Annotated in this window: 34 protein-coding genes, 1 tRNA gene and 1 pseudogene; 14 read left to right on the forward strand and 22 right to left on the reverse strand. The window is 42.2% G+C overall.

The window, feature by feature from the left end:
- The first annotated feature begins 237 nt into the window (after positions 1-237).
- From B2248_RS09180 to B2248_RS09200, 5 genes are all read left to right on the forward strand, one after another.
- Positions 238-313: transfer RNA gene (locus B2248_RS09180), tRNA-Thr, on the forward strand.
- Between the two features lie 229 nt (positions 314-542).
- Positions 543-1,352, forward strand: a complete 810-nt coding sequence (locus B2248_RS09185; RefSeq protein WP_273181120.1) for an MHYT domain-containing protein — start codon at positions 543-545, stop codon at positions 1,350-1,352.
- Positions 1,303-1,530: a PAS domain S-box protein gene (locus B2248_RS09190; RefSeq protein ID WP_273181122.1), complete on the forward strand. Its 228-nt coding sequence runs from the start codon at positions 1,303-1,305 to the stop codon at positions 1,528-1,530. Before B2248_RS09185 ends, B2248_RS09190 begins: the two co-directional genes overlap by 50 nt.
- Positions 1,531-1,767: 237 nt before the next feature.
- Positions 1,768-3,906, forward strand: a complete 2,139-nt coding sequence (locus B2248_RS09195; protein WP_273181282.1) for a PAS domain-containing hybrid sensor histidine kinase/response regulator — start codon at positions 1,768-1,770, stop codon at positions 3,904-3,906.
- Entirely contained in the window at positions 3,903-4,898 is a 996-nt protein-coding gene (locus tag B2248_RS09200) for a response regulator (protein ID WP_273181123.1), read from the forward strand. Before B2248_RS09195 ends, B2248_RS09200 begins: the two co-directional genes overlap by 4 nt.
- Here the strand turns inward: B2248_RS09200 and B2248_RS09205 are convergent.
- The 12 genes and pseudogenes from B2248_RS09205 to B2248_RS09265 all read right to left on the reverse strand — a co-directional run bounded on the left by B2248_RS09205 (position 4,895) and on the right by B2248_RS09265 (position 20,680).
- Entirely contained in the window at positions 4,895-5,806 is a 912-nt protein-coding gene (locus tag B2248_RS09205) for a GGDEF domain-containing protein (RefSeq protein WP_040576582.1), read from the reverse strand. The genes B2248_RS09200 and B2248_RS09205 overlap by 4 nt on opposite strands.
- 131 nt (positions 5,807-5,937) lie before the next feature.
- Positions 5,938-7,665, reverse strand: a complete 1,728-nt coding sequence (locus B2248_RS09210) for a bifunctional protein-serine/threonine kinase/phosphatase (protein ID WP_273181125.1) — start codon at positions 7,663-7,665, stop codon at positions 5,938-5,940.
- A gap of 13 nt (positions 7,666-7,678) precedes the next feature.
- Positions 7,679-9,152 (reverse strand): annotated as a pseudogene (locus B2248_RS14740) (NarK family nitrate/nitrite MFS transporter).
- A 166-nt stretch (positions 9,153-9,318) separates the two neighbouring features.
- Entirely contained in the window at positions 9,319-10,557 is a 1,239-nt protein-coding gene (locus B2248_RS09225; protein WP_273181131.1) for an EAL domain-containing protein, read from the reverse strand.
- Between the two features lie 267 nt (positions 10,558-10,824).
- Positions 10,825-11,433, reverse strand: coding sequence for an ANTAR domain-containing response regulator (locus tag B2248_RS09230; protein WP_007146293.1), 609 nt, complete (start codon positions 11,431-11,433; stop codon positions 10,825-10,827).
- 11 nt (positions 11,434-11,444) lie between these two features.
- Positions 11,445-12,308, reverse strand: coding sequence for a nitrate- and nitrite sensing domain-containing protein (locus tag B2248_RS09235; protein ID WP_273181134.1), 864 nt, complete (start codon positions 12,306-12,308; stop codon positions 11,445-11,447).
- 356 nt (positions 12,309-12,664) lie between these two features.
- Positions 12,665-13,918: a hypothetical protein gene (locus B2248_RS09240; protein WP_273181136.1), complete on the reverse strand. Its 1,254-nt coding sequence runs from the start codon at positions 13,916-13,918 to the stop codon at positions 12,665-12,667.
- Positions 13,919-14,038: 120 nt separating this feature from the next.
- The gene (locus tag B2248_RS09245) at positions 14,039-16,693 is read right to left on the reverse strand and encodes a nitrate reductase (RefSeq protein ID WP_273181138.1); all 2,655 of its coding nucleotides are present in this window, start codon (positions 16,691-16,693) and stop codon (positions 14,039-14,041) included.
- Positions 16,694-16,714: 21 nt separating this feature from the next.
- Positions 16,715-17,020, reverse strand: a complete 306-nt coding sequence (gene nirD / locus B2248_RS09250; protein WP_273181140.1) for a nitrite reductase small subunit NirD — start codon at positions 17,018-17,020, stop codon at positions 16,715-16,717.
- An 8-nt stretch (positions 17,021-17,028) separates the two neighbouring features.
- Entirely contained in the window at positions 17,029-19,461 is a 2,433-nt protein-coding gene (gene nirB / locus B2248_RS09255; RefSeq protein ID WP_273181141.1) for a nitrite reductase large subunit NirB, read from the reverse strand.
- Positions 19,462-19,677: 216 nt separating this feature from the next.
- A complete protein-coding gene (locus B2248_RS09260) occupies positions 19,678-20,124 on the reverse strand; it encodes a YybH family protein (protein ID WP_273181143.1) in 447 nt (148 codons plus the stop codon).
- A 100-nt stretch (positions 20,125-20,224) separates the two neighbouring features.
- A complete protein-coding gene (locus B2248_RS09265; RefSeq protein WP_273181145.1) occupies positions 20,225-20,680 on the reverse strand; it encodes a MarR family winged helix-turn-helix transcriptional regulator in 456 nt (151 codons plus the stop codon).
- Positions 20,681-20,796: 116 nt separating this feature from the next.
- Here B2248_RS09265 and B2248_RS09270 point away from each other — a divergent pair, with 116 nt between their 5' ends.
- The gene (locus tag B2248_RS09270; protein WP_007146303.1) at positions 20,797-21,123 is read left to right on the forward strand and encodes a PepSY domain-containing protein; all 327 of its coding nucleotides are present in this window, start codon (positions 20,797-20,799) and stop codon (positions 21,121-21,123) included.
- Here B2248_RS09270 and B2248_RS09275 read toward each other — a convergent pair.
- From B2248_RS09275 to B2248_RS09310, 8 genes are all read right to left on the reverse strand, one after another.
- Positions 21,120-22,454 carry an ATP-binding protein gene (locus tag B2248_RS09275; protein ID WP_273181147.1) on the reverse strand — a complete coding sequence of 445 codons (1,335 nt, stop codon included), beginning with the start codon at positions 22,452-22,454 and terminating at the stop codon, positions 21,120-21,122. The genes B2248_RS09270 and B2248_RS09275 overlap by 4 nt on opposite strands.
- Positions 22,454-23,119: a response regulator transcription factor gene (locus tag B2248_RS09280; RefSeq protein ID WP_007146305.1), complete on the reverse strand. Its 666-nt coding sequence runs from the start codon at positions 23,117-23,119 to the stop codon at positions 22,454-22,456. Before B2248_RS09280 ends, B2248_RS09275 begins: the two co-directional genes overlap by 1 nt.
- Positions 23,119-23,430, reverse strand: a complete 312-nt coding sequence (locus B2248_RS09285; protein ID WP_273181149.1) for a PepSY domain-containing protein — start codon at positions 23,428-23,430, stop codon at positions 23,119-23,121. Before B2248_RS09285 ends, B2248_RS09280 begins: the two co-directional genes overlap by 1 nt.
- A gap of 75 nt (positions 23,431-23,505) precedes the next feature.
- Complete coding sequence (locus B2248_RS09290) at positions 23,506-23,835, reverse strand: DUF2845 domain-containing protein (RefSeq protein ID WP_273181151.1); 330 nt, start codon at positions 23,833-23,835, stop codon at positions 23,506-23,508.
- Between the two features lie 75 nt (positions 23,836-23,910).
- Positions 23,911-25,899: a BCCT family transporter gene (locus tag B2248_RS09295; protein ID WP_273181152.1), complete on the reverse strand. Its 1,989-nt coding sequence runs from the start codon at positions 25,897-25,899 to the stop codon at positions 23,911-23,913.
- A gap of 47 nt (positions 25,900-25,946) precedes the next feature.
- Positions 25,947-27,314 (reverse strand): hypothetical protein, encoded by a 1,368-nt coding sequence (locus B2248_RS09300; RefSeq protein WP_273181154.1) that lies wholly within the window; start codon positions 27,312-27,314, stop codon positions 25,947-25,949.
- A gap of 126 nt (positions 27,315-27,440) precedes the next feature.
- Complete coding sequence (locus B2248_RS09305; protein ID WP_273181156.1) at positions 27,441-28,127, reverse strand: endonuclease/exonuclease/phosphatase family protein; 687 nt, start codon at positions 28,125-28,127, stop codon at positions 27,441-27,443.
- A gap of 8 nt (positions 28,128-28,135) precedes the next feature.
- Positions 28,136-30,253 (reverse strand): VTT domain-containing protein, encoded by a 2,118-nt coding sequence (locus tag B2248_RS09310; RefSeq protein WP_273181158.1) that lies wholly within the window; start codon positions 30,251-30,253, stop codon positions 28,136-28,138.
- Positions 30,254-30,549: 296 nt separating this feature from the next.
- Between B2248_RS09310 and B2248_RS09315 the strand changes: the two genes are divergently transcribed.
- The 7 genes from B2248_RS09315 to cyoE all read left to right on the forward strand — a co-directional run bounded on the left by B2248_RS09315 (position 30,550) and on the right by cyoE (position 38,563).
- Positions 30,550-31,773 carry an HD-GYP domain-containing protein gene (locus tag B2248_RS09315; RefSeq protein ID WP_273181160.1) on the forward strand — a complete coding sequence of 408 codons (1,224 nt, stop codon included), beginning with the start codon at positions 30,550-30,552 and terminating at the stop codon, positions 31,771-31,773.
- A gap of 96 nt (positions 31,774-31,869) precedes the next feature.
- Positions 31,870-33,126, forward strand: coding sequence for a diguanylate cyclase (locus B2248_RS09320; protein WP_273181162.1), 1,257 nt, complete (start codon positions 31,870-31,872; stop codon positions 33,124-33,126).
- Between the two features lie 672 nt (positions 33,127-33,798).
- Entirely contained in the window at positions 33,799-34,707 is a 909-nt protein-coding gene (cyoA, locus tag B2248_RS09325) for a ubiquinol oxidase subunit II (RefSeq protein WP_273181164.1), read from the forward strand.
- Positions 34,697-36,721 carry a cytochrome o ubiquinol oxidase subunit I gene (gene cyoB, locus B2248_RS09330; protein WP_273181166.1) on the forward strand — a complete coding sequence of 675 codons (2,025 nt, stop codon included), beginning with the start codon at positions 34,697-34,699 and terminating at the stop codon, positions 36,719-36,721. Before cyoA ends, cyoB begins: the two co-directional genes overlap by 11 nt.
- Positions 36,722-36,762: 41 nt before the next feature.
- A complete protein-coding gene (gene cyoC / locus B2248_RS09335; protein ID WP_273181168.1) occupies positions 36,763-37,377 on the forward strand; it encodes a cytochrome o ubiquinol oxidase subunit III in 615 nt (204 codons plus the stop codon).
- Positions 37,370-37,696 carry a cytochrome o ubiquinol oxidase subunit IV gene (locus tag B2248_RS09340; protein ID WP_273181170.1) on the forward strand — a complete coding sequence of 109 codons (327 nt, stop codon included), beginning with the start codon at positions 37,370-37,372 and terminating at the stop codon, positions 37,694-37,696. Before cyoC ends, B2248_RS09340 begins: the two co-directional genes overlap by 8 nt.
- A 12-nt stretch (positions 37,697-37,708) precedes the next feature.
- The gene (cyoE, locus tag B2248_RS09345) at positions 37,709-38,563 is read left to right on the forward strand and encodes a heme o synthase (RefSeq protein ID WP_273181171.1); all 855 of its coding nucleotides are present in this window, start codon (positions 37,709-37,711) and stop codon (positions 38,561-38,563) included.
- Between the two features lie 164 nt (positions 38,564-38,727).
- Here the strand turns inward: cyoE and B2248_RS09350 are convergent, their stop codons facing one another.
- Together B2248_RS09350 and B2248_RS09355 are read right to left on the reverse strand one after the other, a co-directional pair.
- Positions 38,728-39,411, reverse strand: coding sequence for a hypothetical protein (locus B2248_RS09350; protein WP_273181173.1), 684 nt, complete (start codon positions 39,409-39,411; stop codon positions 38,728-38,730).
- A gap of 943 nt (positions 39,412-40,354) precedes the next feature.
- Complete coding sequence (locus B2248_RS09355; protein ID WP_273181175.1) at positions 40,355-41,095, reverse strand: hypothetical protein; 741 nt, start codon at positions 41,093-41,095, stop codon at positions 40,355-40,357.
- Positions 41,096-41,906: 811 nt separating this feature from the next.
- On the opposite strand from B2248_RS09355, the gene B2248_RS09360 reads away from it, so the two are divergent.
- On the forward strand, positions 41,907-42,570 hold a 664-nt coding region (locus B2248_RS09360), incomplete at its 3' end, for a hypothetical protein (protein ID WP_286722880.1).

Below are 42,570 nucleotides of genomic sequence, written 5' to 3' on the forward strand. Positions count from 1 at the left end.
TGTGATTCCGGTTGTCGTGGGTTCGAGCCCCATCACTCACCCCACCTTCCCCCCAAACTTCAAATAAATAGCCGATAAATAACGTAACGTTTATCTATGTCGCGTTTGTCACAGCATCCAACTTTTTATTAAAAAATTTTCATCATTTTGAAACAATGACTTGCATGAAAACTCAAAATTAATCTCGATTTTGGCTTGCAAGCTCGAAAATGCCTCCGTATAATGCGCTTCTTCATTGCCGGTGTAGCTCAGTTGGTAGAGCAGCTGATTTGTAATCAGCGGGTCGTAGGTTCAAGTCCTATCTCCGGCTCCAGAATAAAAAAAAGCCTCGCTATCTTAGCGAGGCTTTTTTTTGCCTAGAATAACTATAAAGCGCTCCCGTCGTATTCTAAGCCCCCCGATATCCCCCACTATTTTTCATATGGTGAACTCGATCTCAAAGTTTTTCTAAATTAACCATTTCAAGTACCGCTAAATAAATGTGTTATCTGGAAGCAGCTAACTTAAATATTTATAAAAAAACTGACTTGAATAGGTTCTTAATGTACAGCCTTGATAATTTCTTTGTTACATCAGCGCCACAGCAATCACTCATTGTTGGTTCATATGACTTATTTCTCGTCATACTTTCAATCATTTTGGCAACAACAGCGTCTTTCGTAGCCTTACATTTTGCTTCAATGACAAAAGTGATACAAAACAATCACCACCGTCATATTGCCATTATCGCTGGTGCCAGCATTTTTGCTGGGGGCGTCTGGAGTATGCACTTTGTTGGTATGTTAGCTTATGAGATGTCTGAACAAACGACATACAATATTCCTCTAACACTTATCTCAATTCTACCAAGTTTGATTGCCTCATATATCACTCTGAGAATGCTAGTCAATCCTGCAATGACCTTGTGGCAACTGATTATCAGTAGTTTGTCAGTAGGTGCAGGTATCGGAATGATGCATTACGTCGGAATGGAAGCCATGGAAATGGATGCTGATCTACGTTATGTGCCAAGTTGGTTCTTTGCATCAATTATTGTTGCTGTTGTCTTAGCTTTTATCGCGCTATCTGCTCATCATTATCTTACAAAATTTTGGAAACAGCACTCTGTTCATCTTATCAACATAATAAGTGCCCTGGTTATGGGCCTTGCCATTTCAGGAGTGCACTACACAGGCATGGCAGCAGCACGATTTATTATGAGCGATGATACTCTGATGCCGCATCGTATCACCGAAGATCATGTTCAACTGTCTTATGTGATTACCTCTATCACATTATTGCTTATCGCTTTAGCAATCACTATTGCCTCTCAGCTCAGATACCGTCAGTTACTTACAGAAAAAAATCAGTGAGCTACGCCTGAAAACAACACTTGAAACAGCAGTTGACGGTATCATCACTATAGATGAAAAAGGTACCATCCAAGACTTTAATCCCTCAGCGTCAGCTATCTTTGGCTGGAAAAATACAGAAATTATCGGCAGACCTTTCTTTGTTCTAGTACCTGATGATGCTAAACATGAATACTAGGAGTATTTATCCAATTTTCATAACACGGGGAAAACTCAACTTACTGGCCAAGCGAGAGAAGTCTTTGCTAAACATAAGGATGGTCATACATTTCCAATCCGACTAGGCGTTGGTCGTGTTGAAGTTCAAGATGTTGGCTCTCTGTTTGTTGGTTTTGCTACCGATATTTCTCAACGATGGGAAATTGAAGAAAAGCTGCGTAAGAGCGAAGAGCAATATAGCTCATTAATTAGAAATATTCCTGGCGCCAGTTTTCGTTGTTTGCTGGATGAATACTGGTCAGTCATTTTTGTTAGCGATGCTATTTTTGATATCAGTGGATGGACAGCTAAAGACTTTTATGAAAAGCGAATTCACCTCTCAGAACTCATTCACCATGATGATGTCGCTTTGACCAATGATGTTGTTCAGTCTGCACTTGAAAGTAAAACCAGCTACTCAGTTGAGTTTCGCTGGAAACACAAAGATGGTCACTATATCTGGGTATTTGAAAAAGGCTCTATCATTTATGAGAACAACAATCCGGTATGGATAGATGGGCTAATACTTGACATTACCCAGCGCGTAGCGATGGAAGATGACCTTCGTCAGGCTAAAGAGAGAGCTGAACTTTCAGCAGAGAGTAAAGCCAGATTCATGGCTAATATGAGTCATGAAATAAGAACGCCAATGAACGCCATCATCGGTTTTTCAGATCTGCTTCTTGATGCCAAAGATATCAATGACAACAATAAAAAGCATCTGCAGACAATCAGCCAGTCAGCGCGCTCATTGCTTCACTTATTAAATGATATTCTAGACAGTGCCAAACTAGAAAAGAATAAACTCGAACTCGAAGAATCCACATTCGATTTAACCAGGCTGATTGATTCGGTCATTTCAACATTATGGCTTCAAGCAAAAAATAAGAACCTATACCTTAACTGCAGCATACCTGACGATATTCATACCACGTATTTGGGAGATGAAAACAGAATTAGGCAAGTGCTATACAACATTATCGGTAATGCCGTTAAGTTTACTGAAAATGGTGGTGTCACTGTCTCGGTATTCCCTATTGCTGAGTCCACTCTTCGTTTTACCGTTGAAGACACTGGTATTGGGATGGATGAAGCCATACTGAATACGATTTTCGAACCCTTCGCTCAGGCCGATGCTTCAATGAGCCGTCGCTTTGGTGGAACCGGACTCGGTACGACAATTTCCAAACAGTTAGTAGATTTAATGGGAGGAGAATTAAATGCCAGCAGCGAGGCGGGTATTGGTAGTACATTTTTCTTTGATCTACCGCTGCAAAAGACTGATGACATCATTGATACGACATTAGAGAATCAATCGCTCTCGATTCCACCCAAAACAGTCTTAATTGCTGATGATATCTCTCAAAATTTGACTTTACTATCACTTTTACTTGAGCGACAAAATCATACTGTTATTACTGCTGTAAATGGTGAAGATGCATTTCATCAATACATCACAAATAAACCTGACATTATTCTGATGGATTTACAAATGCCAGTGATGGATGGATTTACAGCTACCAGAAAAATTCGCGAATATGAGTCAGCTCAGCGACTTCAACCGATACCTGTAGTGGCTTTAACCGCAAGTGTATTATCTGAAGATCGTCTTCAAGCGGCTAATGCCGGCATGAATGGCTTTTCCCATAAACCTATTGATATTCAGCTGCTCACTGCTGAAATGGCACGAGTTCTCGGTATTGAGCCAGACTTCATCTCAATAGCTCCTGAAAAACATCATATCGATGAAAATAAGTTCACACAGATTAGTACTGATAAAGCATTAACCTTATGGGGCAGCTACTCTGTTTATTTAGCTGAATTAGCACGTTTTATAAAAGAATATAGCGATGTCAGCAAACAGTTAGCAGAGTTGAATGAAACATCGAATTACAGTGAACTGAAAAAGCTGGCACATAAGCTCAAAGGTGTGTCAGGAAACCTGGGCCTTATGAAAATCCATCAATCAACTTCTTTGATAGAAAATAAGTCAAATAATGAAAATAAAGTCGAAATAGCGGCGGAGATTGCTAAGCTCGACAAGGCGTTTTCCACGTTATCAAAAGAGGAAAAACGGATAAAAGCCTCACTGGCTGACTCAGACAGTGATACAACATTAACATCACCAGTCCTCCTTGGTCATGACAGTGTATTGGCTCTCGTCGACGAACTTATCGAGCTTAGCGAGCATGGAGAGCTTAACGAAGATAAAGTAGATGAGCTGGTAAATGGGGTTGAAGCCGACTTACATCGACTTGCTCTAGACATTAAAAAGTCTGTGCTCGACTTTGACTTTTTGGTCGCCCAAAAACACTTATCCGCTATCAAGCAACATATAACGAAGATGAATGCATGACTACCATAAAGAAATATCAGCCTCGAATTCTTATTGTCGATGATGAGCCAACGAACTTGAGAGTACTACGTCAGGTTCTGCAACACGACTATGCTCTATCGTTCGCCCGCTCAGGGAAAGATGCACTGGCATTGATTGCTAAGGAAATGCCAGATTTGATCTTGCTCGATATCATGATGCCAGAAATAACAGGCTTAGAAGTTTGCCAGCAATTAAAAGCTAGACCAGACACCTCACACATACCGATTATCTTTGTAACAGCTTTACAAGATCCGGACGATGAAGCGCGAGGCTTTGACATTGGTGCTGTAGATTACATCATCAAACCCATCGTGCCCTCCACGGTCTTAGCCAGAGTGAAAACACATATTTCTCTCGTCAAAGCAGATGAGCTTCGTGCCACCCATATCGATCTGATTGAACGTCTGGGTAGAGCTGCAGAATACAAAGATAACGAGACTGGCCTGCATGTTCAGCGAATGAGTCGCTATGCAAAAATTATTGCGCTGGGTTACGGGTTTGATGAAAGCACGGCAAACGAACTCATGATGGCTGCTCCCATGCATGACATTGGAAAAATTGGTATTGCTGACAAAATCTTATTAAAACCAGGTAAGTTAACGTCAGAAGAATTTTCAGAAATGAAAACACATACATTAATCGGGGCCGAGATCTTAGCAAACTCAAAATCGCGATTGATTCAATTAGCTCATACTGTTGCCCTTACCCATCACGAGAAATGGGATGGTACGGGTTATCCAAATGGATTAAAAGGTGACGAAATTCCCCTCGCAGGTCGAATCGTTGCCATAGCAGATATTTTTGATGCTCTAACCAGCGCCAGACCATATAAGGAAGCCTGGCCAGTTGAGGAGGCCATAGAATTCATTAATGAACAGAGTGGCAAACACATTGATCCGGCTTTGCCCCCCATCTTAATTGAACACCTCCCTGAAATTCTGAGAGTGAAACTAGCATTTTCTGAAAGTTAGGACATAGATTCATAGCTCATAAACTGATCTCTTCCAGCATTTTTAGCGGCATAGAGCATCAGGTCGGCATGTTTTAAAGCAGAATCGAAATTCGTGTGTGATAGCTCCTCAGATGAGACGGCACGAATACCCGCACTGGCCGAAACAGAAAGTGTCTCGTCACGTAACTCAATACGAATATGACGAATCGCGTCTAATAATGTTTTTGTGAACTTGGCAGCGTGCTCTGATTGGGCTCCTGACAAAATCATAAGAAATTCTTCACCACCCCAGCGCACAAGAATATCCGAAGCACGAATACTTTCGGCCATGACTTCAGCAGTACGTCTTAAAACGATATCTCCGACGTGGTGACCATGTTGGTCATTAATCTTCTTGAAATAGTCTAAATCCAGCATGATGACGCTATAGGGAGTTCCCAAACGCTGCATCAAGGCGACTAAACGACGTGCCCCCTGCTCACCTTCCGCCCGATTTGTCAGCCCGGTCACCCCATCGAGTGAGGTTACATCATCTAGCGGAATATGCATTTCCATTGCTCCGCCATTATCCATTGGCATAGCCATCACTTTAAATTTCTGTGGTCCGCTGTTCGTTTGATGAATGTGTAAATGACTGATCGTTGTTTTCAGGGTCTGAGCATCAAGTTTTGGACAAGTTTCACCATTTTCATTGCAAGGACTGTCATAACCATGGCTCATTTTGTAGCAAGGCTGATCAATATGACTGTACTCATGAACAGCTTCTTGATTCGCACGCACCACCATGTAGTTAATATCAATAACGGTAACAGGGAAAGGTAAAACATCCAGCAGGGGCCACGCAGAATCAATTTGCTCCAGACTGAGTAAATCCGTTGGATTCTTTTCTTTTAACTGCGAGTTCAGTTCCATTTTTGTCTCAATCATGATTTAAAGTCACTATCATCATAAACAACCATACTCTTTGTGCGGCTATACTGTAAATATATGAACGATCATGATTTGGATGAGCGAATTATTATATTGATTGGCTCATAGTGAAAAGCAGCTGTGCCAGATTATTTCAGCAAGAAATATAAACACAGGCAGTTGAGCAGAAGTAAAATCAAAGAACATATTTGCCAGAATTTAACCGGATAACGGTACATCAGCGGTAATTTTTCATCACGCAAATACGCCGGATTCGGCTTGATCAAATCAGTCGCAAATTCAGATAATGCCTGGTATCGTCGCTCAGGATAAAGCTGTAATGCTTTCTGAAGAGTTTTATCTACCCAGCTAGGAATATCGTGAATTAATGTGTTGATGGATTGATATTCAATACGATGAAGATCTTGTCTGGCACGCACCTTCGCCAGTTTTTCCGCATAGGGAAGTTGGCCCGTTAACATTTCATAAACAATACAAGCGAGAGAAAACTGATCAGACGCCGCCTGTCCAGCACGACCTAATAAATACTCTGGTGCAGTGTAATGTTTTGTACCCAATAACTCGCTACGCTCCACCGGTGTTGAGATATCAGCGATACCGGCAATCTTAGTCGAACCGAAATCGATAAGTTTAACTACGCCATCTCTGGAAATCATAATATTGCCGGGCTTTAAGTCCTGATGCAGCATATCCAGCCGATGAAAGGCTCTGATCGCAGACACAAGTTGAGGCACAATTTCCCGTACTGTTTTTAAATCCAGGCGACCGACATCATTCAGCCACTGTTCAAGCGTTTTGCCATCCACATACTCCATGATGTAATAGAGAAACCGCCGTGGCCGCTTTTGTTCAATGGTTCTTACCACATGAGCGTTGTTGATTCTTCGCCCCACCCACTCTTCTAATAAGAATCTTTCCAGATAGGCGGGATCATCTTCAAAATTTACCGATGGTGTCTTGATCACCACCTTATCACCGCTTTCAGTATCAACGGCTAAATACAGTTGGCTGGTCGAACTTGCATGTAATTCACGACTAATTCGGTAACCATCAATAATCACGCCTTCATACAAGTCCGGCGGAAATGGCAAAGCGGTTAATTGAGCAAAGACTTCATCAGGATCTTGTGTTGGTAATTGCTCAATAGTGAGAATCTGACAGCTTATATTGTCCTTACTACCCGCCGATAATGCTTCATCACAAATTTGTTGTGCATATTGCTCTGGCTCAGCTCCAGCACCTGCCAACAAAAATTGTTTCAGTACTTTGTCTGGCAAAACATCATGCACGCCATCAGTGGTTAATAAAAAAACATCGTTTTCCTGAACAGCGAAAGACTTGTAATCAATGTCCAAACAGTAATCAACGCCAAAAGCACGCCCTAGATATTCTTTATTAACATCAATACGTATACGGTGATCGGTGGTGATAGGCTCAAGCTCCCCATCACGCAACAAATAGATTCTCGAATCACCTACATGAAAAATATGTGCGGTTGTTGACTTCACAACAACCGCACTAAAGGTTGAAGCCATGCCACGGCCAGCCTGTTGGAACTGATGGCTTTGGCCGTGTAACCAGGTGTTAATCGCTGTCAGTACTTTGCTTCCAGATTGTTTAACAGACCAGGAGTCGGGTGTACTAAAGTAGTCACTCATAAACCCGGTCACACAGGCCTGACTGGCTTGTTTGCCTTCGTTACTTGAACTCAAGCCATCAGCAATGGCACAAGCGATACCTTTTGTTTCTAACAGAGCGAGATTGGCAGGGATATAAAACCCCACTGCATCCTGATTATCAGCTTTAACGCCCCGGCTGGAATACTGCCCAACCGAGACTTTCAATCTCGCGACCATAACGATCCTTCAATTAATGAACGTCTATCATTTGTACTGTGCCATCAGACAGCACTTCTGCCATCTGCCCGCGAGGCTCATCCATAAACTGTACCGCAATCAGGGTAACGATAGCCGTTCCGCAGATAACAAAAAAGAAGGTCTGTGCAGAAACCAAAGACAAGATTGTTAAGAAAGTCACAGCGCCCACATTACCATAGGCACCGGCCATACCTGCCACTTGGCCAGTTAAGCGACGTTGCACCAGAGGTACGACTGCAAAAACAGCCCCTTCACCTGCTTGCACAAAGAATGAGCATGCCATAGTCGCCAACACGGCCAGCACAATGAACCATTCAGGTGTGATCATCCCCATCACAAAATACCCTACCGCCAGTCCACTGATGCAAATTGTCAATGTTCTCTTTCTACCTAAACGATCACTGAATAAACCACCAATAGGCCTTGAGACCAGATTCATAAAAGCAAATCCTGATGCCAGCAACCCGGCTTGTACAGCACTGATATCAAACGTTTCACTGAAAAATAACGGCAACATGGATACCACCGCTAATTCAGATCCAAACGTAGCTAAGTAAGCTAAATCCAACACAGCGACTTGTTTAAATTTGTAACGGTGAATTTCAGGGGTTTCTTTTATAAACACCTCTTTGTTTACTTGATAAATGTGGTAAACCTGATAGAAAAATAAAACAACCAGACCGACATAAATCGCATAACTCACATTCATTGACAGCAAGCTAACACCACTGGGTGATAACTTCCATGCTAATAAAGCTAGAGCTGCATACATGGGAATATTCATCACGATATAAAGAAAGAAGTCACCTTTGCTGGTCACTTCCATTGCACCGGATTTTTTTGGTTTAAAGTAAGTAGAGCCTAGAGCCTTGTGGCGTATCAGAAACACTATTGTAGTAAATGAAGGCATACACAAGTGCAATAGCGCCAGTCAGACCAATGGCATAACGCCAGCCATCCTCCCCCCCAAACATCAAGGCAATCGTGGGTAATGACATCGCCGCCGCTGCCGAACCAAAATTACCCCAGCCACCATAAATACCTTCAGCTAAACCGACTTGCTTTGCTGGGAACCACTCGGAAATCATACGAATACCGATAACAAAGCCAGCACCAACAAAACCCAACATAAAACGGGCAAGTGCTAATTGCTCAAAACTATCTGCCACCGCGAAGAAAAAACAGATAACGCTGGAAATACCGAGCAACAGTGAATACATGATCTTAGGACCATATTTATCCACCAGCATACCGATAACAATTCGTGCAGGAATGGTTAATGCCACATTCAGTATCAGTAAAGTTTTTATTTGCTGGCTATCGAGACCTAAGGTATCGCGAATAGCCATTAATAAAGGGGCGTGATTAAACCACACCACAAAACTGATAAAAAAGGCTATCCAGGTTAAATGAAGGGTACGGATATTATCTTTAAAAGATAATAAATTGAGTTTGTTATTAGACATTAATTCAGCTCTCTTTTAAACATACCAGAATGGTTATGTTCGAATAGCGGGAATCATGCCAATCTATAACAAATTGATTTATATAATATTTTAATATTTAAATGGGCATACTAAATACATATTAAAGCTAAAATGGTGCATCTTGCACGCTACTAGTGCACTAAAGTCAGTCTATGGCAAGATCTTCATCAGGCCAATCAAGGTCACAACAGAACACAAACATCTTTCCATTAACTTCTACAGCCTGCGACACAGTAATACACATATGAGAGCCGGCAACAGACAGGTATGGACGACTAATTTGTGTTGTATCCGGATTTTGTATCGCCCTGAAGTGATAATGTCTGTGTGACCAATTCGCATTATCTCCGGAAAGTAATGGCGAAAAGCGGATATCCAGTTTTGCAGTGTATTTGTTTGAATACAGGCTCCGACCTATCTGATAACCTGATTCGTCAAGTAAATAACAACGTACAGCCCGCTCATCGTCAAACAGTTCGCTCCCACATGCTTCAAAAGCACGTCCATGCTTAAACGCACTGACCTCTTTCTCAAAAACTAATTGGAAAGCTCGGAAATGTTGTTGAAGCTTACGATTATATTGACTACGGACATTCTGATGTTGCTGTAAAAGTTGATCCATCGCTTCACCAAAATCTACGTCCTGCTGCAAATCAGATTCAGGTGTAGCAAAATAAAACCCCTGGATCATATCGGCATTACTGGAAATAGCGACTAAAGCTTCTTTTTCGGATTCAACACCTTCAATAACAACTAAACTACCCGCTTCGTGTATGAGTGACACGATACCGGTGAGAATTCTTTCCACCTTCATCGACTGGCCAGCTTTCTTAACCAAGCTACGATCAATCTTCACAATATCAGGCTGTAGATTCCAAATGCGATCAAAATTAGAATGACCAGCCCCAAAATCATCAATCGCAATCAAACATCCCAAGCGGCGAAAATGTTGAATGAGTTCCAAAAGGTACTCACGGTCATCAATTTCGCTTTCTAAAATTTCAATCACAATACGTCTGGCAGGCAGTTTGGTTTGCTGCATCAATTCATGCATAAACCCGGCATCAGGACGCTCAGCGACAAGACACTGAGAATTGAGGTTGAGAAATAACCAGGCATTATTATCAGGCTGATGAGCAAAGTTAGAGGCATGGAGAAAACGACAGGTCCGGTCTAACTCCAGATGTTCACGCTGACTGGTTGGCTGAGACATAATCTCAACCGGCGATACCGCTCTCCCATCAATATCATTAGCACGTAATAAACCTTCATACCCAACCGCTTTTCGGTGAGCGATACTGAAAATGGGTTGGAAAACCGATGTCAGGCAGAATGACTTATATGTTGTTTCATAATGGTGTTCATTCAGTGACAGTTCAGTCATCCCTACTCGTACCTTTGATATCTGTGGGCAATGTTGTTTTAACATTATTTACCTTAAATCTTAATGCGTCCGTTTATTAATTACCACAATAGTTAAAATCAAACATCTCAAAGACACCTTCAGCTACTACAGGGCAAATAGTACAAGCAGGATTTGAGCCAACAATATTGGGATTGAGCTGGATGTTGTTCAGGACACTATCTTTCGTAGAAAATAAGAAGCCACTTCTGTGAAAGTGGCTTCATACTTTGTTTATATTGTTAATTATTAAATATTTTTTTGTGGTTCAAGTAAATTAGCTGCAGCCAGAATATTTTGAGCAAGTTGGCCGAGTCGCATGTTCTGATTCATGGCCGACGTTCGCATCAGGCTGTAAGCTTCATTTTCCGTGCACTTCCGTTGCTCCATAATAAGTCCTTTAGCTCTATCAATAATTTTCCTGTCAGCTAAAGACGTTTTTAAATCTTTCAGCTGTTTTTGCATACTCTGTACTTGTTTAAACCGGGCTATGGCAGTACGGAGAATCGCATGAATCCGGTTCTCATGAAAACCATCGACGATATATGCACTGACACCGGCCTCAATTGCCTCTTCAATGGCTTCATCTCGGTCATCATGCGTGAAGATCACAATCGGTAATGGAAAGCGTTCATTAATTATCTTAAATTTACTTAATAGCTGACTATCACTGGTATTCATAATGGCAATAATCAAGTCGGGCTCAATGGTCCATTTCAGATTAAGTAATTGCTGTAAATTAGTGGCTTCGAAAATGACGTTATAGTCGGTATTTTCAAACACCTTTTGCAGCGTATTCATAAACTCCGTAAATTCACTGATAACAACCGTGTTAATCGTTTTAGTGACTGTTTTCATAGCAGCATTGCTCATATCATTCGTGTGTGATTTTGGGAGGCATATTGAATAACGATACTGAAAATATTCAGCACTTCATCAATAGCCCGTGTGGAAAGATTAAAATATTCATGACTATCAAGCTTCAACTGACCCCGTTGAAGCACACGTTTATCAACCATGTTCAATAAGGCATCAATTTGCTGACGAACCGCTTTAGAGGAAGTTTCCAACGAAGAATTCAAATCATTGTTGTTAATTAATTTGACTTCAGACAGTAACCTTTCTGAGGTGGTTTTTACTGAAATACGTAAAAACTCAAGCAGAATTCTATCTGCGGCCAGACACGACCCTCTGGCACAAACACCCGAACCTATAGCTCGTGTATATCCGAGCGTTTCTGCAACACGAAGGGTATCAATACAAATTTCTGAAACGCGTGTGCAGGAATCCAGCATCAAGTGATGTAAGTCATATGCTCTCATCACATCATCTAATAGCATTAGTTGGCCATCTATCATCAGGCTATGTTGTCTAACGATATTTTGTGGAGAAAGATCTTTGGCCAGAGCATGTTGTTTTAGCCGAGGCCAGTGCTCTATAAAAGATTGCCATTGAGGAAAATCTGATAGAGGTTGACTCATCTCACTGTCAATCAGATTGTCGATATCATTCTGTAGCTGAATCATTTGTGGTAATAACTTATTATTCCCACTTACGACCGCATTGCTTGTGCCACGATGTTTTTGGCAATGGTCAACCACCGACCGTAAATAGCTGGTCAGTAATATGCCTTGTTTTATTCTCAGTTTGAGCTGATGACGCTCAGATATCAGATTATAAATAATCAAAAGCATGCAAGTGGCAACTACACCACCAATGATCAATGGATACATCTTTGTTCTCCAGTGAAATTAGCTCAGAACTGAGTCATTCCCAGGTCGCTAAATAGCCAGCCATAATCCCTAGAGGCGAAATCATTACCATAAAAATTAATTTCACTAATTCTTTTACTACCATCATTAAGTCAACGAAATATCCCATGACATGCTCCTTGCAGTGTGGACGACACTCTTCAATTTTGCATAAGCTATGCCAAAAAAATATTTATTTAAATACAGCAACTTAAACTATGAAGATACTTTTCGTCTGCTTCAAAATGGTGTTATGGGGATGGCTATTGAACAATTGTGGTGCAGATTTAACAGATAAAAAAAAGCCGGGCAGTGCCCGGCTAAATGAGGAGTATGATTTAGAAGTTAAGCTGTCCATATAGCCAGAACTTATCGGTATCAGCACCGCCAAACTCTTTATCTGCATTGTAGTCAGCATAGGAAATACCCAGCGTGTAATGTTGCATAAAGGTTTTTTGCAGCATCACATCGAATTCATTTCCGGCATCAAGGCTGTCTTTATCTGTTTCAAAGTCGTGATAGACCGCGATCAGCTTGGCGCCAGCCACATTGCCAACCACTGTGAAATAGGTGTCTTTCAACCCTTGATTGGGTGTGGTCAGAAACACATCAGCCCAGCCCTGGAAAGCATGGTTGGTGCCCAGCGGTGTTTTAAAACTGTAGGTGCCGTCACCTTCTTGTACTTCATATGATAGCTTTGCCAACCAACCTTGATACTTACCTCCCAACTCCAATAAGTAATAATCCTGTGGATCCATTTTGCCATCAGCATATTCATCTTGTGTCGCATACTCGGCGGTATAGACTGCCGTTAAATTTTCATTAACCGGCTTCGCACCTGATAATCTCAAACCATAAGTCGCTGTTGAGTTAGCGTTGTTATCAGCAGCATCCTCATAATCAAGTAAATAGCTATACGCTTCTAATTTGCCCAAAGACCAGCCTGTGTATTGAACATTAAATAAGTGACTGTCCATATCAATCACGCCATCGTCAATCAGGCCAGCGGTGAGATCATCACCAAAAATCGTATTCACTTTATTGATATAGGCATAGCTCAATTTAAGATCTTTAATTGAGCTATTACTCAGACTGACAGCATCGAATGATTGATGATTTTGACGCCAGAGCACATTACCGATAAACCGATGAAACGGTGCATCACGGTAGGTCAGTTCCTGACGGCCCAGTTTGACTTCAGTGCCATAGCCGTTATAACTCAAGTAAGCCTGATTCACTTCAGTGCCATTCGGATCAGCAATCACGGAGTACTTCTTGACTGCGGTTTGTGGGTACTCTTCATAATCGCCACCCAAATCCGACACATCTTCCAGTTCCATAAAGGCACCAAAGCCATGAAAGTCACCGGTTTTATAGCCTAAGGTTGTCCGTAAAGTTACGGCATCAGCATCTTTTAGGGCATTATCCTGCTCCACTGACTCATAGCGTAGTCTGGCTGAAAAACTCACCTTTCCACCAGTTAACGCATCATAAAAGCTGTCATCGGCCATTACTGTGCCAGGTAGTAAAGCAACACTCACAAACCCTGAACTGAGTAATGACATCACGTTTAGCTTTTTTAATCTTGGCATTCTTTTTTCCTCTGCAAATAAGCCGCTTTTCAATGAATAATGGGCTGTAACATCAAATACACAAATCAAACTGCTTCGTTGCAGATAGACCTCTATTACTAGTGACGACGCTGCTCACCATTAATGAGCAAGTAATTTTTTCAGCTCGGGCACACAGGAACCACAATTCGTCCCGGCTTTTAATTTCTGACCAATCTCATCGACAGAATTGACATGACCGGATTGAATCGCCTCATTCAGGGTGTTTTGCCCCACCCCAAAGCAAGAGCAGACAATTTGACCGGCATCTTTTTGTCCCTGACTGGGCTGACCAACCAATAAGCTGTATCGCTCAGCATCCGAAAGACTGTTTAAACTAAATAATTGTGATAACCAGGAACGTGCTGGCAAGTCATGACTGGGAGCAATAAATACAACACCCTCCAAACGATTACGTTTTATTTGTCCAGCGCGATAACGACCCGCTTTAGCATCAGTGAAATCCAACCATTCACCCTCTTCACCTAAGTGTTGTTGGGCCCATTTAGCTGGATCATCTAATGATTGCTGCCCGGCAATTTCATAACGCCAGAACTGGGCGCCACGTACTTTTACCCAGTAGTTAGCATCTTTAACGGTGATGGGATGGCGTGACAAAATAAAACCATGCCAGACAGGTTGGTATGCCCGAATCGTCACCGGCGTATGTTTGGACTCTGGCTGGCCAGAAACGGGATCATATACAGAGGCCACCAAGGCATCGACCCGGGCCATTGAGGCATATTGGCTGCTCCAGTGAATCGGCACAAAAATACTGCCTGGTCGTTGCTCATCTGTTACCACCACCCGAACAATCATCTCACCCCACTGACTGCTGACTTCAGCCAAGGCACCATCTACCAGCTCAAAAGTCGCTGCATCCAATGGATGAATCTGAACCATCGGTTCAGGAATATGGGCATTCAATCTGACTGCTCTGCCTGTTCGTGTCATGGTGTGCCACTGATCACGAATACGGCCAGTATTTAATACCAGTGGATATGCCTCAGTTGTTTGATGAAAGGGTAACTTGGGTTCAACACTGACCATTCTGGCTTTACCAGACGGTGTAAAAAACCGCTTGTCGGTAAACAGGCGAGCAGTACCCAACTCGGTATTCGCCATGACAGGCCATTGCACTGGCACCAGATTGTCATAGTCTTCATCACTGATATCGGCCAAGCCACCAATATTAAAGTCGCGTTCACCGTCATTTTCAAACGCGGACAGTTGGGCATGTTCTCTAAAGACATCGGCCGGTTTCTCAAAGGGGAAAGCGGCCTCAAATCCCATTTTTCTGGCCACCTGAGTAATAATCCACCAGTCAGGTCTGGCTTCTCCAGGCAAAGGTAAAAAAGCTCGTTGATGACTGATACGACGCTCAGAGTTAGTGACCATACCGTCTTTTTCACCCCAGGCTGCTGCCGGCAGTAAAATATCAGCAAGTTCGGTGGTATCGGTAAATTGTTCACATTCAGACACCACCACCAGCTCACATTTTTCCAGTGCCGCTTTCACCTTATCGGCATCAGGTAAGCTGACCACGGGGTTAGTCGCCATGATCCAGATGGCTTTGATTTTGCCACTGGCGACCTCATTAAACATATCAATGGCTTTGGCCCCATTTTCTGTAGCTAAATTATCGGCCTTCCAGAAGCGTGATACCCGGTCATGGTGTTCTGGATTGGTGATTTCCATGTGTGCAGCTAGCTGGTTACTTAAACCGCCCACTTCCCGACCGCCCATAGCATTAGGCTGACCGGTAAATGAAAAAGGCCCCATGCCTGGTTTACCAATCCGGCCGGTAGCGAGATGGCAGTTAATAATGCTGTTACATTTATCAGTACCCGTGGTGGATTGATTAATGCCCTGAGAATAAACCGTAACGACTTTTTCCGTTGAAGCAAAGAGCTGATAGAACTTCACTATGTCCTGCTCTTGCAACTCGGTCACGGTAGCTACTTGAGGAATCGACCCCGCTGATGTTTTGGCTGCGGTCATTGCAGCAGCAAAGCCTTCCGTGTGTGCTTCCAGAAACTCAAGATCCAGATAATCTTCTTTTTTCAGATAGTGCAATAGACCGTTAAATAAGGTTGCATCCGTGCCTGGTTTCACCGACAAATGTAAATCGGCAATATCACAGGTTGAGGTTTTGCGTGGATCGATCACCACAATTTTCATCTCAGGCCGATCTTCTTTAGCCTGTCTCAGCCGCTGAAAAATGACTGGATGACACCAGGCCAGATTCGAGCCTGCCAGGATCACCAGATCGGCAAGTTCAATATCTTCATAACTGCACGGCACCGTATCACTACCAAACGCCCTTTTATAAGCCGCCACCGCCGATGACATACACAAACGCGAGTTGGTATCGATATTGGCACCGCCAATAAAGCCTTTCATTAATTTATTGGCGGTATAGTAATCTTCCGTCAATACTTGGCCTGACACATAAAACGCCACCGACTCAGGACCGTGTTTAGCAATAATGTCACTAAATCCTCGCGCCACTGACATGATTGCCTCATCCCACGACGCCCGTTTTCCATGCACTTTGGGATGAAGCAGACGATTCCCCAAATCCACGGTTTCCCCCAACGCCGAACCTTTTGAGCACAGGCGTCCCAGATTGGCAGGATGCGTTTCATCGCCTTCAATTTGTACCGTGCCATTCTGAAGTGGGGTTGCTAACACACCGCAGCCAACACCGCAGTATGGACAAGTCGTTTTCGTGGTCGTCGTATGTTGTTCAGCCAAAATTAGAGACTCTTTATCAGATTACAGAGAAATAAAAACGGTACCGTTTTCGATTTTTGTCTCAAATGTACGGGTACAGCCTTCATCCGGTCCAGTAGCTTCGCCACTGTTCATATCAATAACCCAATTATGCAAAGGACAAGCCACACGGTTATCGTAAACAAGTCCTTGAGATAAGGGTCCTTTTTTATGAGGACACTGATCAAACAAAGCGAATATCTGATCTGTTGAGGTGCGAAATACGGCAACATCGCCCTCCGCCGTCACCAAGACGCGTGATCCTTTTTTTGGAATATCGACCAGAGGGCCAACTTCAGTCCAACTCATATCTACCTCTACACCACTTGTTTAATAGGAATATAGTTTTCTTTATATTTGGCCGCTTGTTCAGCCCAAGGATCTACCTGTGCATTTTTTTGTGAATCATGGAAACGCTCAGCCAACCGTTTACGATTCATTTCATCGTCAACCACGGCTGAAGTCACATGTTTTAAACCGACGCGTTCAATCCATGGTGCAGTACGTTCCAGATAATGGGCTTCTTCGCGATACAGCTGCATAAAGGCGGCACAATATTCCAGTGCCTCTTCCTCAGTCGCGACTTTGGTAAGAAAGTCTGTCGCACGGACTTTGATACCACCATTACCACCGACATGCAGTTCGTAGCCTGAATCCACACACACAATACCAAAATCTTTGATGGTCGCTTCAGCACAGTTTCTTGGACAGCCAGAAACAGCAATCTTAAATTTATGAGGTGTCCAGCTTCCCCAGGTCATTTTCTCCGCTTTGATACCTAAGCCAGTAGAGTCTTGAGTACCAAACCGACACCATTCAGAACCGACGCAGGTTTTCACTGTTCTTAACGATTTGCCATAGGCATGGCCAGAGACAAAGCCTGCATCACTCAGATCTGCCCACATTTTAGGTAAGTCTTCTTTTTTGATTCCGAGTAAATCTATTCGCTGACCGCCAGTTATTTTGACGGTGGGCACGTTGTACTTCTCAGAGATATCCGCAATGGCGCGTAACTCTCTAGGATTCGTGACGCCCCCCCAAATTCTGGGTACAACTGAATAGGTGCCGTCTTTCTGAATATTGGCATGGACACGTTCGTTGATAAAACGTGACTGAGGATCATCCTGATACTCATTTGGCCAACTGCTTAACATGTAATAATTCAGTGCCGGACGACAGGAGTGACAGCCATCTGCTGTTTTCCACTCAAGTGCTGACATCAAATCAGGAATGGTTTTCAGTGATTTCTCAATAATGGCAGCCTTAACTTCAGCATGGGATAAATCGGTGCAGGCACAAAGCGGTTTTTTACTCGGCGTATCATTAAAATCACTGCCAAGCGTTGAAGCCAATAACTGTTCAACTAAGCCTGTACATGAGCCACAAGAGGCTGATGCCTTGGTATGTGCTTTGACTTCATCCAGAGTAAACAGGCCATGTTTTGAAATAGCCTGAACAATATCGCCTTTGCAGACGCCGTTACATCCACAAATCTCGGCATCATCGGCTAAACCGTCAACAGAATTCGATGGACCATGCCCTGAATCTCCCAGGTGATGTTGTCCAAACAACATGTTTTCACGAATATCTGAGATATCGGTACCATCACGCATCAATTGGAAGTACCAGGCCCCATCTACAGTGTCCCCATAGAGAACGGCGCCGACCAATTGGTTTTCTTTAATCACCAGCTTTTTATAGACCTTTCTTGCAGCGTCTTTAAACACCAGATCTTCAGTATCGTCATCACCGAGAAAGTCACCGGCAGAAAACAAATCGATGCCTGTTACCTTTAATTTGGTTGATGTAACTGAACTGATATAACGGGCAATCCCCATTTGAGCCAAATGGTTTGAACACACTTTGGCCTGTTCAAATAATGGCGCGACCAGACCGAAGGTTTGGCTTCGATGCTGCACACATTCACCGACCGCATAAATACGTGGGTCAAAGGTTTGCATGGTGTCATCAACCACAATGCCACGATCACAGTGAATACCCGCTGAGCTGGCTAATTCAATATTGGGTCGGATACCCACAGCCATAACCACCAGATCGGCTTCTATTTCAGAGCCATCCTTAAATCGCAGTTTTTCAACTCGGTCACGACCGATAATGGCTTCCGTTTGATGTTCCATCAAAAACTTCAGTCCTTTCCCCCGCAGTTCGTCCAGCATCAGATCGGACGCGGGTTTGTCTAACTGTTGATTCATCAACACATCACTGATGTGAACAACACTGACATCCATCCCCTGAATCATCAGACCATTTGCGGCTTCCAGTCCTAACAATCCACCACCAATCACCACGGCTTTTTTATGTGTCTTTGCCGTTTCCAGCATGGTGTCAACATCAGCGATATCACGAAAACTGATGACACCGGGGAGATCTGCACCAGCTATTGGCAACATGAATGGACGCGAGCCAGTGGCCAGTAAAAGACGGTCATATTTCTCGCTGGTGCCATCATCCGCTATTACCACACGGTTTAGACGATCTATGGTGGTCACCTTTTTACCTGATAACAAGGTGATGTTGTTATCTTGATACCACTGCAAATCATTAATCATGATCTCATCAATGGTTTTCTCACCAGCCAATACAGGTGAGAGCATAATACGGTTATAGTTACCGTAGGGTTCTTCACCAAATACAGTAATGTCATATTTCTCTGGTGCGAGTTTAAGTAACTCTTCCAGCGTACGCACCCCTGCCATACCATTACCGATTAAAACTAACTTCTCTCTCATGGATCTCTCCGTCAATCATTGTCTGCTTACTTTGGCAAACACTGTGCCAAAAAAGTAAACTATTGATTTAAAAGAAAGAGTTTATTAAAAGCTTTTTAATAAGTAGTTTAGATGCTTATTTATGCACCATTATGATTAACCTTGCACCATTTAAATACGATGCAAAAAAAAAGCCCTTCACAGTGAAGGGCTTTTTTTGTCGGTGGCTATGCTTTTTTAAGGTTGCATATTCCAGATATGTGACTGAATTAACCATGAACCATCTTCAGTTTTTACCAGAACCAACGATAAAACACCGCCGAAACTTATCTTCTCGCCATCGCTGTTTTTTCCGTCTGCGTGCCAGTAACCAATTTGGGTTATCTGATCGTCAGTTGAATAAATAGCATCTGTTTCAATTTGATGATTGGTCACACCGTTATCAACAAAACTTTGAAATAACTGTGCGATAGCATCTTTACCTTTTAAGATAGCGCCATTACCCGGTGATAAAGTCGCATCATTTTTATATAACTGTTTCAAACTATCGACATCGCCAGCATTAAACGCTTTGTTCCATTGGGCATTAGCAAAATCTATCTGATTTTTTACCGATAGCTCTTCAGCCATCACAGAAAATTGCACAGAAAACATACTGAACATAAAAACTAAAAACTTTTTCATTACTCACTCCTGGTTAAATTTAGTGTTATCTATTGTTTGGCTTAATTTAACGTTCAATCAAAAATCGTTAAATTTCGCTTTAACTTTGCCAGCACATCCATTAATACCTGACCTTGCTCTTATCAATCACGGACATCAATTGTCCCAAACGCTGATAATAATCAGGCATGACTTCGTCTAATTTTTGCTGACCCTTCTTGGTAAGTTTGATTTGTGTTTGCCGTTTATCTTTCTCATCAACAATACGCTGTATCAGTCCCTCTCGCGCTAAACCATCTAACAGGCCTGTCATTGTCGCCCGGCTGACCCCAGATTGTTCTGCCAACTTTGAGGGTGAAGATATAAAGCTATCTTCACGCATCAATAAAATTAATACCCACCAGCGTCCCTGGAGTAAATCATAGCGTCGTAAAAAGTTATCTAAGCCGACAGAAAGCTCTGAGGCTACCCCGAGAAGATGGAGAAACTGCATCACTGCATTGATATCGACTTCTGGGTAGCGCGAAGCAAATTTTTCTAATATTGCCTTATCTGGCAAGTCTTTAAGTTGAAGCATACCCCCATTATAGTTAGCTTCCTAATTTTTAGTAAACCTTTATCTTAAATAAATTCAGCTTCGTTTAAGCTACGCCACCTAGTATGTGACCCGTACCTCAACAAAAGGAGCACAAAATGAAAAACGTAAAAACAATTGGCTTAATTGGTGCGGCAACAATGATGATGCAGATGGGTGTTGCTCATGCGGATTTAGATGCTGATGACATGCGTGAAATCAGAAAAATCTCTGAAGGTTTTGGCTTAATTTCATTAGAACAAGCACAAGCTAAAGCGCTTGAAGCCAAACCTGGTATTGTAGAAGATGCCGATCTGGAAGACCGTGCCTTTGATAAAGGCTGGGATTATGAGTTTGAAATTGTTGATGCTGATGGTGGCGAATGGGAAGTCCTAATTGACGCCAAAACCGGTGAAGTTCGTAAAACAACTAAAGACTGGTTCTAATCAGCTACTGAGGCCTGCAGGTGGATATCCACCTGCAGGCCTCCCCATTTCTGGGATTGAGCAAACTGCATAGTACCGTCATAACTTTCAACAATATCAAATACAATTGCCAAACCTAAACCACTTCCCGGCGTTGATTCATCAGCCCGAAAACCCCGTTGAGTCAAAGCTGACAAGTCATCATCATGACATCCAGGTCCATCATCCATCACCCGAATAACAATACCCTTTTCATTCTTGATCTCTAGTTCTACCCGGCTTTGGCACCATTTGCATGCGTTATCCATGATATTTCCCAGCAGTTCCAGCAAGTCTTCTCGATCACCATGAAAACGCAGTTGTTTATCAACCTGACAGGTAATAATCAGTTGTTTATCCTGATAGATACGTTTTAATGTATCAGCCAGACTTACCACTAATTCATGAATATCAACACCTCTTCCAGGCAATGTTAAACCCGACACACGAGCACGTTTTAATTCACGATCAATAATTTGCTTGATTTCCTGAGTCTGCTGATAGATTGCTGCTTTAGTCACAGCATCGTTTTTCAATTCCTCACTGTCGGCGATCTGGTTTAACAGGGTCAATTGGGTTTTAAGACGATGCGCTAAATTACCAAGCGATTGCCTGGAGCGGCGTGTTTTTGTGACCATACTGGCCATTAAACGATTGAGTTCAACCAGTAAGGGCCGGATTTCATCAGGTGCCTGTTCATCAATTTTTTCAATATCGCCTTGCCCCAATAGTTTTAATTCATTCTTAGCTTTATTCAGTGGTCTCAATGCACGTCTGACAATCCAAAACTGTAGCCCCAGCAAAGCTAAAACGCCTAACAGTGATAAGGTAGTAAATGTCCACTGAAAATGGGTTTTATCCTCCAACATCCAGGCAATATCTTCTGCTACGGTAATCGTGACCTGCTGTCCCTGCTTCAGATACCCCGCTGACACAGCCATCAACGGTTGCTGTCCTGGTCCTTCCAGATAAAGCGTGGCTTTTTCACCGACATTTAAGGCCGGTGTAGATAAATCAAAGTCCCATAAAGAGCGTGAGAAGAGTTGTTGTTGTGGTGTTTGAATAGAAAAGTACAGACCTGAGAAGGCCCGCTGATAGCTGCTGCTCAAACGACGATCATCCAGCAGGATCTCTCCTTCAGCATTAATATGGATATGAGCAACTAAGGTTTGTGTTTCTTCTTGCAGGCGGGTGATAACTTGCTTTTCGATTAAACGATCAATGGTGAAGGTTAGCCACAGCCATTGTCCAATCAACAAGACAGCTAAAAAAATTGCTAAGCCAATGGATAAACGGCTACGAACCGATCGCATTAGTCTTGCTGACCAAAAATATAACCTTGGCCGCGCCTTGTTACTATCCAATCAGCCCCAATTTTCTGACGTAAGCGATTCACATAGACTTCCATCACATTGCTGTCTTTATCACTATCCAGTTGATAGACATGCTCAGTAAGTGTGGTTTTAGAAAGTAACTGCTGGGGGTGCAACATAAAGTATCTTAACAGCTTAAATTCTGTGCCTGTCAGGCTATGCTTCTCACCCGTCTTCAATATCACGGTCTGCTCTGCTTCATCCAGAGCTAAACCTTCATAACTCAACTCTCCAGGATGCTGCCCAGAGCATCGGCGTAAAACAGCATTAATCCGAACGATGAGTTCTTCAGTTTGAAAAGGTTTAGCAAGATAATCATCTGCACCGGCTTTAAAGCCCAGTACTTTATCTTCCCAGGCATCACGTGCAGTCAGAATAATTACGGGCACGGCATTTTCATTGCGTCGCCAATTTTCTAAGACTTCTAGTCCCGGTTTCCCCGGTAACCCTAGATCCAATACAATCAGATCATAAGGCTCGATTTCGCCCATTGCTTCGCCATCAATACCATCAGCAGATAAATCTGTGGCAAATCCGGCTTTATTCAATGCTTGCTGAAGGTTAGGTCCTAATAAGGGATCATCTTCAACCAATAACAGCCGCATTAATTATCCTCATTTTCCAGCTCAACAAACTCACCTGTTTGAGCATCTAACTCAAGCTCCCATACTTGACCTTGTTCATCCAGAATCTCGAGTTCGTATATATAACGGCCATCGTCTTTTTCCAAATCTGTTTCAATGACCTGACCGGGTTTTATTACTTTTGCCTTCGTCAGAATTTCCTGAAGAGGCATAATCTTGCCCTCTTTCAGCAATTGTCTGGCCACACTGGCACTTTCATCAGCTTGTGCTGGCGATACCGCAAGCAGAGCGCTCACTGAAATAGATAAGCATGTGAATAGAGTGCGTTTCATCGTATACATTATTTAGATGTCTAAGTGAGCTTAAGTGTAGAAATTCAAACTTAAACCAAACTGAATAACGATGTTTTATTGAGTGGTAAAAATTCGGATAACTTTACCGTTTTTAAGTAAAACATGCGTGCTGCCTTTACTCATTGTTTTAAACATCCATTTTTCAAAATTATCCTGAAGGCGCTCACCATCTTTACCCACTTTCAAAGCCGGTCTGACAGACTTCACCACGTTGCTGGGCTGCCAGTTCTCGCCACAAACATGCATGATTTGGTCAACATCCATACCTACCTCTATGGCACTTTTGCCACAGGAATAATGATCTAAATACTGACTACTTCCCGCATGAGCTAAAGCAGTAAAACTCAAACCTAAGGCTATCGAAGCCAAGTAAAAAAAACGCATATCTCTCTCCGTTCATTTTTTCAGGACAATATCATGAACTGTGTTGAATAATCTTGCCAGATTTTGTTATCAAATTTAACCGTCGCCAACAATATGCAGGAAGTGCATATGTTTTTCGTATTGAATCAGAATGTCATCAATGACTTGCTCTTGATTATATCCGTACATATCGTAATGTTGACTACCTTCAGCAAGATACACTTCACCCCGATAATAACGCTTTGTCTCATCATCATCGTCTAAAGCATCGAGGGCAAAACTTGGCATTACGTGCCTGACGCTGTGAACCCCGTAAACAAAGTCTTTCTCACCACCATAGCTGACGTTTAATTCAATCGAATCTTTTTTGCTAACAATCTCAGATTCAACGCCAGTATTACGCAATTCCGCTGCCACTTTTTTCAACGCGGGTTTCACCACATCGTTCAAAAATGTTTGCATTGTCGCTTTATCAGGATATTCACTCAAATTTTTCAGGCGTTGCTTCCAGCCAACTTGTCTGCCTGTACTCACAGGAGTCTGTGGCACACCAATGATCAGGCGTTTTATGCCTTCCATTCTTAAGCCTTTCATCAAGCCAAAACACATCAGTAACATGATGACAACAAATGGCAGAGCACCAGCAATAGAAGCCGTTTGTAAGGCTTTTAAACCACCCGCCAGCAATAACGCAGCAGCAACACAACCTTCCGTTAATGCCCAAAAAATGCGCTGCCAAACCGGCGGTTTAGGATGGCCATTGGAGGTAATCATATCAATGACCAAGGAACCTGAATCTGATGATGTTACAAAAAATGTGATGACCAGTATGGTGGCTAAGCCAGAAGAAATCATACTCAGCGGCATATGCTCAAACATCGAGAAAACGGCAATGGCACTATTTTCACTGACGGCTCCAGAGATAACCCCGGCAAGATTACCCAGCTCCATATGAATGGCTGTTCCGCCAAAAAACGTCATCCACATAAAGGTAAAACCAACAGGCACAAATAACACACCTAGAATAAACTGACGGATAGTTCGACCTCTTGAAACTCGGGCAATAAACATCCCGACAAAGGGCGACCAGGCAATCCACCAGCCCCAATAGAATAATGTCCAGCCACCTATCCAGCCATTAGGATCATAAGCGTATAGATTGAATGTTTTATTAACCACTTCGCTTAAATAATTACCGGTGTTTTGTACCAATGTTTGCAATAAGAACAGCGTCGGACCAGCAAATAAAACAAACAACAATAAAAGAATAGCCAGCCCCAGATTAATTTCAGACAGACGTTTGATGCCTGAGTCCAGCCCAGCGACAACAGAAATAGTTGCTAGCAGTGTAATCCCTGCAATCAAGCCGATTTGAAGACCCACTGATTCTGCTGGTAAGCCAAACATATAAGTAAGCCCGGCATTCACCTGTAAAACCCCAAGACCCAGTGAAGTCGCCACACCAAACATGGTGCCTAGCACGGCGAAAATATCTACTGTATGGCCGATGGGGCCATATATTTTTTCACCAATTAAGGGATAAAGTGACGAGCGAATGCTTAACGGTAAATTGTGTCGAAAACCAAAATAGGCAAGCGATAAACCCACCACGGCATAAATTGCCCAAGCGTGTAAGCCCCAATGGAAAAACGTGATCGACATCGCTTCCCTGGCAGCTTCAATATCACCACCTTGGCCTACAGGTGGTGAAGAAAAGTGCATAATCGGCTCAGCAACGCCGAAAAATAATAAACCTATCCCCATGCCAGCACTAAACAACATGGCAAACCACGATAAATAACCATAGTCAGGCTCAGAATGATCAGGGCCAAGTTTAATAGCACCATAGGAACTCATTGCCAGGCCAATACTGAAGATAAGGAAAAATCCGACGGCCAGTAAATAAAACCAGCCAAAAGTATTCACTATCCAGGATTGAGTCGCGGTAAAAACTGAAGAGGCGGTATCAGAAAAAAACGCTGCAAAAATAACAAAAGCGATAATTAAAATAGCTGAACCAAAAAATACGGGTGGATTGATTTCTGCTTTACGTGTTGTTTTATTTTCTATCGTCGGACTCGTCATATATATATGAACTCTCTGATTATTATTTTGTTTAATGCGGGTAATACTTAGAAGTAATAGCCAAAATTGATATTAAAACGCGTCTGCCAATCATCATTCTGGTTGGCGCCTAAGCGATCACCAAAAGGATCATCGCCACCAATGAATTCATTGCCATTTGAGGCGCTTAAATCGGTGTAGATATACCAGTTACCACTAGCCCAAGCCGCACCCAAAGTAGCGAGTGCACTGTCGTTAAAGTCACGCTCTTCTTTCAATAAAACACTGTATTCGACATAGGGCATAACGTAATCCAGCCACGGCAACTGATTTGTGTCATAGCGATAACTGAGAGAAACAGCCGGTAACCAGGCTTCTGCGGCGACTGTATTGGGAAAATCATAGGCCCCCATTTGCACCAGCTTACTTGTTCCCAAAGGCTGATCTTTGTCCACGTCAAAACGGTAGTACGTTAATTGTGTTGCCAGTGTAAATGCTCGCCATTTGTTCAGCATATGACCAGAGACAGCATAATGGTGCCCATCATCTTGTGAACCACGACTTTTTAATTGCGAATACTGTAAGGAGAAGCCAAGGTCGGTTTTTACTTCACCGGTTCCAAGGTGAGTAATACCACGTAAATTAAACTGGTTACGTTCTTCATAACCATCACCAGATTCATTGACCACATCGTAGGAATAGCGAGCACTTTGATGTGATGAACCCGTATATGAGCCTTCATCAGAGACATAATAGGCAATGTCCCAATCCCATTGGTCTGTGGACTGATGATATTTAACCCCCAGATCCATATCATCAGATAGACCGAGATAATAATGCTGATCAAAAAACCAGCTCTGCGAGACACCATAAGGTCCGGGACCAAAAGGCACTCTGTTTACACCGACTTGTATCTGACGCTGCTCGTCAAATTGATAACCTAACCAGCCCGTGTGCAGAAAGTTATAACCGTTATACCAGCGGTATTCTAATTTCCCCAGATAAGGGCCATTTTCATAGTCCAGATTCAGACGAAACGTATCCAGAGCAAAGTTACCATCATCATCAAATGACCGCGAGGCCCCACCAGTCTCAGGATAATCGCCAATCGCATAATTAGCCCGTATAGCGCCTCCTACCTTGAGGTGACCAAATCGAATTTTATCGTCTGGTTTGGCTTCTGCATCGACGTGTGATTTTGATAGTGCTTGGAGTTTTTCTGTTGATTGCTGCTTTTCCTGTTCTGCTTTAGCAAGCGCAGCACGTGTTTTTTCCAACTCCAGTTGTAGAGCTTTAACACGGGTCTGTAATTGTTCAACTGTTTCTTGTTCAGCGTCAGCAACTGCAATTGATGATGGGCCTATCGCTAATAGAGCAATAATTGATTGGCTTAAAAACAAGCTTCTTGTGGGCAAGATAGCTCTTCGTCTTATCATGTAATTATCCGTTTAGATTACTGATGAACTTTTTTGGAAAACGTTATTCACTAGGTGAAAAACGAAGAGGTGTGTTAAGAACACGTATTGTTTACCCTAACAATTTGAAGCCATGACTTCAAATCATCAGAACAGAATCCGGGCCACTACGGGGAGATGATCTGAGGCTTTTTTTGCCAGAGGTGATTTGTGTATATCCAAAGACAGTAGATGCTGACGAGGGTGAACCCAAATACGATCCAAGGCAAATACAGGAAAAAAACTGGGGAAACTCTTTCTTGATGGCGTGGTATCAAAATAGGCTTTTAAGCGGCGTAATGTTCGTCCCCACAAAAACCATTCATTCAAATCCCCCATCAACACCGCCGTATCAACTTCATGCTCGCCAAGACGGCTCAAGAGTTTTTCTACCTGATACTGGCGTTCCGTAGGTTTTAAACCAAAATGAGTGGTCATTATCACCAGTTGATGCTGATCTATTTCCAGCCTGAGTTGAATAGCACCTCTGGGCTCATGAGGTGCCAGACTCAAATCAATCAGTTCATGAGAGCTTAATGGGTATTTACTCAAAACCGCATTGCCATAATGACGACTTTCACGAAACATTGTCGGTCCGGCAATGCCGATCATCCCCGTTTGTTGGGCAATAAAATCCAGCAGGTCGATATCATTGACCATGTGATGCTCGACCTCTTGCAGCGCAATGATGTCAGCATCTATCTCACGGATGACATCCACTATTCTAAACGGATCGAAATGCCTATCAGTGCCGATACAGGCATGAATGTTATAACTGGCTAACTTAAGCTCCATTCAATCTCTTATTCGTCTTCTTTACGATTAATCAGTCGCTTCAACCCAACCATAATGCCAACAATGACGATGACGACTCCAACAAATATCGCGATTTGTTCAGGGTCTGGATTTTGCACAGTTCGCATCAACGAATCAGCAAACACCGTAATACCCAATATCCCCGGTAACATACCGATCAGCGTACCAATGGTAAAATCACGCGTATTAATGTGCGAGCCGCCGGCGACAAGATTAATCACTGTAAACGGTGCTACAGGAATAATGCGTACAGTGATAATCGCCAAAACACCATGTTTAGCCAGGCGCCGGCTTAATTTATTAATACTGGAACCGGCTAATTTCTGAATGGTATTTCGCCCCATATAGTGTCCAACGGCATACCCCATCAAGCCACTCACCAGCGAGCCAATAATGGAATAAACAGTTCCCCATAAAGGGCCAAATGTCAGTGCCGTTGTGATAATCAGCAGGGTCACCGGAAAGGCAATCAATCCGGCAATGGCAAAAATACCGATCACAATTAATGGTGTTAATGGGTGTGACTTAATACCTTCAGCGGCATGTTGTAATGTTTCCGGATTTAACCATTCACTTAAAGGTGTCCATCGCCAAATAGCTGTTAACGCTAGTACTACAATCAAAACGGCAACAATTTTCCACCACTGTTTTTGGGCTGATTTTGGTTCATCAACCGGAATAAACATCTTAGTAAGTTTTTCCGTTTCAATCGGCCTTTCAGGATCGACAATGGCAGAATCCGGTAACATCTGATTCGCATAGTCAGAGACCGAGCAATCAAGTTCACGTAATGTATGACTGTTTTCCTGTCGAGCATCTATCAAGCGAATAAGAGAACCTTCCTGAGATAAATTCTGGCGAAGTTCATCTGCTGTCATACCAAAATGTTCTGTCAGTAAACGCTCGCGAAACCGACTGACAGTAGCTTTGTGTTCATCTGTCTCCGCTTCAATCACCAGATCACATTCACTATCGAAGCCCATGGAACGGTTGCTTAAATTTGCTGAACCGACTCGCATTAAACAATCATCAATGACCGTGATTTTTGCATGCACGCTGATATAAGAATCACCAAGCTCATCACGATGCGGATAACAAAGACGTAACCGATTATGTTTGTCAGCCTCTTTCAATTTGCAGGCCACACGATAACGCAAAACATCCATGGTGGCCTGTTCTAGCCAGCCACCAGTCATTAATGGCAAGACTAAAACAACATCGGGCCCGTCTCGTTCCTTCAGGCGTTCAGCTAATAAATCAGCCACTTTCCATGAAGTAAAATATTGATTCTCCATATATATAAGATTTTCAGCCGCTTTCAGGCTATCAATATAGAGTTGTTCAACTTCACGAATTTCTTTCTGATCATGGTACTGAGGCATTGTCCTGCTGATGCCTATCTCGATGTCTTTAAACCAGGGCTCGATATATTCAGGCCAAGCCGATCCTGATTTTTGTGACGGTTTATTGAGTTTTTCGCCGGTCGCTTTTAACCAGCGTTCTCGTGCCAGGTCACCTAAAGCGGCTGCCGCTTCACCTTGCACCATCATTTGTACATCATGAAATGGCGGATAATGATGACCATCAGGGTCAATACGTCTTGACTCTTTCGCTTTATGTTCTGAGCTATCCCAACGACTTTTGCCAATATCAAAACCACCGGAGAAAGCAAGCTCATCGTCTATAACTACCACTTTCTGGTGCTGAGATGCCCCCATAGGACACTCACCATCAAGTTTAAAATGCAATCTGTTTTGAGATTTCCACGCTGGTTTATACATGGGCAACCACTCTCGCTCCATCGTATAAACCATTGCCCAGTCCCAGTTCAGAATATAAATATGTAAATCAGGGTTTCGGTTAAGCACTTCACTGACAAAAGCACCCAACTCTACAGGTAGGTCTTCAACTTGATCACTGTTGCGAACAAGTTGCATTCGGCTATCAATATCCCATGAAAGAATATATACCGAGTGTTTCGCCCGCTGGATAGCAGCATGCAAAACACCAAAATAATTTTCCCCATCGATAAGTAAAGCAACTTGATCTGCGTGTTTTTTTTGCCAGCAATTATTACCTTCTTTCAGTATGGGTGTTTTTGTCACACTTGATTCCTAAATGATAGTCAGGGAGGGATTTCGCCACTGAGCATAACACAAGAATGCGTGACCACACACCGACATCCTCTGCAGAAAACATCTCTTTTTCATACTCTTTAGAACAGTAATATATATCTCTATTTTCCGTTAATTTTGTTCTGAATTTTCACAATAATTTCAAGGCTATATAAATAATAATATCTATCTTAGACGAATAATTGAAATAGCTATTGATGGCACTGTGTAAGCACGATATGTTTGTTATAAATTAAAAAAATATCTTCAATCGATAGAGAGAGAGAATGGCGATAAAACGCATTGCTACAAGTGAGTTACAAATTGGTATGTATATTCAGAAACTAGGAGGGTCCTGGATACAGCATCCGTTTGTCCGCAGTAGTTTCTTACTCACCGAGCCCAATGACATCAAGCGCATCAAAGAAGCAGGTATAAAAGAGTTGTGGATTGATGACGAGAAAGGCGAAATAACGGAAGCAGCCGAAGCTTCCGACGCATCGCAAAAGACTGATTCGACCACCGCACAACAAACGGCCCCAAATAAAACTCACTCTGAGATAAAAGCTTCGGACGCTTCAAGTTCGATTGAGAATGAAATCGAACGTGCCAGAAAACTGTGCCAGGATGCCAAACCTCAGATCATGTCGATGTTCAACGATATTCGTCTGGGTAAAGCCATCGATCCAAAAACCACCCTACCACTTGTCGGCGAAATTGACTCGCTGGTTCAACGTAACTCTGCTGCCATACTCAGTGTTGCCCGATTAAAAACGCATGATGATTACACTTACATGCACTCTGTTGCTGTATGTGCGCTTATGTTGTCACTTGCGAATCAGATGGGATTAGATAAAGAACAAACTCGCCTGGCTGGTATCGGCGGTCTAATGCATGACTTGGGTAAAGCCGCTATGCCTCTCGACATCTTAAACAAACCCGGCAAGCTCACAGATGCTGAATATCTGATCATGAAAAAGCACACTATCGTGGGCGCCAAAATTCTGCAGGACAGTGGTGCAGAAGCAGAAGTAATTGATATTGCCTTAAATCATCACGAGAAGATTAATGGCACCGGTTATCCCAACCAACTGCCCGCAGAAAAAATTTCTCAGCTGGCTCGTATGGCCGCTATTTGCGATGTATACGATGCAGTGACCTCTGAACGTGCCTACAAAAAACCTTGGGAACCCGCCAATACCATTCGTGAGATGTCGAAATGGGATGGACATTTTGATAAACAAATTTTTAATAGTTTTGTTAAATCTGTAGGTATCTACCCGATTGGCTCTCTGGTTCGCTTAACATCTCAACGCTTAGCGGTGGTGATTGAGCCCGCGATAGACTCCTTACTAAAACCTAAAGTCAAAGTGTTCTTCTCAATACGCTCAAACGCCCCCATTCCCATACAAATTATCGATCTTTCTGCAAAAAACTGTAAAGAAAGCATTGAAGGACCAGAAGAACCCGCAGATTGGGATTTTAAATCCTTAGAAAATCTATGGTTATGAGTTATTATCCCGGTAAACCTCAATAACTCTTCACAAGACTAATGAAAGTCAGATGGATGAGTTTTAGCTGTTAGACATTATTAAAGGATAGATATGATGGCAGATAAGACACGATCGTCCTTACACACGCTGATTACCAAGCGTTATATGCTGGCTGTAACACTTATTGCTTTGTTATCCAGCTTTGCTGCATATACGCTAAAGTCTGCGCTTTCTGATGTTGATAATACGGCCTATATTGTCAATATTTCTGGTAGTCAACGCATGTTGAGTCAACATATTGCCTTGGATATTCATCGTTTGTATCAACAACGCTTCGTGATGAATACAGAACAAACAGAAACTGAAAATCTGCTGACTCAGCACATAGACACGATGAAATCCGCCAATCATCAGCTCGCTTCAGGCCAACTCAATAATGGACATCAGCTTGAACTCTCCCCAACTATCAGAGATATCTATTTTGGTGACATAGACTTATATGATCGCGTCAATTTTTACTTAAAAATCGCTACCCAAATCCTAGATACAACCTCAGAGGAACCATTTTTACAACTGATGAGCGAGATTGATAGCTCCTCTGAAAACTTATTAATCGATTTAGATAAGGCCGTTAATCAATATCAACGTGAAGGCGATGAGCGACTAGAGATCATTCAACGACTCGAAGTCGGTGTTTGGTTAGTCACACTGCTCACACTCATGCTGGAAGTTATTTTTATCTTCAGACCCATGGCAAAAGAAGTCATCAAATCACGCGATGCAGAACAACGGCTACTTAACAGCCTTGAAGATCAAGTTGAACTTCGTACCTATAAACTTGAAGCCGCCAACAAAAAACTACAAGAGCTGGCTAGTAAAGATCCTCTCACTAATCTTAATAACCGACTGACACTTGAAGTCGATATAGAAACCCTTATCAAAGGCTTCTATTCTCATCAGTGTCCATTTGCTATTGCCCTGATTGATATCGATTTTTTCAAAAGAATCAATGATGAATACGGCCACTTAGCCGGCGATCATGTACTGAAAGAATTTGCTGAAATATTACAATCACAAGGACGTAATACCGATAAAGTGTACCGTGTCGGTGGGGAAGAGTTTGTCTTATTACTGAACCGTGTTCCCTGTGAGAGAACTGAAGAAATGATGCTGGAATTGATCGACAAAACCCGGTCTCACCAGTTTAAGTTTGAAGGTCAACAATTCACTGTAACCATTAGCATGGGGCTGTACCATACTGACCTTTTCCCGGTAGCAAACCTGAGAGACTTATTCTTCGTCACCGATAAAGCACTATATGAATCAAAAGCTAATGGCAGAGACAGGCTAACCCTGGCTACGAGAACGTAGAACAAAAAACATAAAATATCTTTAACAAACAGTTCCTTAATTAGGAATTAATATTTTAGTGATGTCGTTGCAATTCAGTTTGCTAAAAGTAAATAACAGTTATTGAATCGCCGATATCTGCCATTTTCAATATTAGGGAAAAACTCCCAAACTCTCAGTGAGCATATCCCAAATCGTCGTCAATTAAACGTTGTAGACTACCAAACAGTAATTTCAATGGTCTGGAAGCGGTTTGAATTTAGTCTGTAATTAGCAGATAAATTTTGACTTTTCGACACATGATTCTCCTGTGTCTTTCCATACAGATCATTGTCCTCAAGCTTAATACCTATGCAGTTACCTTCGCTTGGACTGCTCTTTAATTAAGGCATTCTTTGCATGAGGTTAAAGCGGTGAGTTTTGAGATGTAACCGTACTGCTTACCAGCAGTATTTATGACACGACGAGATAGTCTGAGTGACTAAACAAATAGTCTTTAACAGAAGAGATGGTTGGCGAAACGTATGTTTTAAGACGTATGACATCGCTTCAAGTCACATTCAAACAATACAGGTTGACACAGGCATTATCTCGTATCGTTACTCGATATCTGTATAACATTTTTGCGCTCAGAGTCAGGGAAGAAGTGGCAGGAAAACTGTTTAAAAAAGGCGCTTAAACCGAGGATTCTGAATGAAAAAAACTAAATGTTCTGCTTTTGTCAGAGGGTTATCAATGGCTTCAGCAATTCTGCTGAGCGGTTGTAAAGCAGGTGTTTTAGATCCAAAAGGACCGGTAGGTCATGATGAGCGAACGCTTATCATTACTGCCGTATTACTCATGCTGGTCGTGGTCATTCCTGTCATTGTGATGACGCTGGTTTTTGCATGGAAATACCGTGCTTCCAACAAAAAAGCCGAATACAAACCCAACTGGGCTCATTCAACCAAAATCGAAGTCATTGTCTGGACGGTGCCTTGTATCATCATTCTCATTTTAGGCACGCTGACCTGGATAACCACGCATTCGCTCGATCCATTCAAACCACTTGAAACAGCCGATAGTCAGAAGCCAATCACGATTGAAGTCGTTGCTCTGGACTGGAAATGGCTATTTATCTATCCAGAACAGCATATAGCCACGGTTAACCAAGTTGCCTTCCCTGAAAATGTGCCCGTTCGTTTCAAGGTCACCTCAGATACGGTGATGAATTCCTTCTTTATCCCTCAACTGGGTAGTCAAATATATGCGATGGCGGGTATGCAGACGGAAGTCAATTTGCTCGCCCACGAAACCGGTACTTTTGATGGCATGTCAGCCCACTTTAGCGGTGATGGCTTCTCGCACATGAACTTTAAAGCCCTCTCCCAAACACCATCCCAATTTAATGAGTGGATTAATAAAGTAAAACAGGCCCATCGTGAGCTGGATCAAGACAGTTACGACGCCTTAGCCAAACCCAGTGAGCAAAATCCCGTTGCTTACTACTCGTCAGTGAAGCCTGACTTGTTCAAATCAATTGTTATGAATTACATGAATACGAACTCGGATATGGCCTCAGAAGAAATGCAATCAGACTCAGGAGTAACTGATGTTAGGTAAATTAACGCTTGCGGACATTCCATACGATAACCCTATCGTAATGAGTGCGGTCGGCTTTATGGTCCTATTTGGGCTGATTATTTTTGCCCTGATTACGCGCTATGGTAAGTGGACTTATCTATGGAAAGAATGGCTGACATCGGTTGATCACAAGAAAATTGGTGTGATGTATTTCTTAGTGGCATTGGTGATGCTGCTTCGCGGTTTTTCCGATGCCATCATGATGCGCTCACAACAGGCAGTCGCTCTGGGCGCCAATCAAGGCTATCTGCCACCTGAGCATTATGACCAAATATTTACGGCGCACGGCGTGATTATGATTTTCTTTGTGGCCATGCCATTCGTCATTGGTCTTATCAATATTGTGGTTCCCTTACAAATTGGTGCCCGTGATGTGGCTTTCCCATACCTCAACTCAGTCAGCTTTTGGTTGTTCGTGGTCGGTGTGATATTGGTTAACCTGTCACTCGCTGTCGGTGATTTTGCCAAGACAGGCTGGCTGGCCTATCCCCCGTTGTCTGAAATGCAATACAGTCCTGATGTTGGCGTGGACTATTACATCTGGAGTCTACAGATATCCGGGCTCGGAACATTACTGACTGGTATCAACTTTTTTGTCACTATCATCAAAATGCGTGCGCCGGGTATGACATTAATGAAAATGCCAATATTCAGCTGGGCGGCACTATGCACTAATGCCCTAATCGTCGGTGCCTTCCCGGTATTAACAGTCACACTGGCATTATTGACTCTGGATCGCTACCTCGGCATGCATTTTTTCACCAATGCCATGGGCGGCGACATGATGATGTACATCAACTTGATTTGGATTTGGGGCCATCCGGAAGTGTATATCTTAGTGCTACCGGTATTTGGTGTCTTCTCAGAAGTCGTTGCTACCTACTCTAAAAAACCTTTGTTCGGCTATACATCCATGGTGTATGCGACGATTGCGATTACCATACTTTCGTTTATAGTCTGGTTGCATCACTTCTTCACCATGGGCTCGGGGGCCAACGTTAACGCCTTCTTTGGCATCATGACAATGATTATTGCCATTCCGACCGGTGTAAAAATCTTTAACTGGTTGTTCACGATGTACGGTGGTCGTGTCGAATTCAGCTCACCTTTACTATGGACGCTTGGCTTCATGATTACCTTCAGTATTGGTGGCATGACCGGTGTGCTTCTATCTGTGCCAGGTGCCGACTTTGTATTGCATAACAGCCTGTTTCTGATTGCACACTTCCATAACGTCATCATTGGTGGTGTGGTATTCGGCTCTATGGCTGGCTATGCCTACTGGTTTCCAAAAGCATTTGGTTTCAGACTCAATGAACGCTGGGGCAAATATTCATTCTGGGCGTGGTTTGTAGGCTTCTATCTGGCCTTTATGCCGCTCTACTATCTGGGGTTCCTCGGAATGACTCGTCGCCTCAATCATTATGACAACCCTGCCTTCCAACCTTGGTTAATACTGGCTGCAGTGGGGGCTGGAATTATCATGTTGGGCATTATCTTCACCATCGTGCAACTGGTCGTCAGTATTCGTGAACGTCAGGCGAATATGGACGTTACTGGTGATCCATGGGGTGGCCGTACACTGGAATGGTCAACCTCATCACCACCGCCTTTCTATAACTTCGCGGAAATACCTGTTGTCTCAGAACTGGATGCTTTCCATACGATGAAAGAAAGCGGTGATTACCCGCCAGAACCCAAGCAATACAAAGAAATTCATATGCCAAGGAATACTGGTGTGGGTGTCTTTATCGGTCTGTTCAGTTTGATTTTTGGCTTTGCCATGATCTGGTACATCTGGTGGATGGCGATTGCAGGGGTTGTCGGTATTTTGGGCTGCATGATCTGGCGCAGCTTTGATAATGACGTCGATTACTACGTGCCGGTCGAAGAAATCGAGCGCATCGAAGGCGAATGGCTTGAGAAAGTACGAAATCATCATCAATCAAATGGCAAGACAAGTGCTGACTCAACATCTACGCAAACTGCGTAGGTCAATTAATACATTATTAATAAGGTAATCAGGCATTAATTATGACTACTGATGTTTTAGATAACGCAAATACTCACGAGCATGCACATCACGATGCCTCCTCAACGCGAGTGTTCGGCTTCTGGATCTACATAATGAGTGACTGCATTTTGTTTGCGGCGTTGTTCGCAACATTTGCAGTACTCGGACACAATTATGCAGGTGGGCCCACTGGTAAAGAGATTTTTGAGTTAGATGGTGTACTAATCGAAACCTTCTGCCTGTTATTCAGCAGTATCACCTATGGTTTTGCCATGGTGGCGATGAATAATGGTCAGCGGCAACTTGTCATACTTTGGCTGGCCATCACCTTTTTACTGGGTGCAGGTTTTGTGGGCCTTGAACTAAACGAGTTCAGTCATCTGATTGCTGAAGGCCATAGCTGGCAGCAAAGTGCATTTCTGTCCTCATTTTTTGCCCTGGTCAGCACACACGGTCTGCACGTGAGTTGTGGTTTGATTTGGATGATATTCATGATGATTCATGTCTATCGTTATGGATTGACTGAACTGAACAAATCTCGCTTAATGTGTTTGAGCCTGTTCTGGCACTTTCTGGATATCATCTGGATCTTCGTATTTACCTTTGTTTATCTGTTGGGGGTTCTGAATGGATAACAGCCATATCGCCGGCGCAGCGCACGGCACCTATAAGTCTTATCTGATTGGTTTTATTCTGTCAGTCGTACTGACTGTCATTCCATTCTGGATGGTAATGAATCCTACGATGGCACCGTCCACTATCGCTATCAGCATTCTTGGCTTTGCTGTTGTGCAGGTGCTGGTCCATCTGTATTTTTTCTTGCACCTGAATACCTCGTCAGAACAACGTTGGAACCTGGTCGCCTTTGCTTATACCTTCATCTTGATATTGTTTATCGTGGTGGGTTCTTTGTGGATTATGCATAATCTTGGTTACAACATGATGCTCGACTAAGTCAGGTAATAAGTGCTAAAAAAATATTGGCAGGTTGCCAAGCCAGGTATTGTGATTGGCAACCTCATTTCATTAGCGGGCGGTTTTTTTCTCGCATCTAAAGGCAGCATCGATTTGATGCTGTTTTTTTATACCGCTTTTGGTGTGTCACTGATCGTCGCTTCCGGCTGTGTGTTTAACAACTTCATTGACCGGGATATTGACACGCTGATGGAACGTACCCGCGATCGGGTATTGGTAAAAGGACTCATCTCACCAAGTGTGGCGTTGGTCTATGCTTCAGTTCTTGGCCTGTTAGGGACGTTTGTGCTGTTGTACGGTACCAATATCATCGACGTAACCGTCGTTCTGGTCGGTTTTATTATCTATGTCGGCGTCTATAGCCTATCGATGAAACGTCACTCCGTTCACGGCACCTTGATTGGCAGTCTTGCTGGCGCCATGCCACCCGTGGTGGGCTATTGTGCTGTCAGTAACCAGTTTGACCTCGGTGCGGCTATCTTGCTGCTGATTTTCAGCATTTGGCAAATGCCCCACTCCTATGCGATCGCCATTTTCAGATTTAATGATTATCGTGCCGCCTCGATTCCAGTACTGCCCGTAGCCAAAACTATTCAGAGTGCTAAACACCAGATTTTGCTCTACCTGATTGCATTTAACCTGGCAACGCCCCTGCTTTACCTGACAGGCTATACCGGTGTTTGGTACCTCATTATCACCTCAGCCTTTGGCTTGTATTGGTTATATATAGCTTGGGCAGGATTGAAGACAAAAGAAGATACGGCCTGGGCTAAAAAAGTCTTTTTTATCTCCATTCTTATCGTTATGGTGCAAAGTCTAATGATGTCGGTGGATGTTTTAGGCTGAGTTAATCGTAAGCAGGTAGCTTAATTCATAGGCTGGGTTGAAGCATGGAACCCAACAAAACAGAACATTAAATAGTTGGGGGTCGCTAGGGCTCTACCCAACCTACAAAAATCCTCCGTAGAAAGTAATTTTTATTCTGATCCCAAATATCCTATTCGATACTGTCAATCAGATTCTTCGTAAATATTTTTAATTAATGGCTGAAGGACTTTATTAAAATTACGTTCCAAAGTTTCTAGATCTTTATAAGTTTGATTTCTGTATTCATACCATTCCAGTATAATTTCCTGATACTTATCTAGGTATTCAATTCTTATCTTCTCAGCCCGATTTATAAATAAAATGTTTTTATGTAAATCGAGTTTTTCATGGGTTTTGAGTACTTGAAGTTTATATGGCAAGCAGTATAGCTTGTGGTGTAACTTATAAAGTTCTGCATATAATTCGTTGACGATAGACATTAATTCTTTATTTGATATAAAAAGCTCTGCATGTGCCCGAGCGATTATAAAGTTTACTCTTGAATCATTAAGCCTATTGTGAATACTTTGATAAGCTTCTGCATTATCTGATGGGGAAAAGCTTATTTCAAAAATCGTGGAAAACCAAAGATGATATTTTTCATGTAACTTTATTAATGCATCTCTTTCTGCAACTTTAATAGAAAGTTTATTTTGGGTATTAAAATAAATTTGATTTTTAACGCTTTCGATCTTATGTGTGATCTCTGAAACATCTTCTTTCGTAGCTAGGTTTTTACCTTTCTCAAAAGAATATGACCTGAAAAAAATAATAAACAAAATGGCTATCAGAATTAATACATTTAATACGATTTGTATGTTTTCCATTAATAGCCCCTGAGCTTTCTCTATTTAATTGCTTGCCAGTATATACAGAATACTTACTCCATTGGCTTTGAGGAATATTAACGGTCAGTGTAAAAATAGCTTATATTTTCACTTTGAGACCACGCTTTAATATGGCACTCTTCGCCCTATCAACATTTCAATCTCTTGTTTGAGCTTATCATTGCCTAATGCCAAACCTGTACAGCTTGCTTTTAACGCTTTCAGTCCTACTTTAGGCAGTTAAGCTTGAAGGCATATACCTCAACAAAAGAAAGCGTCTCTCAGAGATTATATGCGGGTAATCATTTAGTGATGGTTAAACAGAAATAACAGGCATAAAAAAAGCGCTCAAAGCGCCTGATGTTGATTTGTTTATGGGAGATTGAAAAATGGTGGGGTCTCAACCTAATAATTTAGCTAAGTGCGCATCTAGCCTTAACTTAGATATTCTAGGTTTTTAATATACCCTAAAAGATACCCCCAACTATGCTTTGCTTATCTGGTTTTGTCTGGTTCGAGTCTCCCCCTGAGCACCATTGTTATGACTTCCGAAAAATCTTCTCTCGCGTGTGCGCGTATATGTCCGATAAACCTTTACGCCCTCGTGTAATGACATCAGAAAAACCTTCGTACATTTGGTTATTGCTATAACCTTTTTCGGTCTCTTCGGTATGCTCTAAAAGCTGTTACGAAACAGCCAATCATTATCCAAAAACCAGCTTTACTTGCACGTCTAATATACTTCTCTCCTAAGACATCTTCTAGGCCATGAAAATGGCCCTGTAAATGTACACCTGACCAATACCATTCAGCCAACACAGGCAATAGAAGCCATGCAGACACACCTATCAGGATTAGATACAGTGATCTTGGCCTTATTGACCAAACCATTAATATTTCTATCATCCAATTAGGCATAACAATCTCCTTTTGTTAAATCTGTTTATGTGGTTGATACGCCATCAAAGAAATCATCTTTTTCCCATGATTGAATTAACCAACTAGGAATAACGAGTTCATGAACTTCTGCAAGTGGAGTATCACAATATCCTTCTCGTTCTCTTCTTGGTAACAAGTAACAAATGCCCTGCTTCTCTTCATATAAGCCTAACCCTTTTGGTGTTAATTTAATGCTAAATTTTGGGTTCGAAATGCCTCGCTTATATGCGTTTTGCAAATATAAGTTATCTTCACTTGAAACATAGTCAGCAAGCTTACAAATACTCATATTTATCGTACCTGCATAGTATGAAACCTTAGAAGATGTTCCTGCTGTAGTTATGCCCATTCCTGGCCCCATATAAACTTTCCCATTCATAGAGAATGGAGTAGGCATTCCTACATACCTCAATTGCATAGTTTCTTCAGGACTGAATGGCTCTTTTGATGGTAGTACACCTTTTAACTCAAATAAATCAGCTACTGCCGGCCACTCAGTAAAGAGAATTTCCACAAGAGTTTTATCGGTAAATAAATTGTTTTCATCATGTTTCTTTACATCAATGAAAAACACAGTGTCGTATGTGACATAACAGAAAGCTAGCCATGTTGATCTTTTAGAAAAATACCGAGATGGCTCTATAGGTTCTTCCGTTAGGTGAAAATGATGTATACCCCAATCAGCCCACAATAAGTCGGTTCTGTGGTACTTCTTCTTAGCATATACATCTTGAAATCTTTTCAATTTATCTGACTGATAAGGATTAACGTCTATTCCATGTTCAAATAGATGGATTAAATGTTCTAGAGGATGTTGTATCTCAGGTCTAAATAAAGATATTGAGGGTCAGAGTAAAAATAACTTATTTTTCGATTCTGAGGATAGGTTTTAGTACGGTCACTTTTATCCCTATCAACATTTCAATCTATTGTCTGAACTTATTATTGCCTAAAGCTAATGCAAAACCTGTATTGGCAGCTCTTCTCACGCTGTCAGTCTTACTTTAGGTAGTTAAAGCTTGAAGCATGAAACCCAACAAAAGAAAGCATCTCTCAGAAATTATAAGCAGGTAATCATTTAGTGATGGTTAAACAACAGGCATAAAAAAAGCGCTTAAAAGCGCCTGATGCTGATTTGTTTATATGGGACTGAAAAATGGTGGGGTCACTATCGAATAACTACAACAAACAATTGATTTTATTGAATATGAATAAAATTTCAAAAATTGTTACCACCATAGTTACCATCAAATTATTTTTTGAATTATTAGATTGTACCTTTTCGTAGCTGCATCCATCGAATCATGTCTGAAAATTAATATTAATTCACGGATTAAGTTGTAGTTTATATTTTTATTTTCTAAAGTACAGTATCTAAGCATTTAGTCAGCGCTCAGAATTTTTTGTATCCTTCTTTGTATTGAATTAATCAACACTATAGCTCTGAGTTATTATACTAATTGGATAAAAACTACTAGAAAAGCTCTATGACTTATGCATGGTAATTCAGGTGTGTATACAATTTAATTAAAAGATTAATCAAGGAAGAATTTATAATGATTGAAAATGTGAAAATTCAGTTTTACAAAATTTCAAAGTGCGGTTACTACAGATACGGAGCTGATACACCAGATTTTGGCAATATATCAGGCATTCTTCAGGATATGTATCTTTGGGTGCACGACCATAATAAACTTTTATCAGAAACGTGTACTTATGAGATCGAAGATGGTGAGGATGAGCTAAAGGCATATTGTTTCGATATTGTTAGAAACAATACAGATGATTACCTTGTCGTTTTATGGAATGAAACTGCAACAAACGATGGTAGAGTAGTTACGGTAAATGGAAATCAAACTGTTGGTGATGCAGATGTCAACTTCACTGACATTCCAGAGGGGTCAATACCGGGATACGCTAGCTATTTTTGGTTCATTCCAGAAAGAAACATCTTCGCATCAATTAGGTTTCATCACAGCTTGCTAATCGGTAAGTCTGCACTTGATAGGTATTTCAAAGAGTTTTCTGCAAAGTTCACCTCAAATGTAGTAGTGGAAGAAAATGAAGAAGGCGCTGAGATTATTGGGTATACCGACATTGATGGTGAGGTGAACAAACTTTCAGCAGACTTCAAATCTTTTCTATACAGAAAACCGGGTCAAATTGAATATATTCAGGAAAATAGAGATAGCATTAGAAAGGTAATCCGTAAAAATGAGT

Origin of the sequence: Methylophaga sp. UBA2012 (genome assembly GCF_002335235.1) — a bacterium.
GTDB classification, from domain to species: Bacteria; Pseudomonadota; Gammaproteobacteria; order Nitrosococcales; family Methylophagaceae; genus Methylophaga; species Methylophaga thalassica.

Bases quoted from the DNA above. Each gene is read 5' to 3' on its own strand.
- B2248_RS09185 (WP_273181120.1), top strand. From the start codon at position 543: ATGTACAGCCTTGATAATTTCTTTGTTACATCAGCGCCACAGCAATCA.
- B2248_RS09200 (WP_273181123.1), top strand. From the start codon at position 3,903: ATGACTACCATAAAGAAATATCAGCCTCGAATTCTTATTGTCGATGAT.
- B2248_RS09205 (WP_040576582.1), bottom strand. From the start codon at position 5,806: ATGATTGAGACAAAAATGGAACTGAACTCGCAGTTAAAAGAAAAGAAT.
- B2248_RS09210 (WP_273181125.1), bottom strand. From the start codon at position 7,665: ATGGTCGCGAGATTGAAAGTCTCGGTTGGGCAGTATTCCAGCCGGGGC.
- B2248_RS09225 (WP_273181131.1), bottom strand. From the start codon at position 10,557: ATGACTGAACTGTCACTGAATGAACACCATTATGAAACAACATATAAG.
- B2248_RS09230 (WP_007146293.1), bottom strand. From the start codon at position 11,433: ATGAAAACAGTCACTAAAACGATTAACACGGTTGTTATCAGTGAATTT.
- B2248_RS09235 (WP_273181134.1), bottom strand. From the start codon at position 12,308: ATGTATCCATTGATCATTGGTGGTGTAGTTGCCACTTGCATGCTTTTG.
- B2248_RS09240 (WP_273181136.1), bottom strand. From the start codon at position 13,918: ATGCCAAGATTAAAAAAGCTAAACGTGATGTCATTACTCAGTTCAGGG.
- nirD (WP_273181140.1), bottom strand. From the start codon at position 17,020: ATGAGTTGGACTGAAGTTGGCCCTCTGGTCGATATTCCAAAAAAAGGA.
- nirB (WP_273181141.1), bottom strand. From the start codon at position 19,461: ATGAGAGAGAAGTTAGTTTTAATCGGTAATGGTATGGCAGGGGTGCGT.
- B2248_RS09260 (WP_273181143.1), bottom strand. From the start codon at position 20,124: ATGAAAAAGTTTTTAGTTTTTATGTTCAGTATGTTTTCTGTGCAATTT.
- B2248_RS09265 (WP_273181145.1), bottom strand. From the start codon at position 20,680: ATGCTTCAACTTAAAGACTTGCCAGATAAGGCAATATTAGAAAAATTT.
- B2248_RS09270 (WP_007146303.1), top strand. From the start codon at position 20,797: ATGAAAAACGTAAAAACAATTGGCTTAATTGGTGCGGCAACAATGATG.
- B2248_RS09275 (WP_273181147.1), bottom strand. From the start codon at position 22,454: ATGCGATCGGTTCGTAGCCGTTTATCCATTGGCTTAGCAATTTTTTTA.
- B2248_RS09280 (WP_007146305.1), bottom strand. From the start codon at position 23,119: ATGCGGCTGTTATTGGTTGAAGATGATCCCTTATTAGGACCTAACCTT.
- B2248_RS09285 (WP_273181149.1), bottom strand. From the start codon at position 23,430: ATGAAACGCACTCTATTCACATGCTTATCTATTTCAGTGAGCGCTCTG.
- B2248_RS09290 (WP_273181151.1), bottom strand. From the start codon at position 23,835: ATGCGTTTTTTTTACTTGGCTTCGATAGCCTTAGGTTTGAGTTTTACT.
- B2248_RS09295 (WP_273181152.1), bottom strand. From the start codon at position 25,899: ATGACGAGTCCGACGATAGAAAATAAAACAACACGTAAAGCAGAAATC.
- B2248_RS09300 (WP_273181154.1), bottom strand. From the start codon at position 27,314: ATGATAAGACGAAGAGCTATCTTGCCCACAAGAAGCTTGTTTTTAAGC.
- B2248_RS09305 (WP_273181156.1), bottom strand. From the start codon at position 28,127: ATGGAGCTTAAGTTAGCCAGTTATAACATTCATGCCTGTATCGGCACT.
- B2248_RS09315 (WP_273181160.1), top strand. From the start codon at position 30,550: ATGGCGATAAAACGCATTGCTACAAGTGAGTTACAAATTGGTATGTAT.
- B2248_RS09320 (WP_273181162.1), top strand. From the start codon at position 31,870: ATGGCAGATAAGACACGATCGTCCTTACACACGCTGATTACCAAGCGT.
- cyoA (WP_273181164.1), top strand. From the start codon at position 33,799: ATGAAAAAAACTAAATGTTCTGCTTTTGTCAGAGGGTTATCAATGGCT.
- cyoB (WP_273181166.1), top strand. From the start codon at position 34,697: ATGTTAGGTAAATTAACGCTTGCGGACATTCCATACGATAACCCTATC.
- cyoC (WP_273181168.1), top strand. From the start codon at position 36,763: ATGACTACTGATGTTTTAGATAACGCAAATACTCACGAGCATGCACAT.
- B2248_RS09340 (WP_273181170.1), top strand. From the start codon at position 37,370: ATGGATAACAGCCATATCGCCGGCGCAGCGCACGGCACCTATAAGTCT.
- B2248_RS09350 (WP_273181173.1), bottom strand. From the start codon at position 39,411: ATGGAAAACATACAAATCGTATTAAATGTATTAATTCTGATAGCCATT.